This is a genomic window from Thalassobacillus devorans MSP14, from assembly GCF_000496835.1.
Classification (GTDB): Bacteria; Bacillota; Bacilli; order Bacillales; family Halobacillaceae; genus Thalassobacillus; species Thalassobacillus devorans_B.
The window spans coordinates 1250776-1297960 of record NZ_KI543236.1 but is presented as its reverse complement, the minus strand read 5'-3'; the positions used below and the strand labels follow the sequence as shown (position 1 = coordinate 1297960).

47 protein-coding genes, 2 pseudogenes and 1 other annotated feature are annotated in these 47185 nt (G+C 41.8%); of the genes and pseudogenes, 42 read left to right on the top strand and 7 right to left on the bottom strand.

All coding sequences use genetic code 11. From position 1 onward, the window contains the following. The first annotated feature begins 63 nt into the window (after window positions 1-63). The 17 genes from P855_RS0107450 to P855_RS0107365 all read left to right on the top strand — a co-directional run bounded on the left by P855_RS0107450 (window position 64) and on the right by P855_RS0107365 (window position 15591). Window positions 64-924, top strand: a complete 861-nt coding sequence (locus P855_RS0107450; RefSeq protein WP_028782980.1) for a DUF72 domain-containing protein — start codon at window positions 64-66, stop codon at window positions 922-924. Window positions 925-1649: 725 nt separating this feature from the next. Next, complete coding sequence (locus tag P855_RS0107440; RefSeq protein WP_028782979.1) at window positions 1650-2246, top strand: HD domain-containing protein; 597 nt, start codon at window positions 1650-1652, stop codon at window positions 2244-2246. A gap of 42 nt (window positions 2247-2288) precedes the next feature. Then, the gene (locus tag P855_RS0107435; RefSeq protein ID WP_028782978.1) at window positions 2289-3248 is read left to right on the top strand and encodes a thymidylate synthase; all 960 of its coding nucleotides are present in this window, start codon (window positions 2289-2291) and stop codon (window positions 3246-3248) included. Window positions 3249-3262: 14 nt separating this feature from the next. Next, on the top strand, window positions 3263-3757 hold the full coding sequence (locus P855_RS0107430; RefSeq protein ID WP_028782977.1) for a dihydrofolate reductase: 495 nt from the start codon (window positions 3263-3265) through the stop codon (window positions 3755-3757). Beyond that, window positions 3757-4356 (top strand): molybdenum cofactor guanylyltransferase, encoded by a 600-nt coding sequence (mobA, locus tag P855_RS0107425; RefSeq protein ID WP_028782976.1) that lies wholly within the window; start codon window positions 3757-3759, stop codon window positions 4354-4356. The genes P855_RS0107430 and mobA overlap by 1 nt, the downstream gene beginning before the upstream one ends. A 180-nt stretch (window positions 4357-4536) precedes the next feature. Continuing rightward, window positions 4537-4752 (top strand): twin-arginine translocase TatA/TatE family subunit, encoded by a 216-nt coding sequence (locus P855_RS0107420; RefSeq protein WP_028782975.1) that lies wholly within the window; start codon window positions 4537-4539, stop codon window positions 4750-4752. A gap of 25 nt (window positions 4753-4777) precedes the next feature. Continuing rightward, complete coding sequence (locus P855_RS0107415; protein WP_028782974.1) at window positions 4778-4966, top strand: twin-arginine translocase TatA/TatE family subunit; 189 nt, start codon at window positions 4778-4780, stop codon at window positions 4964-4966. Window positions 4967-5213: 247 nt separating this feature from the next. Then, window positions 5214-5957 carry a twin-arginine translocase subunit TatC gene (gene tatC, locus P855_RS0107410; protein ID WP_051353165.1) on the top strand — a complete coding sequence of 248 codons (744 nt, stop codon included), beginning with the start codon at window positions 5214-5216 and terminating at the stop codon, window positions 5955-5957. A gap of 273 nt (window positions 5958-6230) precedes the next feature. Further along, window positions 6231-6452 (top strand): YozE family protein, encoded by a 222-nt coding sequence (locus P855_RS0107405; RefSeq protein WP_028782972.1) that lies wholly within the window; start codon window positions 6231-6233, stop codon window positions 6450-6452. A gap of 148 nt (window positions 6453-6600) precedes the next feature. After that, entirely contained in the window at window positions 6601-7752 is a 1152-nt protein-coding gene (locus tag P855_RS0107400) for an exonuclease SbcCD subunit D (RefSeq protein ID WP_028782971.1), read from the top strand. Window position 7753: 1 nt separating this feature from the next. Then, complete coding sequence (locus tag P855_RS0107395; RefSeq protein ID WP_028782970.1) at window positions 7754-10870, top strand: AAA family ATPase; 3117 nt, start codon at window positions 7754-7756, stop codon at window positions 10868-10870. 74 nt (window positions 10871-10944) lie between these two features. Further along, on the top strand, window positions 10945-11301 hold the full coding sequence (locus P855_RS0107390) for a DUF5365 family protein (protein ID WP_028782969.1): 357 nt from the start codon (window positions 10945-10947) through the stop codon (window positions 11299-11301). 62 nt (window positions 11302-11363) lie between these two features. Next, on the top strand, window positions 11364-11612 hold the full coding sequence (locus P855_RS0107385; protein WP_028782968.1) for a DUF2584 family protein: 249 nt from the start codon (window positions 11364-11366) through the stop codon (window positions 11610-11612). A gap of 381 nt (window positions 11613-11993) precedes the next feature. Further along, the gene (locus P855_RS0107380; protein WP_028782967.1) at window positions 11994-12680 is read left to right on the top strand and encodes a uracil-DNA glycosylase; all 687 of its coding nucleotides are present in this window, start codon (window positions 11994-11996) and stop codon (window positions 12678-12680) included. 68 nt (window positions 12681-12748) lie between these two features. After that, window positions 12749-13279 carry a VrrA/YqfQ family protein gene (gene vrrA / locus P855_RS20670; RefSeq protein WP_051353116.1) on the top strand — a complete coding sequence of 177 codons (531 nt, stop codon included), beginning with the start codon at window positions 12749-12751 and terminating at the stop codon, window positions 13277-13279. Window positions 13280-13369: 90 nt separating this feature from the next. Then, window positions 13370-14332, top strand: a complete 963-nt coding sequence (msrB, locus tag P855_RS0107370) for a peptide-methionine (R)-S-oxide reductase MsrB (protein WP_028782966.1) — start codon at window positions 13370-13372, stop codon at window positions 14330-14332. Window positions 14333-14568: 236 nt separating this feature from the next. Beyond that, on the top strand, window positions 14569-15591 hold the full coding sequence (locus P855_RS0107365) for a DUF3231 family protein (RefSeq protein ID WP_028782965.1): 1023 nt from the start codon (window positions 14569-14571) through the stop codon (window positions 15589-15591). A gap of 279 nt (window positions 15592-15870) precedes the next feature. Here the strand turns inward: P855_RS0107365 and P855_RS20665 are convergent, their stop codons facing one another. Then, window positions 15871-16578 carry a general stress protein gene (locus P855_RS20665; protein WP_084315672.1) on the bottom strand — a complete coding sequence of 236 codons (708 nt, stop codon included), beginning with the start codon at window positions 16576-16578 and terminating at the stop codon, window positions 15871-15873. Between the two features lie 302 nt (window positions 16579-16880). Here P855_RS20665 and P855_RS0107355 point away from each other — a divergent pair, with 302 nt between their 5' ends. The 5 genes from P855_RS0107355 to P855_RS0107335 all read left to right on the top strand — a co-directional run bounded on the left by P855_RS0107355 (window position 16881) and on the right by P855_RS0107335 (window position 20940). Continuing rightward, entirely contained in the window at window positions 16881-17951 is a 1071-nt protein-coding gene (locus P855_RS0107355; RefSeq protein WP_028782964.1) for an AI-2E family transporter, read from the top strand. A gap of 145 nt (window positions 17952-18096) precedes the next feature. Then, entirely contained in the window at window positions 18097-19167 is a 1071-nt protein-coding gene (locus tag P855_RS0107350; protein ID WP_028782963.1) for an AbrB family transcriptional regulator, read from the top strand. Window positions 19168-19266: 99 nt separating this feature from the next. Continuing rightward, window positions 19267-19875 carry an alpha/beta hydrolase gene (locus P855_RS0107345; protein ID WP_028782962.1) on the top strand — a complete coding sequence of 203 codons (609 nt, stop codon included), beginning with the start codon at window positions 19267-19269 and terminating at the stop codon, window positions 19873-19875. Between the two features lie 63 nt (window positions 19876-19938). Further along, window positions 19939-20676, top strand: coding sequence for a DNA/RNA nuclease SfsA (sfsA, locus tag P855_RS20660; protein ID WP_051353115.1), 738 nt, complete (start codon window positions 19939-19941; stop codon window positions 20674-20676). A 57-nt stretch (window positions 20677-20733) separates the two neighbouring features. Continuing rightward, a complete protein-coding gene (locus tag P855_RS0107335) occupies window positions 20734-20940 on the top strand; it encodes a DUF6501 family protein (protein WP_028782961.1) in 207 nt (68 codons plus the stop codon). Window positions 20941-21092: 152 nt separating this feature from the next. On the opposite strand, the gene P855_RS0107330 is transcribed toward P855_RS0107335, so the two are convergent. Beyond that, window positions 21093-21401: a cbb3-type cytochrome c oxidase subunit I gene (locus P855_RS0107330; RefSeq protein ID WP_152526223.1), complete on the bottom strand. Its 309-nt coding sequence runs from the start codon at window positions 21399-21401 to the stop codon at window positions 21093-21095. 200 nt (window positions 21402-21601) lie between these two features. On the opposite strand from P855_RS0107330, the gene P855_RS0107325 reads away from it, so the two are divergent. The 4 genes from P855_RS0107325 (at window position 21602) to P855_RS0107310 (ending at window position 25100) form a co-directional block, all read left to right on the top strand. Beyond that, window positions 21602-23203: an amidohydrolase gene (locus P855_RS0107325; protein WP_028782959.1), complete on the top strand. Its 1602-nt coding sequence runs from the start codon at window positions 21602-21604 to the stop codon at window positions 23201-23203. A gap of 72 nt (window positions 23204-23275) precedes the next feature. Next, entirely contained in the window at window positions 23276-23848 is a 573-nt protein-coding gene (locus P855_RS0107320) for a histidine phosphatase family protein (protein WP_028782958.1), read from the top strand. 123 nt (window positions 23849-23971) lie between these two features. Next, window positions 23972-24208 carry an indolepyruvate ferredoxin oxidoreductase subunit alpha gene (locus tag P855_RS0107315; RefSeq protein WP_028782957.1) on the top strand — a complete coding sequence of 79 codons (237 nt, stop codon included), beginning with the start codon at window positions 23972-23974 and terminating at the stop codon, window positions 24206-24208. Window positions 24209-24356: 148 nt separating this feature from the next. Then, the gene (locus tag P855_RS0107310) at window positions 24357-25100 is read left to right on the top strand and encodes an SDR family oxidoreductase (protein WP_028782956.1); all 744 of its coding nucleotides are present in this window, start codon (window positions 24357-24359) and stop codon (window positions 25098-25100) included. Between the two features lie 34 nt (window positions 25101-25134). Here the strand turns inward: P855_RS0107310 and P855_RS0107305 are convergent, their stop codons facing one another. Together P855_RS0107305 and P855_RS0107300 are read right to left on the bottom strand one after the other, a co-directional pair. Next, complete coding sequence (locus P855_RS0107305) at window positions 25135-25410, bottom strand: acylphosphatase (protein ID WP_028782955.1); 276 nt, start codon at window positions 25408-25410, stop codon at window positions 25135-25137. Between the two features lie 71 nt (window positions 25411-25481). Continuing rightward, entirely contained in the window at window positions 25482-25721 is a 240-nt protein-coding gene (locus P855_RS0107300; RefSeq protein WP_028782954.1) for a transcriptional regulator SplA domain-containing protein, read from the bottom strand. Between the two features lie 95 nt (window positions 25722-25816). Here P855_RS0107300 and P855_RS0107295 point away from each other — a divergent pair, with 95 nt between their 5' ends. The 4 genes from P855_RS0107295 (at window position 25817) to P855_RS0107280 (ending at window position 33419) form a co-directional block, all read left to right on the top strand. Next, on the top strand, window positions 25817-26800 hold the full coding sequence (locus tag P855_RS0107295) for a P1 family peptidase (RefSeq protein ID WP_028782953.1): 984 nt from the start codon (window positions 25817-25819) through the stop codon (window positions 26798-26800). Continuing rightward, complete coding sequence (locus tag P855_RS20655) at window positions 26800-27684, top strand: gamma-glutamylcyclotransferase family protein (RefSeq protein WP_051353114.1); 885 nt, start codon at window positions 26800-26802, stop codon at window positions 27682-27684. Before P855_RS0107295 ends, P855_RS20655 begins: the two co-directional genes overlap by 1 nt. A 54-nt stretch (window positions 27685-27738) precedes the next feature. Then, window positions 27739-27957: a binding site (T-box leader), on the top strand. A 45-nt stretch (window positions 27958-28002) separates the two neighbouring features. Next, window positions 28003-29673, top strand: coding sequence for an arginine--tRNA ligase (argS, locus tag P855_RS0107285; protein WP_037985703.1), 1671 nt, complete (start codon window positions 28003-28005; stop codon window positions 29671-29673). 101 nt (window positions 29674-29774) lie between these two features. Continuing rightward, window positions 29775-33419 (top strand): dynamin family protein, encoded by a 3645-nt coding sequence (locus tag P855_RS0107280; protein WP_028782951.1) that lies wholly within the window; start codon window positions 29775-29777, stop codon window positions 33417-33419. Between the two features lie 43 nt (window positions 33420-33462). Here P855_RS0107280 and P855_RS0107275 read toward each other — a convergent pair whose 3' ends face one another. After that, window positions 33463-34221 (bottom strand): SurA N-terminal domain-containing protein, encoded by a 759-nt coding sequence (locus P855_RS0107275; protein ID WP_028782950.1) that lies wholly within the window; start codon window positions 34219-34221, stop codon window positions 33463-33465. Window positions 34222-34373: 152 nt separating this feature from the next. Here P855_RS0107275 and P855_RS0107270 point away from each other — a divergent pair, with 152 nt between their 5' ends. The 5 genes from P855_RS0107270 to P855_RS0107250 all read left to right on the top strand — a co-directional run bounded on the left by P855_RS0107270 (window position 34374) and on the right by P855_RS0107250 (window position 38485). Beyond that, on the top strand, window positions 34374-34901 hold the full coding sequence (locus P855_RS0107270; protein WP_028782949.1) for a superoxide dismutase family protein: 528 nt from the start codon (window positions 34374-34376) through the stop codon (window positions 34899-34901). 259 nt (window positions 34902-35160) lie between these two features. Next, complete coding sequence (gene cspD / locus P855_RS0107265) at window positions 35161-35361, top strand: cold-shock protein CspD (protein ID WP_028782948.1); 201 nt, start codon at window positions 35161-35163, stop codon at window positions 35359-35361. Window positions 35362-35455: 94 nt separating this feature from the next. Then, window positions 35456-35659, top strand: coding sequence for a cold-shock protein (locus P855_RS0107260; protein ID WP_028782947.1), 204 nt, complete (start codon window positions 35456-35458; stop codon window positions 35657-35659). A gap of 256 nt (window positions 35660-35915) precedes the next feature. After that, window positions 35916-37532: an ABC-F family ATP-binding cassette domain-containing protein gene (locus P855_RS0107255; protein ID WP_028782946.1), complete on the top strand. Its 1617-nt coding sequence runs from the start codon at window positions 35916-35918 to the stop codon at window positions 37530-37532. Between the two features lie 203 nt (window positions 37533-37735). After that, complete coding sequence (locus tag P855_RS0107250; RefSeq protein ID WP_028782945.1) at window positions 37736-38485, top strand: 3D domain-containing protein; 750 nt, start codon at window positions 37736-37738, stop codon at window positions 38483-38485. 140 nt (window positions 38486-38625) lie between these two features. Here P855_RS0107250 and P855_RS22755 read toward each other — a convergent pair. Further along, window positions 38626-38796 (bottom strand): annotated as a pseudogene (locus P855_RS22755) (IS5/IS1182 family transposase); the annotation flags it as partial. Window position 38797: 1 nt separating this feature from the next. Next, window positions 38798-39010: pseudogene (locus P855_RS20650) on the bottom strand (IS5/IS1182 family transposase); the annotation flags it as partial. A gap of 449 nt (window positions 39011-39459) precedes the next feature. Here P855_RS20650 and P855_RS0107240 point away from each other — a divergent pair. The 7 genes from P855_RS0107240 to P855_RS0107210 all read left to right on the top strand — a co-directional run bounded on the left by P855_RS0107240 (window position 39460) and on the right by P855_RS0107210 (window position 47112). After that, window positions 39460-41199: a carbon starvation protein A gene (locus tag P855_RS0107240; RefSeq protein WP_028782944.1), complete on the top strand. Its 1740-nt coding sequence runs from the start codon at window positions 39460-39462 to the stop codon at window positions 41197-41199. Window positions 41200-41343: 144 nt separating this feature from the next. Then, window positions 41344-41637, top strand: coding sequence for a hypothetical protein (locus P855_RS0107235; protein ID WP_028782943.1), 294 nt, complete (start codon window positions 41344-41346; stop codon window positions 41635-41637). A gap of 11 nt (window positions 41638-41648) precedes the next feature. Continuing rightward, window positions 41649-41915, top strand: a complete 267-nt coding sequence (locus P855_RS0107230) for a cory-CC-star protein (RefSeq protein WP_028782942.1) — start codon at window positions 41649-41651, stop codon at window positions 41913-41915. A gap of 26 nt (window positions 41916-41941) precedes the next feature. Further along, window positions 41942-42898, top strand: coding sequence for an ArsA family ATPase (locus P855_RS0107225; protein WP_028782941.1), 957 nt, complete (start codon window positions 41942-41944; stop codon window positions 42896-42898). Continuing rightward, entirely contained in the window at window positions 42895-43890 is a 996-nt protein-coding gene (locus P855_RS0107220) for a zinc-binding dehydrogenase (protein ID WP_028782940.1), read from the top strand. The genes P855_RS0107225 and P855_RS0107220 overlap by 4 nt, the downstream gene beginning before the upstream one ends. Before the next feature lie 177 nt (window positions 43891-44067). Beyond that, on the top strand, window positions 44068-46053 hold the full coding sequence (locus tag P855_RS0107215) for a S9 family peptidase (protein ID WP_028782939.1): 1986 nt from the start codon (window positions 44068-44070) through the stop codon (window positions 46051-46053). A 285-nt stretch (window positions 46054-46338) separates the two neighbouring features. Beyond that, the gene (locus P855_RS0107210; RefSeq protein WP_037985701.1) at window positions 46339-47112 is read left to right on the top strand and encodes a TerC family protein; all 774 of its coding nucleotides are present in this window, start codon (window positions 46339-46341) and stop codon (window positions 47110-47112) included. The last annotated feature ends 73 nt before the right edge of the window (window positions 47113-47185 follow it).

The window sequence follows — 47185 nt, the reverse complement described above, 5'->3', positions numbered from 1 at the left end:
GCTGAATAGCGGGGAGATTTTTGCTACAATCAGAGAATCATGGAGTGTATGAGGTGATAAACAATGTCCATAAATATAGGAGTAACCGGCTGGGGGGACCATGATATTCTCTACGATGATCGTGTCGCCCCGGGAGACAAGCTGTCTGCTTATGCTTCTCATTTTCCGGTTGTGGAAGTGGATACAGCTTTTTACGCGATTCAGCCTGAAAAAAATTATCGGAAGTGGCTGAGTCAGACTCCTGAAAATTTTTCATTTGTCATTAAAGCCTATCAAAAGCTGACAGGTCACGACCGTTCTAAGCTGACGATGCAGGAAGCGAAAGAGGTAATGGAAGAATATCGGGAATCGATTCAGCCCGTCGTGGAGGCTGGCAAGTTAAATGCACTATTGTTTCAGTTTCCTCCGTGGTTCGATGTCCGGAAAGCCCATATTAAAAAGCTGAAAACAATCAGAGAGTGGCTGCCTGATCTTCCTTTAGCACTGGAGTTCCGTAACCAGTCCTGGTTCGATCCAAAATATAAACAACAGACGCTCGATTTCATGAAGGAAGAAAAATGGATTCATACCATCGTCGATGAACCGCAGGCAGGAGAAAATTCAGTGCCGACGATCCTCGAACCCACCCATCCAGAAAAGACCTTGATTCGCTTTCACGGCCGGAACGTTCATGGATGGAACCGCAATGGCCGGGAAGGTAAAGACTGGCGTGCTGTTCGCTTTCTTTATCGGTATAACGAGGAAGAATTAGAAGAATGGGTGGAAAATATAAAAAAACTCGAGCAGCAAACCAAGGACATCACCATCTTTTTTAATAATAATTCTGGCGGCGATGCTGCAGCTAATGCCAAACAGTTGATTGACATGATGGATATAAACTATGAAAATCTTAACCCTAGACAAATGGACTTATTCAACTTTTAGGCTTTGTTAAACGTTATTGTTGAATTTTCATAACATTCGACTGGAGGGCCGTAAAGTCGAAGACTTGATTTCGAGATGTTTGTCTGAATAGCGGTCCGGTGGGGAACGACTCCCTTTCCGCGGGCATGCGCTGAGCCTCCTCAGACTTCGTCTTCCGGGGTCTCACCTGTCATTTTCATCCCGCAGGAGTCTCGCCGTTCCCCTCCGGACCTTGCCATAGAAAGTTCTCGAAATCACACTTGTGAAACCGCCCTAGGATGTTGAAAAAAGACGCTGTCCCCTTTGTATACTTTGTAAATGCAACAGTATGAAGGTAGTTGGACATTCTTTCTCTTTTTGAAGGGGCCGTTTATTACTAAACTCGCTGGATGGGAAGGGAAACGGCGAGACTCCCGCGGGAGAAGGGGCTAGGCGAGATCCCACAGGGCGCAGCCCGAGAAGCTTGCCAGGTCCCCCGCAGGAAAGAAATGAATGCGTAATCGCCTTGGGAGGCACGACACGCATAAGCAGAACAGCAAATGGGAAGGGCTCTTTCTTCCCGTTGATGGACTGCTTATGTCGCGAGTGTCTAGGCGATGAAGCTGGAAAGCAAGTCGTTTCCAACCATCCCATTACTCTCATGGTAACGGGTCCAACTATCTTGAAGCTGAGTCTCCAGCAATCGGGAGCTTAACTGTAAAATCAACACTGAGATTTAACAGAACCAATTCTTAAGGAGAAGTTTAATGAATGAAAGCAATGTAATAGAAAAAATCGAATGCTATGTTAAGGAATTGTTTGAAGACGATGTAACAGGGCATGACTACTTTCATATGAGACGGGTAGCCAGACAAGCACGGGAACTGGCTGAACAGGAAGGGGCAGATTCTTTTTTTGCCGAAGCAGCCGGATGGCTGCATGATATTGGAGATGCTAAATTATTTGATGATCCTACGCATGCACAAAAAGTGATGAACGACTATTTGAAAGAACTTAATGTGCCCGCTGAAAGAATCGCTGACATCGAAGCGGCTATTGAGGATGTATCTTTTTCAAAAGGAAAAGTACCTGATTCACTCGAAGGCAGAATTGTACAGGATGCTGACCGTCTTGACGCCATCGGTGCAATAGGTATTGCGCGGACATTCGCTTTCGGTGGGGCAAAAGGTCAGTTGATTTATGATGAACAACAGGGAAGGACATCCATTCAGCATTTTTATGATAAATTGTTAACCCTGAAGGACAAAATGAATACCGAGTCTGCAAGGTTGGTTGCTGTAGAACGCCATGCATTTATGGAAGCGTACTTGAAACAATTTTATCGTGAGTGGTACACAGAATAATGTTAAAATGGGAGAAAAGAATTCGACAAGGAGTGACTGGATATGACAACTGGAGAGCGGGGCTATTTAGAGATGTGCCAGGATGTATTGGAAAATGGAACAAAAAAAGGTGATCGGACTGGAACTGGTACATATTCCTCTTTTGGTAAACAACTTCGGTTCGACCTGGCTGAAGGTTTTCCACTGTTGACCACAAAGCGTGTCCCTTTCCGCCTGATAGCTAGTGAATTACTATGGTTCATACAAGGTGACACCAATATTCGTTATCTTTTACAGCATAATAATAATATTTGGAACGAATGGGCTTTTAAAAAATGGGTCGAGAGTGATGAATATGATGGACCTGATATGACGGATTTCGGTATTCGAAGTCAACAGGATGAAGCATTCAACACGATATACCAGGAGCAGATGAAACGTTTCAAACAGTTGATTTTAGACGATGATCGGTTTGCGGAAACTTTTGGTAACTTAGGTTCTGTATATGGCAAGCAATGGCGAGCCTGGAAAACATCCCAGGGAGATACATTGGACCAGCTTCAGGAGGTAATCGAAAATATCAAAAATAACCCTGATTCCAGAAGACATATCGTTACGGCATGGAACCCGGAAGATGTGCCTTCTAATATGGCTTTGCCGCCGTGTCATACGATGTTCCAATTCTATGTGGCGGATGGAAAACTTTCCTGCCAGTTGTATCAGCGCAGCGGAGATATCTTCCTCGGCGTCCCGTTCAATATTGCAAGCTACGCCCTGTTGACTTATCTGGTAGCCCATACGTGCGGGCTAGAGCCGGGAGAGTTTATCCATACTTTGGGGGATGCTCATATATATACGAATCATACCGAACAGGTGAAAACCCAATTGAGTCGGGAACCGAAAGCATTTCCGAAGCTGAAACTGAATCAAGAGAAGACGTCCATCTTTGACTTTGAAATGGAAGACATGAAAATAGAGGGGTACGACCCACATCCAGGCATTAAAGCACCTGTTGCTGTTTAGAAGGGAGCATGGAAATGATATCACTACTATTTGCAATGGACCGGAATCGGGTCATGGGAAAGGACAATGACCTGCCCTGGCATTTGCCGAATGATTTGAAATTTTTTAAAGAAAAAACTATCGGACATACCATTATAATGGGAAGGAAAACCTATGAATCGTTCAACCGCCCATTACCGAAAAGGGAGAATGTCATCCTGACAAAAGATGAGACTTACAAGCAGCCAGGGTGTAAGATCATCCATAATATCAGCGAAATTGTGAAGTGGAATGAAGAAAAACCTGATACGGAGTGGTTTGTCATCGGCGGGAGTGTATTATTTGAACAGATCCTTGATCAAACAGATCGGATGTATATGACTTACATCGATGAAACATTTCAAGGAGATACCTATTTCCCGGAGTACCAGGAAGATGAGTGGAAATTGACGCATGAAGAAAAAGGAATCAAGGATGAAAAAAATCCATATGATTATTATTTCCGTACGTATGACCGGGTGACTAGATAATGCCTGACTATTGCGGTGTCTTACTAGCCGGCGGGCAGTCAAGCAGAATGGGAACCGATAAAGCATTGCTTAATCTGGGAGGACTAAAGACAGTCCAATGGGTGGATGAAAGACTCCGAAAGGTAACAGATCAGAGGGTGATCATCACCAACCGGAAGGAACGCTTTTCTTTTGTGGACATTCCTTCTTACCCGGATGTATTTGAAGGAGAAGGGCCGATGGCGGGACTGCATGCCGCCATTCACTATCGTTCCTCTGATTATTACCTGCTATCCGCCTGTGATACTCCGTTCCTTTCTCCTCATGTCTATGCAGTTTTGAAACAACAAGTGGCGGGGCATGATATTGCCATTCCCGTTTTCAATGGGAAATTCCACCCGATGTCAGGCGTTTATTCAGCAGAGGTTTATAAGAAAACAGGAGAGCTGTTAAAGCAGGGTAAGCGAAGCATGAAGGCGCTATTCGACGAAGCAGATACCGTGTTTGTCGACCATTTTCCCTCCATGGATAAAGTTGAACTGGAGCGGCATTTTTTTAATATGAATTACCCGAGTGACTATGAGAAAGCGCAGGAAATTGTAAAAATAATCAAGAGTTGAAAGACATGGCTCGCTTTCCGTGATAGAATGTAGTTGCTTGAGACAAGACTTGCATAAACAATCGAACATTTTATGACAACAGTGAAAAAACTACAGTATTTCAAGTGCGGAACCGTTATAATGGGACCATGAGAAATAGTTTCGATCATGTACTCTATTTTGGGAAGGATGGTGAAAGGAATGTTATCAAGTATCGGTGTACCAGGGTTGATTTTGATTTTAGTCATTGCGTTGGTTATTTTCGGCCCATCAAAACTTCCTGAAATAGGTAAAGCTGCTGGCCAGACTTTAAGTGAATTTAAAAAGTCAGCGAAAGATATGACTGGCGATTTAGCCAGTGACGTTAAAGAAGTAAAACAAGCTTTCAAGGATGATCACCAATCATCGGGCAAATAAATAATCTCACTTAGAGGTGATAGTTATGTTCAGCAACATCGGCGTTCCTGGTCTTATATTGATTTTGGTTATTGCATTAGTCATTTTTGGCCCATCCAAGCTGCCTGAAATAGGTAAAGCGGTAGGCAGTTCCTTAAAAGAGTTCAAGAAAGCCACCAATGATATGATGTCCGATGATGATAAAAAGTCGGACGATAAAAATGAAAACAAATAACAAATAATAAAGTATACGGTGAAGGTGTAAGGGGCGACCTTGCATCTTCTTTACTTGTCGGGAGATATTAATTGTCGTGTATCCCGGCAATAGAGCTGAAAGCCTGACAGTCCTGCAAAATGGAGATTACATCCTTTCATGCTAGTCTAGTCAACAGGCATTGATACATAGTGTTTGGGTTTTTATAGGAACGGTTCATCAGGAGGTGTGGAAGGTGAAAAAAGAGAAACAAATAGAAGATGTCGAAATGAACTTGACCGATCATTTGACTGAACTGCGAAAGCGGATCATTTGGACGCTTGTCTCTTTTGTGGCCTTTTTTATTACTGGATTCATTTTTATTAAAGATATTTATCAGTTTTTTGTCAGAGACCTGGCATTCGACTTACATGTAACAAGTCCGGGTGAAATTATCTGGATATATTTCACAATGGCAAGCATTGTCGCTTTGATTGGTACGCTGCCAATTCTGAGCCTGCAAATCTGGCTGTTTGTCAAACCTGCTTTGACGCCAAAAGAAACAAAGGTTTCTCTTTCTTATATCCCAGCTATATTTTTATTGTTTTTAGCTGGGTTGACTTTTGGTTACGTCATTTTTATCCAATTGATACTTCCGTTCTTGTTGTCATTGAATGATGGCATGTTCAATGAAATTTTCACAGTCGATCGTTACTTCAAGTTTCTGTTTCGGGTGACCATCCCGTTTGCCATCTTATTTGAAATACCTATCATCACGATGTTTTTAACAAGCCTGGGCGTTATCAACCCTGTTTTGTTAGTGAAAATCAGAAAGTATGCGTATTTTGTTTTGATCATCATAGGGACCATGATTTCGCCGCCTGATTTCATTTTACAGCTGGTAGTAGCCGTTCCTTTGATTTTCTTATATGAAGTGAGTATCATACTTTCCCGCGTGGTGTATCGCAAAAAATTAAAGCATCATCGCCAATTTATGGAGCAGGATTTCGAAGATGATGAATATGGAAACTAATCAAAAACCCGCTGTTCCTTGAGACAGCGGGTTTTTTAAATAAGTTATTAGCAAGTGGAAGATGTTGGACTGGTGATGCGAGTATAAAAAAAAGACCTCGACTGCTTTTACAGTCAAGGCCAAGACACAAACAAAGGATCATCACTTGCACACCTATATAATAACAGGTTACTTCAGCCCTGAAAGTGAGGTTTATCACTCATCCATTGATTTTAACGAGAAACCATGATAAAACTTATACAATAGTTTGTAAGAAGTAAGGGGGAGCTTTGGGTGCGTTCATTTTACCATTATATGATGCGATTCAGAGGAAATAAGCAGCAGGATCATGAAAAACAATTGGCCGACTGGATGTTTGAGGATCATAGTTTTCCTAAGCAATCTACATCTTACCATGAGGTTAGTGACTATCTGGAATGGAATGCTCCATTTCCTGAAGCACTTCGTGTTTTTGATCAGTTGTGGGAGACGTATCAAAGAGATGAACAGGAATAAGTGCAATGAAATCGTGCAGCCAGATGGTTGTGCGGTTTTTCATTTATCAAAAGGTAACATTTCCCTGTTGTTCGTAACGGAACCCATGTTCGTGTATAATAGACTTATAATTAGAACTGGTATTTAAGCTTGAAAGTGAGGTTATTCTATGAAACTATTACATACCGCAGACTGGCATCTTGGCAAAATCGTCAACAGTGTACATATGACGGAGGACCAGCGTTATATTTTACAGGAATTTTTGAAGATAGTAGATGACGAGCAGCCGGATGCGATTATAATCGCGGGTGATTTATATGATCGTTCGATACCTCCGAGAGAAGCGGTTGAATTGTTAAATGATGTTTTGACGGAATTGGTCATCGATAAGAAAATTCCGGTATTAGCAATTTCGGGAAATCATGATAGTCCGGACAGACTGGAGTTCGGGAGTCAGTTATTCCGGTCCCAGCAATTATATTTGGATACTAAATTAAAAGGTGAATTTCACCCTGTCACGCTAACAGACGGACATGGCCCTGTCCATTTTCATCTCGTACCTTATTTGGAACCAGCGGAAGTAAGACAGTTTTTTGACGATGATAGCGTGCAATCTCATCATCAGGCCGCAGAACGGATGATTGACCATATAAAATCCAACCATGATATGTCAGAACGCCATGTGTGGATCGGTCATTCCTTTTTAGCTGGAGGGATGGAAACGGAGTCGGAGGAAAGGTTATCGATGGTAGGTGGAAGTCCGTATGTCGATGCGGAACTGTTCGAGGACTTCTCTTACGTGGCATTAGGGCACTTGCACCAGCCACAACGGGTAAGGTCTGAGCATATTCGTTACAGTGGCTCCATCTTAAAGTATTCTTTTTCTGAAGCGAATCACCGAAAGGGTGTCACGGTTGTAGAACTGACCGGTGGAGATACCACAATCAGACAAGTTCCCCTTAAGCCTCGACGTGACCTTGAAGTCGTAGAAGGCTACCTGGATGACTTTTTGAATCTGGAATTACCGGATCATCCAGAAAATTATCTTCATGTAAAATTGCTGGATGACGGTCAGTTAGTGGATCCGATGGGGAAGTTACGCAGGAAGTATCCAAACATTTTGCGACTCGAGCGAAATATGCTCTCGTCGCAAAAGAAGCTGGAGGATCTGACAAAAATCAAAGAACGTCAGGAAATGTCCCATACGGATTTATTTGCTTCCTTTTATGAAGAAATGAAAGGGGATGCTATCCCTGAAAAGCGGAGCAGGCACATTGAACAAGTCATCAATAAATTAATGACTGAAGAGCGGGTGAAATGACATGAAAGCTATTAAGTTAACAGTTACCGCATTCGGACCTTATCGTGGACGACAGCATATCGATTTCAGCAGGCTTGGCGAAGAGTCGATATTTCTAGTGACTGGTCCAACTGGGGCTGGCAAAACGACGATATTTGATGCCATGTGCTTTGCATTGTACGGAAAAGCAAGCGGCAGCGATCGCGACCAGGATACCTTGCGCAGTCACTTTGCTGAGCCGGATGAACAGACAAGTGTTGAATTTGTGTTTGAGTTGAGAGGAAAAACCTACCGTGTTATCCGAACGCCGAAACAGCCGAAGAAAAAAGCGAGAGGCGAGGGATTCACCGAGGATCCTGCGAAAGCAGAATTATACATTCTTGATGGAGATAAAGAAATATTGGTAGCTTCTCGTATAAAAGAAGTGAATGAAACGCTGGAAGAGATGATCAGCCTCGATTATGAGCAATTTCGGAAGATGATTATGATTCCACAAGGAGAATTCCGAAAGCTTATTTCAGAAAACAGTAAAGAACGGGAAGAGATTCTCCAGCGCATTTTCCATACCCATTTTTATGAAAGAGTCACCGAGGAGCTTAAACAGCACTCCAGGCAATTAAAAGAAGAAATCAGCCAGTATCAATGGAAAATCAAACAGGAGACAAATAAAGTAGCCTGGGAGGAAGAAGACGCCGTAGATACGTTGGAAGATCCGAAAGAGATTCTGACATTGCTGGAACAAAAGGAAAAACAGGGCCAAAATTCCCTCCAGTATGTAGAGGAGCAATTGACGAAACAAAACGTCAAGTTAAAAAAGACGCAGGAATCATTTTACCAGGCAAAGCAGTTGCAGGAAGATTTTTCGAGGCTGAAAAAATACCAGGAAGAAAAACAGGCATTAATGCAGCAACAGCCGGAAATGGAAAAAGTGAAAGACAGACTTTCCCAAGCAGAAAATGCGATGGAAGTGGTACCGGTCGAGGAGCAGTGGAAGAGCCGCCGACAGGACTATGAACGCTTGAAAGCTCAGTTAGAACAAAAGCAGACTTATCTTGCTGAAAGTCGCGAACAGTTCACAACGCTTCAAAAAACTTATGAACAAGAATCAGAAAAAGAGCCAGAGCGAGAGCGGTTAAAAGAAGATATCAAACGAAAAAAAGAGGAACTGGAGAAGCTTAACAAACTGAAAGTCCTTCACGAAGAGAAAGAAAAAACCGGAAAGCAGCTGGAAGTAAAAGCTCAAGCTATTTACAAGCTGAAGCAGGCAGTCGAAGCGAACAAACGGGAAAGAACAGAGCTTCAAGGGCTGCTTAAGCAGGAAAGTGAATGGAATAAATCGTATTATCAATGGAAACAGGATTTTCAAGAACAAAAAACCATTCAAAATAGAATCGAAAAACTGGTCAAAGTCAATGATGACATCCTGAACATGCGAGACACGTACCGGAACTTCAAGCGCCAATACGATAAAAAAGTTTCGGAAGCCGAGCATATTAAGAATCAGCTGGATGAAAAACAAAAAGAATTGAATCAGCAGCACGCTTTCCTGTTAGCTCATTCCCTGGAAGCAGGAGAACCCTGCCCGGTGTGCGGTTCTGAACACCACCCTTCACCGGCAGGAGCATCCAGCGAGGGAAATTCATCGTTGGAGGTTGTCGAGCAGTTACAAGAGAAGTATCGTCAGGCTGAGGAAGCTGTCAAGAAAGAGCAAGAGCAATATATACAACTGGAAGCTGAAGGAAAGTCACAAAAACAGCTGCTCGTAACGGTCCACGAAGAAGTGGCTGAGCATGTTCCGGACCTCCAGGCGGAAACGATTAAGAAAGCACAGCAAAACCAGGCCGAAACGATTGATATGTATCAGCAGAAAATAGCGGAAATAGAGGTCAGGCTGAAAGAAATAGCTGCTGCACACGAAAAAGCCAAGCGATTGGATAAGCAGCTGGAAGCCTATCAGAGCGAACTGGAAGCTGAACAGGAACAATATAATCAGCTTGAGAACAGTATGGTAAAAACAGAAACATGGATCGAACAGTTGAGTGAAGGTATGATCACCACCCTGGATAGTTTAGGGCAAATGAAAGAAAGAATTGCACGTATGGAACGTGATTCTCAACAAGCTAAAGAAGATTGGGAAAAGGCTAAAAAACAGTATGAAGAGAAGAAAGAACAGTTGCAAAAACTGGAAGTGGAAGTTTCTGAGCTCACCAATTATACCGAAGAAAGCAGGCAGACGGCCGCCAAATGGCAGGAAGAATTACAGGAACAGCTAAGCAAGCATGAATTTGCCAGCATAGAAGCCTACCAGGCGGTCAAGCTTCCTAAGTCGGAATGGGAAGAATTGAAACATAAACTGGAACAGTACAAGCAGAAACTGGCAACAATTGTAGAGCAGACAGCGGAACTGGAAGCGTATTTGAAAGATAGGGAAGAACCTGAAATAGAATTATTACAGGCAAAGCTCGAGCAGGAAGAGAAAGTGAAGGAAGCGTTAGATTCGCGTAAAAACGAGGCCGGGCTGCAACTTAAAATGATCCAGGACGTCCAAACAGCGGTGGAATCCTTATACAAGGAGCAGGAGCAATTGCTTAACGATTATTATGATATTGGTGAACTTGCCGATTTAGCCAGGGGAGAAAATCATTTGCGTTTATCGTTTGAACGGTACGTTCTTTCTGCGTTCTTAGATGAGATTTTAATGCAGGCAAACATCCGCTTCGATCAAATGACGGATCATCGCTACCAGTTGATCAGAAGTGACCAGGTCGCAAAACGTGGTGCCCAGAGTGGGCTTGATCTGGAGGTGATGGATCATCACACAGGACTGCAGCGCTCTGTCCGTACACTTTCAGGCGGTGAGGGATTCAAAGCTGCACTGAGCCTTGCCTTAGGGATGGCTGATGTCGTACAGGCACATGCAGGAGGAGTCCAGCTGGATACACTATTTATCGATGAAGGCTTCGGCACACTGGATGATTTGTCATTAGAGCAAGCGATCGGGTGCTTAAAAGATTTGCAGGATGGCAACCGTATGCTTGGCATCATTTCCCATGTTCCACAGTTAAAAGAGGAAATTAAAGCGAAGCTTCATATTTCCCCAAGTCCGGAAGGCTCAAATGTAGAGTTTGTATTCCATTAATTACTTTTTAAAATTATGTTTCTCTCATGTTATATTATTAACTGCACATGTTAGAAGCAGAGAGGGCGTTCCATATGAAAGTTATTAATGCACCAACGACAGCTCAGGTAGAAGCTTTACACGGGTTATGGGGACATTTTCAAGAAGAAGTGTTACCATGTTATCTTTCTACCTCTTATTTAAAACAGTTAGGAAACACCGATATTTTTCACTTACCGGATCTGGATGTAAAAGATCAGTCAGACATCATCGAAATGACGATTGCCCTGCAGACGATTATTCATTTGCTGGATGCTTCCTCACACAAGCAAGAAAAAGCTGGATATTTGTTTGAATCTAATAAAAAGATACTCACCAGACACGGGGTTTCGTTTCCTTTCGAAGCACGGTTATTCAACCTTCCTGAAAAAAAATATCGCCGCTACCATTAAGATGCTTGTAATTCTCCTTGTAATTAAATAGGATAAAAGTAAATGAGAGCGGAGGTATAGCCATGTCTACACCCTTTTCAATGGAGTGGAAAATGATTACCGAAGGCCAGGAAAAGCGAATCAATACAGAAGATAACATATTTGAAATCACTTTTGAGGGATATAAAATATTTCCCATTGAGGAAATGATTGAAATCAAGCGTCATCCGGATGCAGATTTGATCGGAAGCGGGAAAGTTGTCGAATTGACTTTCAAAAATCAGCAGACCACTTGCAAATATCAACTAATTTCGCTATATAGCGTCAATTAAAAGATCAACACTTAGGGAAAAACGTCTGTTTTTGCGCTTCCCCGGGAAATACTTTGCTGAATTATTTCCCTCCCTTGGACCAGTAAGTTTCAAAGAATAGCCACATTCCACACGTTATTTTTAGAGATATTCATTTTATACTAAGAGTAAGCTACATGAATATTTTCAATGGGGGGAAGATAACATGCTCAGCAGTGTTTTGTTTGGTTTGATTCTAAGTGGTTTCATCGGTTTGATTATTACGGCAGATTTAGTGTCAGAGTAAAAGTTTTACAGTGAAAACCATTCCAATTCTCCAGGCTGCATATTCCTGGAGAATTTTTTTGTTTACTTGATAGGTTTTGTTATTATTTTAATAGAGTGCCAAGGGAGGGGAAGCATATGAAGATTTTGCATAACGATTGGGCTCCGCTGTTGGAACAGGAGTTTGAAAAACCATACTACCAGAAGCTTCGGGAGTTTCTGAAAAAAGAATACTCCTATCATACCGTTTATCCCGATATGCATGAGATCTATCAAGCCTTACATACTACATCTTATCAAGAAACAAAAGTAGTCATTTTAGGACAAGATCCTTATCATGGTCCGCAACAGGCACATGGCTTCAGTTTTTCAGTAAAGCCGGGAATTGATATACCGCCATCTTTAAAAAACATCTATAAAGAGCTGGAAGCAGACGTAGGGTTCGAAATACCCGATCATGGATTTTTAAAACCGTGGGCCGAGCAAGGGGTGTTATTATTGAATAATGTACTGACTGTCAGGGCCCATCAGGCGCATTCCCACCAGGGGGCAGGCTGGGAAACATTCACCGATGAAGTCATTGAAGCGTTGAATGAAAGAGAAAAGCCGGTAGTATTCATGCTATGGGGAAAACATGCGCAGAAAAAGGCTTCGTTTGTCGATCGCGGCCGTCACTTTGTGATTCAATCCCCACATCCTAGTCCATTATCAGCCTATCGGGGATTTTTTGGCAGTCGTCCATTTTCTAAAGCTAATCGTTTCCTGGAGGAAATAGGGGAGTCGCCAATTGTTTGGCAGTTGCCTCAACAAGTAACAAAGGCTTAAGCCCATGCAAACTTAACCGCTTCACATATACTATCCTATGACGAGAGAATGAGTACGGAGGGATAGATATGTTTCCACCTGCAAGACCTCCGATGGGAGGAAGACCACCAGGGTTTGGAGGGCAATCGCCTTTTCAAATCGGTTCTTATGGCAATCAATTCGGAGTTGGCAATCAGTTCGGGGGAGTTCCGCAAAAGCAAGGGTTTTTATCCAAGCTTTTAGCTAAAAGAGGAGCAGGTGCTGCAGCGCGTGGGGTAGGTGGTGCCGTCCAGGGTGGCGGTACTGATTTTGCATCCATGCTTGGTAACGCCCAACAAGTACTGAAAGTGGCTCAGAGTGCTGCACCGATGATCCAGCAGTATGGACCGATGATGAAAAACATCCCCACATTGATCAATCTATGGAAAATTATGCGGGAGCCTGACGAAGAAACAGAATCACAGGCAGAAAGTAATTCGGGGTCTCCGGAACGAATGGAATCAAGAGTGAGAAGCAATCGGGAAAGTAATAGGAGACGCGATGAGTCTCCCGGTGAGCTGCGTTCTAGTGAATCCCCCCGTTCCAATCAAGGCATATCACAGCCCAAATTATATATTTGAGCTGTGCATGTGACTTGATTTTTTTTCTTAAAACAGAAAGAATGAGGGAAATACGTGTTATGCACACACTTTCTTTTGGGAGGTTTAAATATGTCTGAACAGAACTTGAAAAAAGCGACATTTGCTGGAGGCTGTTTCTGGTGCATGGTCGAGCCGTTTGATGAACGGCCGGGAATAGAGAAGGTGGTTTCCGGATATACCGGTGGCCGTACAGAGAACCCTTCCTATGAAGATGTTTTTAAGAAAGACACGGGGCACGTGGAAGCGGTAGAAATCACTTATAACCCTGAATTTTTTTCTTATGGCCGATTGGTGGAAATATTTTGGCAGCAGATCGACCCTACTGATCCAGGAGGACAATTCAATGATCGCGGAGAACATTACACAACTGCCATATTTTACCATGACGACGAGCAGAAACAAATAGCTGAAAACAGTAAACGAAATCTAGAGGAAAGTGGCAAATTCAAAAATCCGATTGTGACCAAAATACTGCCAGCAAAACCGTTTTATCCTGCTGAAGAAGCACATCAGGACTATTATAAAAAACAGTCTTTTCATTATAACTTGTATAAAAAAGGATCAGGCAGAGCTGATTTCATCAAAGAAAACTGGGGTTATAAAAAGGACAAAGATGAACTGAAGCATCGGCTGACAGAAATGCAGTATTTTGTCACCCAGGAAAATGGGACAGAACCTCCTTTTCGTAATGAATATAACGATAACGAAGAAGAGGGCATTTATGTAGATATCGTATCCGGGGAACCGTTATTTAGTTCTAAGGATAAATACGATGCAGGCTGCGGATGGCCAAGCTTTACCAAACCGATCGAAAAACAGCAAGTTGCCGAAAATACCGATACTTCCCACGGAATGATTCGGACCGAGGTTCGCAGCCAAGAAGGGGATTCCCACCTAGGACATGTTTTCGAGGACGGTCCAAGAGATAAAGGCGGCCTGCGCTACTGCATCAATTCCGCAGCACTCAAATTCGTACCTAAGGATAAGATGGAAGAAGAAGGGTATGGATATCTACGTTATTTGTTTGATTGATGGGCCTCTCGGGATATGAATAGAAGTATTTAAAACAATTCCCACTTGGCAACTGCCGCAAAAATGGAGTATGTATTGGAAAAATATAAAGAAAATAGCTGAACATTTAAAAAAGTGCCTTTCCCTAACCTTTAAGAAATTAAAGCAGTGGGGGTCAGGCACTTTTTTTAAAAGTAATAAATATGTAAGAATGGAGGCAGATTAAAGATAAATGTTTTAAAAAGGATGATTTAGATATGACAACATCAGACCACCTGTCCATTTCAGGTGCGGAACTGGGAACACTTTGGATGGGGTATCAAAACAAGACGATGAACATGAGGTTTTTGGAATATTATATGGAAAAAGCAGAAAATCCTGAAGCTAAAGATATTTTACAATCCTATCATGACAAGGAAGCCAAGCATATAGAAACCATAATAAAAATATTTCAGGACGAAGGGGCTGTTTTGCCTGTAGGATTTACGGAAAAAGATGTTACTCCGGGGGCACCTCGCCTGTTCGATGAAATGTTTGATATCATGCACTTACGTTTGATTACACAAATCAATATGGGTCTTTTCACAATGCATCTATCTATGGCTTACAGGGAAGATATAAGAAAATTGTATCAGCTTTTTTCAGCTGATGCTCAAGAAGCTTTTGACAAAACTACAGGGTTTCTGTTAAAGCATTCGGCTATCCCTCGCCCGCCTTATGTACCGATGCCAAAAGATATTGAATTCGCACGAAATAAACAATATATGTCTGGGTTTAATCTGTTAACAAATAAAAGACCTCTAAATACAATTGAGATTGCCCACCTTTATCAAGCGTTAGAGGCAAATACAATGGGAATAACCCTCATGACGGGTTTTGCCCAAACAGCTCAAAATCATGAAGCTGCGAAAATATTTTTGGATGGAAAGGAACTTGCCAAAAAAATCGTTTCCAAGATAAGTGACGCTATGCGGCAAAGTGATATACACACTCCTTCCATGTGGGCAGGTACAGCAACTGATTCAACTCACGCCCCATTTTCGGACAAAATGATGATGTATCAAACCAGTGTATTCTCAAGTTTCGGTCTTACAAGTAATGCGATTGGTTCAGCTTTTAGTTTACGAAGTGATCTACCTCTGAAACTGGCGAAAATTGCACAAGACACCTTCAGTTTTGCTAAAAATAGTGGACAAGTCATGATTAAAAATGGGTGGATGGAAGAACCTCCCCAAGCACAGGATAGAAAAAAATTAGCAAAAGGACAGCGTAACAAATAAGGAAACATTCCAGATTCTCATTTGATTTGTTACCTGAAATTGATCTTCCTTTGGATTTTCTTATTAACCTCTTTGGAAAATGACAGCTATACAGATTATATTTCTAATATTAAATTGGGAAGCGGTTCTCTCTACACAAAATAAGCCCAGAGTTTTAACCCTGGGCTGTTTGGTGTTCTCTTCTATTACTACTCCCATGTAAATTTCATTGTTCCCCTTTATTGTTAAAAATGCTCGACAATATCTGGTCTACTTGCATTCTAAGCAACTACTAATGTTTTATCGCCTGTTTCGAGTCCTGGTTCCTGTCGTTTGAGTCGAGTTTTCATTAATCCAGCTGGTTTTTCTTTCAGGTGCTGTTTCCCCAGTGTTACTTGTTGCTTTGTCATGGCTGGTATTTTCAGTGAAATTGGTTGTTCCAGTGTGACTCGTATCTCTATTAACGACATCCTGAGGATACATTGATTTATTTTCTGTCTTGTTTGTCAGGAAGGTACGATAGACTTTTTCTTCATTCTTTTCGTCTGTTTCTACCAGTACAATGGTTTTTCCTTCTTTTAAATATTGTTCATACTGTTTTGCTTCTGTTTCCGGCATACCGGCTCCTACCATTGCGCCGACGATACCTCCTCCGCCGGCACCGATGCCAGCCCCGGATAGTGCTGCTGCGATCGGGCCGGCCGCTGCAATTTGACCGATCCCTGGGATAGCCAATAGACCAAGACCTGTTATTAAACCGGCAATGCCCCCGAGGACACCTCCGGAAGCAGCTCCGATCCCTGCGCCTTTACCAGCATTTTTGCCCCTGCCGCCTTTATTTGAGGTAACGGTGGTATCTGTTTCATCCTCCAGCACATTCACCTTATTTTTATCCTGGGCAAAGACAGAAATGTCATTACCGCTGTAACCGTGATTCTGTAAATCCCTGATTGCTCGTTCTGCGTCTCCTACGTGAGTGAATACGCCTCCGATGAGCTTTTTATCCATAATCAGCATCATCCTCCTTTTAATTTGTACACATTACCCCATACCCCCTTAATAGAAAATGTATGCATTCCCTCATAAGCGGAATATGGTCTGGGTGGTGTTTGTTTCTAGCATACTTTGTTAGTTTCTGTTCAGTTTTTTCATAAATGTTCTTTCCCCTGTAAATATGTCTTCCCATAAAAGAAGGGTGGTATGGATAGTATAGGAATATAGTTTTGAATGTTAAATGTTAGAAAGCAACCTTTAAGTGGTATGGGAGATAAGATAAAAAAATATGTCGGTATGACTAAGGAGCGATTCACATGTGGGTTAAGCACCCTTTCTTTAAATATAGCACCGCTATTATATTAATTTTGATCGGTATATTCTTTCTAAAGATCCTCAACTTTTTTGAACCTGTCAAAACAGTTATCGGCAGCATCTTCTACCCGATATTGATAGCTGGCTTCCTTTATTACATTCTGAAACCATTTGTTCATATGGTTGCTAAGATCAAATATATCCCAAAAGCTGTGGCAATTTTAATGGTATATGCGGGGATTGCAGGTATTATTTATGCTGCTTCTTTATTGTTAGCTGAAACGATAAAGAAGCAGGTTTCTAAATTAACAAAGAATTTACCCCAGGATTTGAAAAAAACAGCAGAAAAGACACAACAAACGATAGAGCAAAATGATATGGGTATGATTTCAATCAGCAGCCTCAGGCAAAAAGCGGCCAGTTTTTCAGGAGATATGGTTAAGCAGCTAGGAGATAATATCACTGAAATTCTTGGCACATTGACTGGTGCTGCCACTGTTCTTATCCTGGTTCCATTCGTTTTATTCTATTTTTTAAAAGACGATCATCGCTTTATTCCATTCATGCTGAGATTTCTCCCAGAAAAACATGAAGGAGAAGGGAAAAAGGTATTAAAAAATATCGATGAGACTTTAGCTGCTTATATTATTGGCCAGATTACGGTCGCTGTGGTCGATGGGATACTGATGTATATCGGTTATTTGATCATTGGGCTTGATTATGCGCTGGTGTTAGGTATATTCGTAATACTTACTGCCGTTGTCCCTTTTTTTGGTCCGATGATTGGGGTTCTGCCAGCGATCGTGGTCGCCTTGACACAACAGCCGATGATGGTGGTGTATGTATTGATCATACTGGCTGTGGTTCAACAGTTGGAAGGGAATCTGGTTGCCCCGGTCGTGCTCGGAAACCGATTATCAGTTCATCCCCTGACAATTATTCTGCTTTTATTAGTGGCATTTGCATTGTATGGATTCATTGGAATGCTGATTGCTATTCCGGTATATTCCGTTTTGAAGGTTACCTTAAAGAACTTGTATGATTTCTACCAGCTGCGTACCACAAACATGTAATTTGTTTTTTTATTAGTATCTGTTTAAAAGAAATTTTAAATAATTTGGGGAAAAGGAATCTTTCTACTATAGAAGATTCCTTTCTTGAATGTGTTCAGGGAGGAAATGAATGATATGATAAAGTAATCCGGAAGGGGATTTTATCATGAAAGAATTTCGATTTATAAAAATATCCATATCCTATTTGATTGCAGTCATCGGCGGAATTGCATTCCATCTTTTGCATCTTCCTCTTCCATGGATCCTTGGTCCGGTAACCTTTTTACTTCTCTATAAAATGACCACCCGACAACCAACTGATGCCTCATTAAAATTAAGGAATATCAGTTTTGGTTTTTTAGGAATTCAAATTGGGAGTACATTTACTGCTGACACGTTTATAAATGTAATTCCTTATTTATTTCCCTATACTATTTTTACACTTCTATTGATTGCGGTCAGCCTATTGAATGCTTATTTCCTTTCAAAGATGATCAAAGTAGATGCCAAAACAAGTATGCTGGGCAGTGTGCCAGGCGGTCTGTCTGCTATGCTTGCCTTAAGTGAATCTCTTAAAGGGAACACGGTGCTTGTCACTATCATCCAAACCATTCGTTTAGTCACTGTATTATTTGCCATCCCATTTGCCGCCACTCATTTTTTTGCCAGGGAATCAGGGCAAGGGATGCCTGTTTCTGCTTCAGCTCCACCCGGAGAGTGGTATACCCTTGGTATCTACATTGCTGCGTTCGTACTAGGTTCTTTATTACAAAAGCGAGTGCCCGCATCTTTGGTAATTATTCCTATGCTGATTACAGGAATCAGCAGGGCATTTGGTCTCCCTTTATTGGAATTACCGGCCATGTTATTTATATTAGCTCAATTAAGCCTGGGGGTATACTTAGGTAATTCCGTGTCTATTACAGACCTTGTCAAAGCTGGTCGGTATTGTTTGTATTATTTTGTTCTGGCTTTGTTATTGATAGGGATGTCTTTTGGATTCGGTTTTTTTCTCAGTGTGTGGACAAACATGTCATTGCCGACTGCTATTCTCAGTATATCTCCTGGAGGACTTATCGAAATGGCTTTGACGGCTGATGAAGCGGGAGGAGATCCATCCATCGTAAGTTCTTTGCAGATGATTCGACTGTTGATGATTGTCTTGATTCTTCCTTTTGTATTGCAGTGGGTAATACCAAAACTGGATAAGGAAAATATGGAGGCTGAGGGGTCTTAGTTGACGTTATCTTGAATGTGAGATATCATCACCTTGATACTGAGATAAACGAATATCAGACTACAAATATAGTTTAAAGAGGAGGCAACCCGAATGAAGATGAAACATATATTCCGGGAAGGAAAAACGGAAAATAAAAATGTATTGCTGCTCCTCCACGGTACGGGAGGAAACGAGCAGGATCTTTTGCCGATTGCGAATATGATCGATCCAGATGCCTCGATCCTTTCTGTCCGTGGAAATGTATCGGAAAACGGAATGCCGCGTTTTTTCAAACGTTTGCGTGAAGGCGTATTTGACGAAGAAGATTTGATTTACCGCACGAAGGAATTGGATGAGTTTTTAGATGAAACGGCTGAAGCTTATGGATTTGAGCGGGAGCATGTAATTGCAGTGGGCTATTCTAATGGTGCGAATATTGCTGCCAGCTTACTTTTTCACATGGAGAACGGTTTGAAAGGAGCAATGCTCTTTCACGCGATGGTTCCAAGGAGAAATGTGGAGCTCCCAGATTTGACAGGTAAGCAGTTGTTCATTGGAGCTGGGGAGAATGATCCGATTTGTCCTCCTGAAGAAACGAAGGAACTGAAAGAGCTGTTCGAAAATGCCGGTGCTACGGTGGAAGTCTTTTGGGAGAAATATGGACACCAGCTTACCGAAGCAGAGGTCAAAGAAGCAAAAAAATGGTATGATAAGACTCAGAAATGAAGTTAGGAGACTGTCTCAATCCGATGAGACAGTCTCTTTTTACAGAGAAAGGTGGCTGGTGTCATGCAAACAGCTTTTGTACCATTTGTACAGGATAAATTGTTTGAAGCGGTTTTCCTTGAAAGGCCTAATCGTTTTATTTTGCATTGTCGGTTAAAAGAAAATGAGCATACCATCAGGGTACACCTTCCTGATCCGGGCAGGTTAACTGGCTTATTACGACAGGGAGCAGTCATTATTGTCAGATATCATGAGAATCCGAACAGGAAAACAGCATGGTCGGCGGTAATGATTGAAGATAACAGCACGAATACCATGGTTTCTTTAAATACACAGCTTGCCAATCAATTAGTAGAAAAAGCATTACAGCAGGCAGTGATCCCTTCCTTAAAAAACCATAAGCTACTAAAAAGAGAATATACGATTGGTCGATCCCGGTTCGATTTCCTTCTTGAAGACGGAAACAGAAAATTGATATTGGAGGTTAAAAGTGTCACCATGAGAGAAGATAATTTTGGGAAGTTTCCGGATGCTGTCACCAAACGGGGCAAAAAACATGTGGAGGAACTGACGCAGATACAGCAGGAAGGAGAAGTGGACACCGCTATATTATTTGTCGCGCAGCGTAATGACATAACTGCAATTAAAACAGCGGATGAAATTGATCCGGGCTTCAGTGAAGCTTTGAAACAAGCGGCGGTTCATGGGGTGACAGTCCTTGGAAGCAAATGCTCCGTCGACTGGACAGGCATCACATTTGAAAAAGAAATTCTTTTTCAGGTTGCATTGGATAATAGTTGAGCGTGCCGACCTAAAACGATATCATAGAAAAATAAACTGGAAAAAGGATGGGGTAACATGATCCATAAAAGTTGGGAAACAAGCAAAACGATAAAGCAAATCGAATGTGTTCATAATAATGCTGAAAAGTTTGTGGTAGATAAAGTACTGACTCCTGGTAAAGTCTATGATGTAAAAAATGAAACAGAAGAATTTTATTTCATTCTCGATAATTCCGGAAGAATTGGTGGCTTCTATAAAGAATATTTCAAGGAAATCAGTTAAAAGATACTACATTTTCAGCCATCATTAAAATGAAACTTGCTGATAACATTGGCATAAAAGTACATCACTGCAATTAAGTGATATAGTGGATTCTCTATACTGATTTATAAAATTGAACATCACCTTTCAAAAAGCTAGACAGCAAATGCTGTCTAGCTTTTTGAGTGGACGTTTTTCCAAATATTAATCGTGAATAATACCACACTGATCATCACCAGGCTTGCTCCTACAGCCGTTCCTGCGCCTAACGCTTCGTTGTTGGTTACAAGCATAAGCGCGAGTGATCCCATCATAATCGGCAAGCCAATGTTATGAAGCCAAAAATGCCATTTGCCTAGTCGGGAAGACTCAGCTGAAGGAAATAAATGATATACGATACCTGCTAATGTCAACGCTGTCCACCCCAGCAAATTGATGTGAACATGAACAGGCGCGAGCGCATAATCATGGGAAATCGACATACCATAACCAAGTGCTACCCCGAGCAAAAAATACAATGACGATAGTTTAATTAATATTACCCCATTTACATTCCTCCTTTACACCTATATGTATGAGACTATCGTTTCATTTAGTAGCATTTCTTACTTAAGTTGAAAAGTTTGATAAAGGGGGGGAATGGGTAATTTTAATGGGATAGTAAAAAGGGGAGGATGAGATAATGATCGTTGATAATATTAAAATGTTTCGACCATATCATAACGACGGACAAACCTGTCATATCGAATTGGAGAATGGAATCATTACTTCCATCACACCTGGTCGTTATCAAGGGCACGAAAAGGATGTCCATGATGGTAAGGGGCAGGTACTGGCAGCAGGTTTCAATGACAGTCACATGCATTTGCTGCGTTATGGTCTTCTGAAAAAAGAGCTGGATTTGACTGAAATCACCAGCTGGCAGGAAATGAAAGAAGCTGTGCAGAACCATTATAAAGAGATGGAAGAATATGATTGGGTATTTGGAAAAGGATTTGATGATGGATCTTTTGATGACCTGGATCACCTGTTGACAGCAGATGACCTGGAAGAGATCTTTCCGGGAAAATATATGTATTTTATGCATCAGGATGGTCATGAGTGTGTCATCAGCAGGAAAGCATTGGAGCTATTGAAAAAAGAAGAAGACTTTAAGAAAGAACCCGATATTTTTAAGGAAAGAAATGTACATGGAAACTTAAATGGGCGTTTCAAGGATACGGCTGTACATTACATCAAACGCCATTTTTGGGGGCGTTCTGTGCAGGATGCCAAAATAGCATTGAGAAAAGCTTTCCCGCACATATCGAAACATGGAATTACTTCTCTTCACACTGATGACTTGAATTTCATCGGGTCCTATGAAAAGTTGTGGCAAGCCTATACAGAGCTGGAATCAGAAGGTGAATTACCAATTGATGTCCACTTGCACCACTATATCTTCGATAAAAACGATTTGGATGAATTTGTAAAAGAGAATACCATACGTACCGGAGATGGGACAAAACAGGTGAAAGCAGGGGCGATCAAGATCTTTTTAGATGGTACCCAACGCCTGCATACGTCTGCTATGCGTAATCCATATCCGGATAAACCCGACACAGAGGGAGTATTAATCTACACCCAGGAACAATTGAATGGCATGATCAAGACTGCGGCCGAAAATAATATGCAGGTTGCCATGCATGCCATCGGGGACCGTGCCGTAGAACAAGCAGTCACTGCTTTAGAAATGCCGGAAGCAAAAACGAAAGAGCTTCGTCACCGCATCATTCATGCCCAGTGTAAGGCACCGGATTTGATTGAACGGATGAAAAAGGTAAAGCCTTATATTGAAACCCAGCCTTCTTTTCTAATGGAAGAATGGATGGATAAGGACAAATGGACACCGGAGGATTTACTCCCATACTGTGATGCATTCAATAGCCTGATCAAAAGCCATATCCCAATCACTTTAAGTTCTGATTTACCGATAGGAACCATTAATCCTTTGGTAAGCATCTACGCTGCTGTGACACGTACTGATTTAGATGGCAATCCCGAGGGTGGATGGATGCCTCAGGAAAAACTATCTCTATCCGACAGCTTTCATAGCTTTACGTCTGTGCCGGCAGAACTTGAATATCAGGAACACTTAAAGGGTAAAATTGAACCAGGTTTCCAGGCGGATTTTGTCCTGTTGAATAAGAATCCATGGAATGTGGAAGTAAGCGATTTAAAAGATATCGAAGTCTACGAAACGTGGCACCGTGGAAGATGTGTGTATCAAAAACAAGAAGGATAGTAAGCCGCCTTGTCAATATAGTCTGTATCCTCCATAATAAAGATAACCTGTAACATGAGGAGATGGTCAGAGGTGAAAAAGTTATATCTTATCCGGCATAGCGCCACGGAAGGACAACATCATGATTCACCCTTAACGAAGTCAGGAATCAGGCAATCTCAAGTGCTTGCTAATTTCCTGGAGAGAGCCGATATCCAACGAGTGATCTCCAGTCCATATTTTCGAGCCGTAGAAACCATCAGGCCCTATGCTTTCAATAAAGGACTGACTATTGAAATTGATGACCGTCTCCAGGAACGAATATTGAGTAAAGAACCGTTAGATGACTTCATGGATTATTTAGAAAAAACATTTAAAGATCTTGATTTTAAAATGCCTGGCGGTGAATCTTCGAATGAAGCGAAAACAAGGGTCCGGAAATTACTTCTGGAACTTGAACAAGATGAAGAGCATGATGCCGTAGCTTTAGTCACACATGGGAATCTATTGGCCCTCCTGTTGCAGACATTTGATGCGGAAGTCGGGTTCGAACATTGGAAGGCTATTAGTAATCCCGATGTTTTCCTTGTGCAAAAGATGGGGGGAGACTATACAGTAGAACGGATATGGGAAGATGACATTCTGCACCCTCAACATACAGAATAGTGATTTTTTCTATGAAATAAGCAGGAATTAAATAAGAGGATATCAAATAGATATTATATGGAGTGATGTTCATCACACCTGTAAATCTAATAGAACTTATCAACATAAAAGGAGGAGATTCACTTGGCATTTGTCATTACTTCACCATGTAAGGACGAAAAAGCGGCTGAATGCGTCGATGTATGCCCAGTCGATTGTATAGACGAAGGAGAAGATATGTTTTATATCGACCCGAGTATCTGTATCGATTGTGGAGCTTGCGAGGCAGTCTGCCCGGTTGAAGCAATCTATATGGAGGATGAAGTACCTGAAGAAGAAAAAGAATACATTGAAATCAATCGTAAGTTTTTCGAAAAATAACTGAATGTTAATACAAGGAGAAAAGCTGTGTTGTCAAACACAGCTTTTTTTGGGTTGGGCTGGTAAACACTGTCCGATTCATGAATACCTTCGTCCAGATAAGGGTATGCGTATGTGTAGATGGATTGTAATAAAGGAGGAACTATCAATGACAGGTATAAAAAATAAAACCGCAATAGTTACAGGGGCAAGCAGTGGAATCGGAGAAGCAATCGCTATGCATCTGGCAGAAGCAGGGGCAAATATCGTGCTGGCAGCCAGGAGAAAAGAACGCTTAGAGGAAATTGCGTTAAAGATTCAACAAAAACATTCGGTCCATATCAAAGCAGTGGAAACGGATGTGACAAACCGTGAACAAGTTGAACAACTGGTTGCGGAAGCTAAGGAAGCGTTCGGGAGTGTCGATATATTTGTTAATAACGCAGGGGTTATGCTGCTTTCTTTCTTAAAGAATGATCATGTAGATGAATGGGAAAAAATGGTGGATGTCAATATAAAAGGAGTGCTGTTCGGAGTTCACGCTGCACTCCCGACGATGTTAGAACAGGAAAGTGGGCATATCATAAATGTTTCTTCCGTAGCAGGGCACGAAGTATTTCCTTCCAGCTCTGTCTATAGTGCGACAAAGTATGCGGTCCGGGCATTATCGATGGGGATGGAAAAGGAGTTATCTAAAACCGGAGTCAGGGTGACGAATATTTCACCAGGGGCAGTTTCAACAGAGTTGACCGAGCATATTACGGATGAAGAAGTCATTGAAAATTTCAAGAACAGAAAAATGACACCATTGGAACCAGGGGATATAGCACGAGCTGTTACGTACGCTGTGTCACAGCCTGATTATGTCAACGTCAATGAAGTGATCGTTCGCCCTTCCCAGGGTAAGAAATAAAGGAACAAAACGATAGCCGCTGTGAGGACAGCGGCTATTCTTTTATTTGGAATTTTTTATATCCCTTTTCATTTTTTTCGGTTGTAATGTCAATATGATCTACTCTTGCATAGGGACTTGGTCCCTTTTCGATATCGGCGACGAAAGCATCAAGGTCCTGCTTTTCGCCTTCGGCTTCCATTTCCACGGTTCCATCAGAATTATTTTTCACCCATCCTCTGATGTTATGTTCCGTAGCAACTTGCTGCGCAGAAAATCTGAATCCTACCCCTTGTACTCTCCCATGTACAATGATATGTGCAGATGCCATAATTTACCCCCTAATTCGTACACTTTTTTATTATTTATACCATAACCGTTTCAAAATCTCTAAAAGACTGCTTAGTGAAATAACTCCTCATAATAGTTTCTTGCGTCTTGTTCGGTTTTGAATAATACATGGTTTTCTTCTATCTTACAATAGTTATTCTGTAAGCAGATCGTTTTTATGTGGGGTGTTTCTTCCGTTTGTACGACTTTTGCCTGCTTCACATCCCAGGACATCGGATTATGTATATTGCCTGAGATTACATAAACCTCATCACCGTTCTTTACTTCATATGGGTCGATCAAATGATCCATTTGGTTTCCTCCGCAGCTATCAAAATAGTTTATTTACATAGTTTGTTCCGGTAATCTGAAAATATGCTAAATGACAAAGAGAGGTGGCAGTTCATATGAGGGAAATAGACCTATCATCCATCGATGGTTTTCGGATTGGGCATGCTTCGGATGATAAAGCAGCAACGGGGTGCTCGGTTGTGATTTGCGAACGGGGAGCTGTAGGAGGAGTAGATGTCAGAGGGGGCGCACCGGGTACACGGGAAACAGATCTATTGAGGTCGGAGAACCTGGTGGAGAGTGTCCATGCTGTTTTTTTAGCTGGCGGTAGTGCATTCGGACTGGCGGCCGGGTCAGGAGTGATGGGGTTTCTGGAAGAGAAGGGAATCGGTTTTGATACCGGGGCAGGAAGAGTCCCGGTTGTACCTGGTGCAATTCTTTACGATCTTCAAACAGGTGACAACCGAAGGCGCCCCGATATTCAAATGGGCTATGAGGCTTGCAGGAACGCTTATAAAGCCCATCAAAATAACACAGGCAATTTCGGTGCAGGTACAGGTGCTTCTATCGGTAAGATATTAGGCCCCGGACAGGCGATGAAAGGCGGAATCGGAAGCTATGCGGTACAAGCTTCCGATGTACAAATGGGAGCATTAGTTGCCGTCAACAGCTTTGGAGATATCATGGACCCTGAAACCGGCAAATTGATCGCAGGGGTATATGAAAAAGATAGTTTAGAATTGCTTTCTACTGAAAATATATTAATAAAACAAATAAAAACAGCTGATGCCAATCGCTTTTCTGGGAACACATCGATCGGTATCATCATGACCAACGCAAAGTTAACAAAAGCACAGGCAAATAAGGTTGCTTCTATTGCCCATGATGGATTTGCCCGGACAATGCGTCCTTCCCATACCCTGGTCGATGGAGACAGCTTATTTTTGCTGGCTACCGGAGAGGTTAAAGCGGATGCCAACACCATTGGCATGCTTGCAGCAAAAGTTGTAGAACAGGCAGTACTGCGAGGGGTCAAGGATACAACCACAGCATATAATCTATTAAGCTATAGAGATTTGCAGAAAAGGAGGAAAGCGTAATGCCTCGTTATTTATTCGCTTATGGCACGTTGCGCAAACATCAGCCAAACCATTTTCATCTAAAAGATGCAGAACTGGTGTCAGAACAGGCAAGAACTACTGGTAGACTGTATGAAGGCCCAAGTTATTATCCGGTATTAATGGAAGAAGATACGGCGGTCTATGGGGAGTTATATAAAGTAGATGATGAAACCCTTGCTAAGATAGATGAACTCGAAGGCTTTCAGGAAAGGGGACTGGACAATTTATATGATAGAAAGATGAAAGAAGTAGAGACAGATCAGGGCAGCTATCAGGCTTATGTTTATTATTTATCACCAAATAGAAAGGAGATGGCTGAAACCAGCATCCAATATGGCGATTGGAAAGTGCACGAATTATTGAAAAAAGATGAAGTCACCTACTTCGCCTTTGGCTCATGTATGGATGCCGAGCGCTTCAAATTGGCAGGGGTCGATCATTATTTCCATCAAAAACTAGGGCGCGGAGTGTTGGAAGGCTATCGTCTTCTCTTTTCCCACCATGTCCATGATGGCGGAAGAGCGGATATCATGGAAGCAGATAACCATGTTGAGGGAGTCTTATACAGGACGCCGCTGGATGCCGTCGAGTATTTGTTCAAACGTGAAGGGGTCGAAGCGGGTCACTATCGTCCTACCGTAGTTGATATCAAACAAGAAGATAAGCAGTTGAAGGATGTGTTGACATTTTACGTGCTTGATAAGAAGCCTGATCTTCCTCCGCCTTTTCATTATGCAAAGGAAATTCATCGTGGCGCAGCCTACTGCCTATCTGATGACTATATGAACCACCTGGAGACATTATTTGTAGAGAAGTTCCAGGTTGATGGTTTCAGCGATTACGTAAAAAAGAGTACAAGTTAACAAAAATAAGGTCTTGCATTAATTTTTCATTCAGGTATAATCATTTCTAAATATTTGAAATCGATGACGAAGAGAGTAATCAGTTGTAGACACAAAGCGAACCGGGGGTGGTGGGAGCCTGGTTGAAAGCAGCTGGTGAACCGGACTTCCGAGATATTGGCTTGAATGAAAGTAGAGTTGATCGTATCGCTGCGTTAAAGCGTCAAGATGGAGGGGAATATCGGGCTTTCCCCTTAACAAGAGTGGTACCGCGGGAAGACCCCCGTCTCTATACATTAGAGACGGGGGTCTTTTTATATTTATTTAGGGGGAATTCACATGTATGGAAAAAAGATACTTGTAACAGTGATAGAGGAAGAATTGAAAGGCGTTTTATCTTTTGAGGAAATAGCAGCGCGGATAGAGATACCTAAATTAGACACGCATGGAGATCTGTCTTTTCCTTGTTTTTCGTTAGCGAAAGTGTACCAGTCACCTCCTCAGAAAATAGCACATGAGCTTGCAGAAAAACTTGCTCATCCACTGTTTACCCAAATCGAGTCAGCCGGCGGGTATGTGAATATAAAGCTAAAGAGGGTCCAGGCAAGCAAGGAAATACTGGAAAAGGTGATTGGTGCAGGGCTTGATTATGGAAGCCAGCAAAAGGATGGGCATATTAATATTGATTTTTCCTCTCCTAATATAGCGAAACCTTTTGCGATGGGGCACCTCCGCTCGACGGTCATCGGAAATTCTATCGGACTGCTTGCTGAAAAGCTGGGATATCAAGTGACCCGGATCAATCATATCGGAGACTGGGGAACCCAGTTCGGGAAGCTGCTGTATGCCTACTCGAAATGGGGGGATGAGCAGGCAGTGAAACAGAACCCCATAAAGGAACTGTTTCGTCTTTACGTACAATTTCATGATGAGGCTGCAAAATATCCGCAATTAGAAGAAGAGGGGAGAGCCTGGTTTAAAATATTAGAAACAGGTGATCCAAAAGCGTTAAAATTATGGCAATGGTTCCGGGATGAGTCATTAAAAGACTTCATGACGATTTATAATCGAATACAGGTTGGTTTCGATAGTTATCACGGAGAAGCGTTTTATAATGATAAGATGGCGCGGGTAGTTAACCTGTTGCAGGAGAAGGACTTACTGGAAGAGTCGGAAGGAGCGATGGTTGTCCGACTGGAGGAATATGAGCTACCGCCTTGTTTGATTCAAAAATCAGATGGTACTTCCCTATATGCGACAAGAGATTTAGCGGCTGCCATCTACCGGAAAGAAACTTATGATTTTGATACTTCGCTTTACGTAGTCGGACGGGAACAGACCATTCACTTTGAACAAATCAAAGCCGTTTTGGCAAAAATGGGATACGACTGGGCAGAAGAAATAGTCCATGTCCCTTTCGGAATGATTTTGAAAGATGGCAAGAAAATGTCGACAAGGAAAGGGAAAGTGATCCTGCTTCAAGAGGTATTGGATGAAATAGAGCTGCTTGTTACTGAACAAATGGAAGCGAAAAACCCAGCTTTACAAGATAAGAAAGCGATCATTCAACAAATAGGAGCGGGAGCTGTCATATTTCATGATCTAAAAAATCATCGTCTCCATGATGTGGAATTTTCCCTGAAGCAGATGACCAGTTTTGAAGGAGAAACAGGGCCTTATTTACAATATTCCCATGTAAGGGCTTGTTCAATTCTGGATAAAGTAAAAGAGAACCCCGCATTGTTGGTCCAAGGTCTGGAGGATGGTGATAGCTGGAGAGTTATCAAACAGCTCGATGCATTCCCGTCTGTTGTGGAAAAAGCATATCATGAAAAAGCTCCTTCCATTATGGCGGATTATCTACTGAAGCTGGCAAAAGCATTCAACAGACTTTATGGAAAAGTGAAAGTCATCGATCATAAAGAATACTTACCAGTAGTAATTGGGGTACAGACGGTATTAAAAGAAGGATTGAGATTACTCGGGGTAAAGGCTCCAGCTAAGATGTAGGTAACACTATTCATCGAGCGTTGCTCCTGCTACAATATATAACAAGAATAACGACAATAAATTATTACAGAGTATCTGCCGGATATAAAGGAGTCCCAGCTATGAATGTAACTACGAAAGACAGTCAACTTACAAAAGAAGCACTACGATTAAGTGGTTTATATCATGAATTAAATCGCCAAGGTAAAGATAAGCACGCAGAAAAGGTATTGGATTTGATCAGTAAATGGGAGAAGAAACAGTTGGTTATCGGTTTTGCCGGTCATTTTTCGGCTGGAAAATCGACGATGATCAATACGTTGTTGGAAGATGACATTCTCCCTTCCAGCCCAATACCGACCAGTGCCAATGTTGTCAAACTTCAGTCAGGCGATGATTATACGCGGGTTTTTTACCGGGAGGAAAACCCGGTCCATTATCGAGGAAAGCCTGAAATGGAAACGATCCAGTCACTTTGTAAAGATGGGGACGAAATCGTCTCATTAGAAATCAGTCAGCGTGATACAAACCTTCCGGAGCATGTCACCCTGATCGATACTCCAGGGGTCGATTCCACCAATGATGCGGACAGGATCATTACGGAATCTTCTCTCCATTTGATGGATTATATGTACTATGTCATGGATTATAATCATGTGCAATCAGAAGTGAACCTCTCCTTTTTACAGGAAATGCAAAAAAACAGGCTTCCTTTTTCTGTCATCATCAATCAGGTTGACAAACATCAGGATGAAGAATTATCATTTCTGGACTTCAAAGCCAGTGTCAATAAAGCGCTTCAGGACTGGAATTTGAGCCCGGATAACATATTCTATACATCCTTGATGAAGCAGGACTTAGTGATAAATGAGCTTCCCCAGTTAAAAATACACCTTGAAGATATCTACCAGCTGGAAGAGAGAGAAAGGGCGGAAAGCATTTTCCGTAACGCTTCCTTGATCATCGAAGAAAGCGTCGATCAGCTGGCTGAGGAGAATGATGAGGAAGAAGCTGAGTTGATCGATAACATCGAAGCATTAAAGACAGCTATGGATAATCAGAATAACAGTGAAGACCCGGAAGCGGAACTCCGGGAGTTATCGACAAGGGAAGAAAAAGCAGAATCTTTTTATCAGGAACGGGTGCTTTCCCTTTTTAAAAATGCTTATTTGATGCCGACAACATTAAGGGAAGATGCGGAGCGGTATTTAGAAGCGATGCAGCCAGGTTTCAAGGTTGGTTTAATGTTTACGAAGAAAAAGACAGAAGAAGAACGCGACCAAAGAAAACAGGATTTTTATACGCATCTGATGAAAGTAGTAGAAAAAAACTTGAAGTGGCCGTTACGGGACAGATTGTTGGAAGTCGTAGAAGCTTATCCTGTCGCTCATTCTCAAGTGACAGATCATATACAGAATATGGATATCCACTATTCAGAGCAGCGATTGGAAGACCTGATTGAACCAGGGGCAAAAGTGACAGGTCAGTATGTTTTAGTTTATACCGATAAAGTTGCTGAGGATATCAAGCGTGTCTATAAGACTTATGTCAAGGAGTTATGGGAAACCATTAAAAAAGGAATCAATGAGGAATCAAATGCAAAAATGGCATCCTTCGAGGATGAGCGTCAATTGCTCGAAAAAATACAGCACTATCGTGAGGCGATCGAGAACTTAGAAAAAGAGATTGAAAATCATCGTACACAGTTATGGACTGCTTTCCAAAGTGAATCGCTGGACGGAGAGCATCTGCAACATATCCAGGAAATGCTGACAGAGCGGGAGGCTGGCGTTGAAGAAAAAGAAACCTTCCTGGCAGGCTATCAACAAAAAAAAGCTCCTGAACAGGAAGAAGTTGAACTTCAGGCGCAGGATGAGGGACAACCGGCAACTATTGATAAGGATGCAACCCTCAAAACGATTGCACAGGTCGTGGAAACGATCGAGGATACTCCAGGTTTTCAAGAATTAGCAGCACAGTTGACAGAAAAGGGAAAACGCCTGAAGGATCAGGAGTTCACGGTCGCTTTATTCGGTGCTTTTAGTGCTGGTAAGTCTTCGTTCGCTAATGCGCTGATTAAAGAAAAGCTGTTACCGGTATCACCAAATCCTACGACAGCGACGATCAATAAGATTGCTCCGCCAAATGAGCACCATCCTCATGGAAGCATTTCAGTCAAAATGAAAACAGAATCGCAAATGGTAGAAGACCTGCAAGCTTTTGCAAGTATTCTCGGGATAGAAGAAAACCGGCTGCCGGCTTTGGTGAATGAATTGGCTGCTCTGGAAGAAAAGGACTTTCAACCATTAGAGCATAAACAGCGATCTTTTGTATATGCGGTATTAGAAGGATACGCGGCAGCTGAGAATAAAATCGGTGAGCAGTTGACTATCGGCTTAGATGAATTTCCAGGTTATGTAGCAGATGAAAAGAAATCCTGTTTCGTGGAATGGATGCAAGTGCATTATGACTGCCCTTTGACTCAAAAAGGTATAACACTGGTGGATACACCTGGAGCGGACTCCGTCAACGCGAGACATACAGATGTAGCTTTTGAGTATATCCGAAATGCAGATGCAATATTATTCATCACTTATTATAATCATCCTTTTTCTAAAGCGGATGAAAGCTTTTTGACTCAGCTGGGAAGAGTGAAAGATGCCTTCAGTATGGATAAGATGTTTTTCCTTATTAACGCAGCTGACCTGGCTCAATCAGAAGAGGAACTCGATAGTGTACTCACTTATATGGAGGAGCAGTTGTTACGTTTTCAAATACGGAAACCTCAATTATTTCCTATCTCCAGTCTCTACGCTTTAAGAGGGGATGACGAGAAGGATAACCTCACAGGAAAGGCAAGAGAAGGTTTTTCGAATTTTGAAGAGCGTTTCTATGCCTTTATTGACAGGGATCTGCCTGAAGTGCTGATTCGTTCGATCGAACATGATTTCAACCGTGCAAAAAGCAGGATGGATACGATCATTGCGGATGCGAGCCTTGATCAATCTGCCCGCATGCAGAAGATAGAAGTGAATAACCAGGATAAGGAAGAAATGCTCGAAGTCCTTAGCAGCTTCAGTTATGCACCATATCACACAAGGATAGCGCAAAAAATAGAAAAACAAGTCTATTATATTCATCAGCGCATGCTGTTGAACTTCAATGATTACTTCAAGCATCACTTTAATCCAGCTACGATAAAAGGAAGCGGGAAAGAAGCGAAACTGCAATTGGAAATGGCTGCAGAATCATTGTTCCAGGAAGTCAGTTATGAACTGAACCAGGAACTTCGTGCTGTGTCATTGAGAATAGAAGGATTTTTAAATGATTCATTGATACAATTAAACCAGGATTTGCAACGTCGTTTCCAGGAGATCAGAAAAAGCTTTGAACTGAGTGAACCGGAAACTCAGGAGTTACAACATCCTGCCTTCAATTTCATAGTCCACCTTGATAGCAATGAAACGAACAGGATATTGCAAAGCTTCAAAGGGACGAAGAAATTCTTCGAACAGAATGAAAAAGAGCAGATGAAAGAAGCTTTCAAAGCGGCGGTTGATCCTGTTATCAAGGGGCAATTGGACGAGGCAGAACAGGAAGTGAATGGCCTCTATCTGCCTCAGTGGGATGAAATCGTTACAGCACTTAAACAAGATAAGAACAGTGAAATTGGTGATTACTATGACGGGTTGAACTACAACCTCGAGCATCCACTGGATATCGAAGCCTTAAGAATTAAACTAAAACAACTTAATAAACTCCATTAATCACAAAAAAGACGCCTGGTAAAGCCTCAGGCGTCTTTTGTAATTAAATATTGATTTTTACTTTACTGTCCGCACGCAGTTTTTCTACCAGTTTGGAAATTTGTTCCTGTTCTTTCGATTTCTTTAATTGCTGTTCTACTTGTGGTTTAACGTCTTCATATTTCGGAATCTCTTGTTCTTTACCTGTTTGTTCTGCCTGTTGTTCCATTTGCTTGACCATTTTATCATATTCAGCTTTCAGTTCTTTTTCGGTCACTTCTGCTTGCTCTGTATTTTCTTCTACATATTTCTCAACTTGAAGGCTTTCTCTGATTCTCGGTTTCAATTCTTCTTTAGAAGACATGTTGTTCATTTTTAAGAATTCCTGCATTTGTTCTTCAGATTTTATTTGTTTCTCTATTTCATTGTACTTTTTTTCGACTTTTTTATCGTCCACTTTAATTCCGGATTTTTTTGCATATTGTACGAGAAGCTCTGAATCTACCAAAGAATTGACAATGCTCTTTTGCAGTTGTTCTTTATTTTGATCCACATTCATACCCATTTGTTCATATTGTTTTTTCATTGCCTTGTATTGTTGGGTGAATCTGTCTTTTGAAATTTCTTCACCATTGACGACGGCTACTGGGTCTGGAATATCGCTGCTGCTTTCTTCGGCATTTTTCTCTTGTTTTTCCTCTGTTTGACCTTCTTTACCTTCCTGGCTTTCGCCCTGGCCGGATTCTTTGTCTCCGCCGCTGCAGGCAGCGAGTCCAAGAACCAATACGATCCCGAACATGATCGTCAGTAACTTTTTATTCATTTTATCTCTCCTTTGGTGGACATGATGAAGCATAAGAGGAGTGTAGCATAGCCCTATAAGCTTGTAAACACAGAAGCTAAGCAGTCAGATACATATTTTGGTATTCCAGCGAATAGGCTGATAAAAGGAAATAGAGGAGGGATGGTTTCCATATGTATTACTATCAATTTCCTTATTACACCTATTATTACCCTATTCCTTATCGTCAGCAGCAGCCAGGCAAGCGCGCCCATGCTAAACTTGAAGGTGGGTCGTTAGCGGAAAAACTGAAAGGTGATGTTAATTTTTACGAATTACCTTATGGTGTAGAGGTGTTTGTTCAAGTCCAAGGACTCCCGAAATACCAGACAGGTGGAAATGGAAAAAAACAAATCGGTCCACATGGCTTTCATATTCATGAAAAAGGGTCTTGTGAAGCAGGTGATCCGAAAAATCCTTTTCAAGCGGCAGGCGGCCATTGGAATCCGGACAATCAGCCGCATGGCAACCATGCCGGAGATTTCCCGGTCTTGTTTTCTAATGATGGTTTTGCCCAGATGATGTTCTTTACTAACCGTTTTAAATTAGACGATATCCTGAATAAAACAGTGATCATCCATGAAGGTCCGGATGATTATCAGACTCAGCCTGCCGGGGATGCTGGTAAGCGGCTAGCATGCGGTATTATAAAACCGATGTGATTTTTTTGAATAAAAAGGAAACCTATTGCATAGACTGTAAGAAGCGGGGGTGATTTGGGCTGTCATCTTGACTTATCAAGGAGATTATAGTAATATAAATATATAATTTTATCACTTTAAAAAAAGAAAGTAACTGGCGTATGAATAACAAAATCACCTATTATAAAGAGTGATCGATGATTCATCTGATACTTTTTATAATATGTGATTTTTTATGAAGTCCATATTAATTTTTATGAAACATTGGAGGACCAAAAGAATGAAAAATGGTACAGTAAAATGGTTTAACGCAGAAAAAGGCTTCGGTTTTATCGAAGTTCAAGGTGAAGACGACGTATTCGTACACTTCAGTGCAATCGAAGGCGAAGGCTTCAAGACACTTGAAGAAGGCCAGGCAGTTGAATTCGAAATCACTGAAGGCAACCGTGGACCACAAGCTGCAAATGTAGTTAAACTATAATAGTAGCACAAACATATGACAGGAAAGGGACTGGCTTTAAGAAAGTCAGTCTCTTTTACATAGGTTCCCATTTTTCAAAGGAGGTAGGCATACGATGGCATTCGGAAAAAAGAATCAAGAGGAAATCATTAAGGAAGAAACTAAGATTTGGGTGTGTGACTCAGAGGACTGTAATTGTTGGATGAGGGATAATTTTAAAATGGAAGAAACACCGACTTGTCCGATATGCAAAAGTGATATGAGCATCTCTACGAAGGTTCTTCAAGTGGTAGATAATAACAGTATTTATTATAAATAAATTACGACAGGCCACGCTAAGAGTGAAGTGTGGCCTGTTTTGTACTTTAAGAACGTTTAACCTTGTTAAAGGATTAAAGTATAACAAAAACTAAGGCTTTCGCCATAAGGACTTGCGACAAGCCATGTTTTTCTAATGAGGCAGAATGGGCGGATGAGACAGATAAGAAGGATAATTACTGGTGGAAATATATCATCTTGAGCATAACAATGATATAATTCTTCTGGTATGAATTTTGAAATATGGAGGATTATGTATGATCAATGTACACAATGTCAGTCTTCGATTCGGTGACCAGAAGCTATTTGAAGACGTAAATATAAAGTTCACCCCTGGTAACTGTTACGGGCTGATCGGAGCCAATGGTGCCGGGAAATCAACATTCTTAAAGATCTTAAGCGGGGAAATCGAAGCACAGACCGGGGATGTTTCGATGAAACCGGGGCAGCGTATGGCTGTTTTGAAACAGAACCATTTCGAGTACGATGAGTATGAGGTTTTACAGGTAGTGATTATGGGGCACGCACGTCTCTATGAAGTGATGGAAGAAAAAAATGCTATCTATATGAAACCTGATTTCTCTGATGAAGATGGCATCAAGGCTGCTGAGCTTGAAGGCGAATTTGCCGAAATGAACGGGTGGGAAGCAGAATCTGACGCTGCCCGGTTATTGAAAGGATTAGGAATCGGAGAAGAATTACATGGAAAACTATTGAAAGATCTCAGTGGTTCTGAAAAAGTAAAAGTATTATTGGCTCAAGCATTGTTCGGTAATCCGGATGTTTTACTTTTAGACGAGCCGACTAACCACTTGGACATCAAAGCGATCCAATGGCTCGAAGACTTCTTAATCAATTTCGAGAATACCGTCATTGTCGTATCCCACGACCGTCACTTCCTGAACAACGTCTGTACCCATATTGCGGACTTGGACTTCGGTAAGATCCAGGTTTATGTCGGGAATTATGATTTTTGGTATGAATCCAGCCAGCTGGCACAAAAAATGGCTGCCGAACAAAACAAGAAAAAAGAAGAGAAGATCAATGAATTGAAGGAGTTCATCGCCAGATTCAGCGCCAATGCTTCGAAATCCAAACAGGCGACTTCCAGAAAAAAGCTGCTTGAGAAAATTACACTGGATGATATCCAGCCATCATCCCGAAAATATCCTTATATTGCATTCAATGCTGACAGAGAAATCGGGAATGATCTATTAGTGGTGGACGGAATATCCAAGACAATTGATGGGGAGAAAGTGTTGAATAATGTCAGTTTTACCTTGACTAAAGATGACAAGGTCGCGTTTGTTGGTGAGAATGAAATCGCTAAGACGACATTATTCCAGATATTATCCGGTGAAATGGAACCGGATGAAGGCACCTATAAATGGGGAATTACGACTTCTCAAAGCTATTTTCCAAAAGATAACTCTAAATACTTTGAAGGATGCGATTTGACACTGGTCGAGTGGCTGCGTCAATATTCCCGGGAAGACGAAACGGAAACCTTCCTAAGAGGGTTCCTTGGACGGATGTTATTCTCAGGAGAGGAAGCTTTGAAGAAAGCAAGTGTTCTTTCCGGGGGAGAAAAGGTAAGGTGTATGCTTTCTAAGATGATGCTGAGCGGGGCTAATGTATTGATTCTGGATGAACCGACCAACCACTTGGATCTGGAATCCATTACGGCTTTGAATAATGGGCTGATCAAGTTTAAAGGGTCGATCTTATTTTCTTCCCATGACCATCAGTTCATCGAAACGATAGCAAATCGTATCATTGAATTGACACCGAATGGAATTGTAGACGAAGAGATGAGCTATGATGAATATATCCAGGATCCGAAAGTAGAACAAAAATTAAAAGCTTTACTATAATTGAATATTGAATTTGAATAATAGTGTTATTGCAATGTTGCGATAACACTATTATTTTGTATTATTTTCCATTGTAATCTTATTGATATATTAATGTTATTACTGAAATATAATTGTTACTGTTTTGTTCTTCACATTTTTCCCTCATATGTTAAATTAGGTTTTGTAAGCAAATTAATCCAATTTTCTAAGGAGGTTTTCCTGTGAAGAAAACAGTAGTATCATTAGCAGCCGTAACCACAATCTCTGGTGGTCTAGCAGTACAGGCACAGGCACACGATGGGGAATATGTGGTGAACAAAGGCGACACGCTTTGGGGAATCTCCCAAGAGTATAACGTGACCGTAAATTCATTGAAAGATTGGAACAACCTTGACTCCAATCTCATCTATCCAAATGATAAATTGACAGTTTCTAATAATGGAGCTACTCCGGCCGTTTCAAGTGCCGATTACTATACTGTTAAATCCGGTGACACACTTTGGGGCATTTCTCAGGATCATGGCGTATCTGTCAACGAACTGAAAGAGTGGAACCAACTATCCACCACTACCATTTATCCTGGCGATCAACTTAGCTTAAAAGGTGCTGTTGAACAGACAAGCAACACAGAAGCAAAAGAAACCACAACAGAGACAGAGCAAGCTTCAAATTCAGTTGAAGGACAAACTATCAATGTCAGCGCTACTGCTTATACAGCTAATTGCACAGGCTGCTCTGGTGTAACGGCAACAGGCATCGACCTTAATGCTAATCCTGACAAAAAGGTCATCGCTGTCGATCCGGATGTCATTCCACTAGGTTCTGAAGTATATGTAGAAGGTTATGGACGAGCTGTAGCCGGAGATATCGGCGGAGCTATCCAAGGAAATAAGATTGATGTATTCATTCCAAATCGTTCTGATGCTCTTGCATGGGGCGTCCAAAACGTAGAAGTGACAATCTTAGATTAATAGATTAAAAAAGCTGCCTCCAACGAGAGGCCGCTGAAGAACTGAATATCTTTGAAAATTAGAATTTAAAAAAGCGTTTTGTATGGAAAGTAATTTCCACACAGAACGCTTTTTGTTTAATTACAAAAGGTTTGCACTGTCTATTCCTTCATTAGTTTAACGATTCGCTTCACATTAGCTGTGAAAATCGCCATCGCACCTTGCATGCGCATGCCTTCGAGGCCCGATGATGAGGCTACCTCATATCCGTGTCTATGCTTCAATTCACTATTCTTCGCTTCAATCTTATATCGTATCTTCGCCTTTTCTTGTATAGATGGTTTTTAGAAGGAGGTATTTGAACATACAAATGGGATGAACTGCGTTCTGCCCATTGTCATGACAGTATTTATCCTTTAGTTCGTCATAAACGAAGGAAAAGTCTATAAGCTCATTGATTTCCCGAAGAAGATGATCCTTAGGGACCACCATATCGTAGAGTCCTTCGTACTGGCTTAAATTCATGGATAATTGACGTTCTAACATCGAACCCCTCACTTTTATGTATTACTTTCATTGTACAAGAAAAAAGAGTGACTTTCTTTTAGAAATCAAAGAAAATCATTCTTTTTCGTTTACCCTCAGTTGATTCCACGATGAGCGTTCGGTGGTGACGCCTGCGGGAACAGCGCGAGCCGAAGATCCACTTGGCCAAGTTAGCTGAGGTCGTGCCCGCGGCAAGCATCCACCGACAAGCGATTCGTGAGAATCAACAACAAACGTTGCCAGCCCCTTTAGGTTATAAAGGACTTTTTCAGTGGCCTCTCCAACGAGGCGGCTTTTTTAGTGGGAAAATAATGGTTTGGTACAATGAAAGGAATTTTTAGACAAGTCAGTCAACTTTATTGATAGATAGAAACCTCTCATAGTATAATTAGATTGCATGTAAGCGAATACACAGATTGCTTACTGTACGAAAATGGAGGAGGGGTTATATGAGTGGTATTTGGTTAGCGCTTATCGGCGGTCTTGTTTTCTTTCTCGGATATAGATATTATTCCAAGTTCATCGCCGAAAAGATTTACCGGTTGGATCCGAATTACACAACACCTGCCCATCAGTATAAAGATGGCGTAGATTTCGTACCGACCAACAAATTCGTTTTATGGGGGCATCACTTTACATCCGTCGCCGGAGCTGCACCGATTGTCGGTCCGGCTATTGCCGTTTACTGGGGCTGGCTCCCGGCAATATTATGGGTGCTTCTTGGTACTGTTTTTGCTGCCGGTGTCCATGACTTTGGAACGTTAGTGTTATCGGTCAGAAATAAAGGGCAGTCCGTAGGTACATTAGCCAGCAAGCTTATCGGCCAGAGGGCGAAAGTGTTGTTCTTATTCATCATCCTGTTGTTAGTTCTTATGGTTAATGCGGTATTTGCATGGGTTATTGCGAACTTATTCATTTCCTTCCCGGCAAGTGTGTTATCTGTGTTCATCCAGATTCCTTTAGCTATCTGGATCGGCTACAGTGTATACAAAAGGAAAAAAAGCATGCTTCTGCCTTCCATAGTAGCTTTAGGAGTCATGTATCTGGCGGCAATCGTTTCCAGTTACGTTCCGGCATTACAGATCGACCTGGTGAAATATTTCGGAGGAGAAGGTGCCACAGCTTTATTTGGCATGAGTGCCACTTCTGCAGCATTTTTGGTTTGGATCATCGTGTTGATGGTATACGTCTACATCGCATCGACCCTGCCAGTATGGAAGCTGCTTCAACCACGTGATTATATCAACTCTCATCAGTTGATCGTCGGTTTAGGCATTCTTTATTTAGGATTATTATTTACCAATCCGGAAATCACTGCACCGGTTACGAACCCTCAGGCCAATGATGTATCCTGGTTCCCGTTACTGTTCATCACGATTGCATGTGGTGCAATTTCAGGGTTCCACGGGTTAGTTTCCTCCGGTACATCATCTAAACAGTTGAATAAAGAAACGGATGCCCGTTTCGTAGGATATTTAGGTTCTGTCGGTGAAGGTGCGCTGGCTTTGATTGCTATTATCGCTGTCGTTACATTTTTCCCGACAGCAGGAGAATTCACAGCTACGTATAGTGGTTTCACTGCAGCGAGCGGTGCAGGACTGGGAGTCTTTATCCAGGGTGCTGCCCAGTTGGCAACAGGATTAGGGATTCCGGCTTCAGTTGCTGCTACTATCGTATCTGTTATCGTTGTCAGCTTCGCTGCGACAACACTTGACTCTTCTGTACGATTGATGCGTTATATTATTGCTGAACTTGGTATGGAATATAATGTCAAGCCTATTACAAAAACGCATGTGGCTACAACTATTGCTGTAGTATCCAGTGCAGCACTGACATTGATTCCACAAGGGCCAAAAGGGTTCGGTTCCGGGGGTTATCTGTTATGGCCATTATTCGGTACTTCGAACCAGTTACTTGCAGGAATCAGTTTATTGCTGGTTTCCATCTGGCTGAAGCGTAATGGCAGGAACTATCTTCCGACGATCATTCCAATGGCTTTCGTCATGTTTATGACTTTATGGGCGATGATCTCCCAGGTGTTTACACAATGGGCGCCATGGACAGAAACCAGTGACTGGATGTTATTCAGCTTTGGTGCGATCATCCTCATATTCACCTTCTGGATTCTGATCACCGCTTTCTCTGCAATAGCCATGAATAAAAATGATAGTATCGAGAGAAGTGCTTAGTAAACCGAAAAGCCGCGCTGTAAATAGTGCGGCTTTTCTCTTTCAAAGGAGGTGCAGGGAATGGTTGATATTATAATTATCCGGGCTGAAAAAGAAATCGGGATGGGATGATGTGGTGGAATAAGTGATGACGGGCTCATCACCATGTCTGAAGAATTCAAACATCATGATAAGGATCGGAAAGATATGGGGGAAATCTATCGCCAGACCTTGATAGATTATGGAGATAAAGTAGATATCAGTTTTTTAGATCCAAGAAACCTGCTTTCGATAGCTGCTTATTTCATCAAACATATAAAAGCAGGCAATATCACCTCCTGGGAGGGCTTCACCCATTTTTTCCTTCATATCAAATTCAATGCCGTATTCATCAATGGCCGATACCTTAAGGATTTTAACAATTATGATAAACTGATTAAAGAAATACTATATACCTAGGAGGCGGCAATATGACGGATAAAAAGTTTTCGCTGAAACGTCTCTTCGAACTTTATGATGAAGTTTTAAGTCTACCGCACAAAAATGAAGTAGCCAGGGAACTGCGTGACGAAGATGACTTATTTTTATTACTGGTCTATTCAGATATGCTGGGCATACCGAATCCTGCCTTTTATTATACACTGGAGCTTTATCCTTATATTATAGAAAAGTTTCATGACTGGCACCTTAGGATGGGGATGGAAAAATCTCCTTTGGACGGAATTCGCTGCTGTTAAATATGGAGTGAAGGGGTTTTTGGCTAATGAGTAATCTACATGATAAAAAAATTCTGTTTGTGGGCGGGAAAGGAGGGGTGGGTAAGTCAACGACCTCTGCGGCTTTTGCCCTTGCGCTGGCTGACTCGGGACATAGCACATTGATTGTCTCCACTGACCCTGCTCACAACTTAGGGGATATCTTCCATAAAAAAGTGAAACACGAAAAAACGAAACTTGGTGAAAATCTCTGGGGGATCGAAGTTGATCCGGAACGGGAGTCGAAACGTTATATCGAAGGGGTGAAGGATAACTTACAGGGGATTGTCAAATCGAGAATGGTAGAAGAAGTCCACCGTCAAATCGATATGGCCAGTGCTTCTCCCGGTGCGGATGAAGCTGCTTTATTTGACCGGCTGATTTCTATCATTCTTGAGGAATCAGGTGATTTTGACAAAATCATTTTCGATACAGCACCTACCGGACATACGATTCGTCTCTTGACACTACCTGAATTAATGAGTGTCTGGATTGACGGCATGCTGGAACGGAGACAGAAAATCAACGATAATTATACACAGTTGTTGAATGACGGCGAGCCGGTTGAAGACCCAATCTATGAAATTTTACAGAAAAGGAAGAATAAATTCGCTGCCGTTCGGGAAATCATTTTGGACGGCAGCCAAACAGGGTTCCTGTTTGTCCTGAATCCGGAACGGCTTCCGATTCTGGAAACCGAACAGGCTATCAGGCAGTTGGATAAATATCACCTGCATGTCAGGACACTTGTAGTCAATAAGGTACTGCCTGAACATGCTGATGGTACATTTTTAGCCAAGCGGAGAAAACAGGAAAGTAATTATCTTCAACAAATCGAAAAGACTTTTCCAAAGCAGAAACTGATTAAAGTGCCTTTATTTGAAGAGGACGTTTCGGATATGGAAAAACTACAGGTATTCGCAGACTATATACAACAAAATCTCAAGGAGGAATCGGAAATATGAAAGCGATCGTACATGAAGGAAAAGAGGGTCTGAATGGTTTATCCTATCGCGATATTTATGAACTGGAGACCACTCCTGGCAATGTAAAAGTAAAGCTGAAAGCAGCTGGCATGAACCGCAGGGATATTGCTGTAACTTCCCGCCATAAGCCGGATCAGCCGGCACTGGTGTTAGGCTCTGACGGTGCTGGAGTGATAACGGAAGTTGGAGCTGGTGTGACCAATGTCAAAACGGGCGATGAAGTTGTTATCAATCCCGGGTTAGGCTGGAAAGAAAACAGCGATGCACCGCCGCAAGGATTTGAAATCATGGGATTTCCGGATCATGGAACTTTTGGTGAATATGTGGTTGTACCAGGCGACCATGTAGAAGCTAAACCGGCACATTTATCCTGGGAAGAAGCAGGTGTTTTACCACTTGCTGCGCTGACTGCCTATCGTGTAATTTTCACAAGGGGAAAAGTGAAAAAGGGAGATACCGTACTGCTTCCAGGTATCGGGAGCGGAGTACTTACTTTTGCCTTGAAATTCGCTAAAGCTCTGGGAGCACGTGTCATCGTGACTTCAAGAAGCGAAGAAAAATTAGAAGCAGCCAAGAAGCTGGGAGCAGATCGTGCAATCAACACCCAGTCTGATTGGAACAATGAATTACAGGATGAACAAATTGATCTTGTAGTTGAAAGCATCGGTCGGGCTACCTTCAATAAATCTCTTGGTGTCGTCCGTAAGGGTGGTACGATCGTTACCTTTGGTGCCACTACCGAAGATGAGGTGGAAATCGATATCCGCAAATTCTTCTATGGGCAGTACAACCTGCTCGGCTCTACCATGGGCAGCGCGGAAGAATTCAAGGAAATGCTGGAATTCATCACTGCCAATGATATTAAACCTGAGCTTGATCGTGTATTCAAGCTTTCTCAATATAAGGAAGCATTCGAGTATCTAAGAGATACCAAAAACTTTGGAAAGATTGGTTTCACAGTAGAAGGATAACCCTTTTTCCCCGTGGTATTGTTTTACTAACAACCACGGGGTTTTTTATTGTCGAAGATTGTAATAATATGAAAGAAAACCACGAATATGCCAATAAAACGAAATAAATTGTAATAATAAGAAGGAAGAATAATTCCAAATATAGAAATTAAACACGATGTCTAAAGGAGGAGTACTATGTCTGAAGATAAAAGACCTGTCACCAAAGATGATATTTTCAACATTCAATCGGTCACCAATCCTAAATGGTCGCCCGACGGGAAAGGGGTTGTATTCGTAAAAACCCATATCAATAAAGAGGAAGATAAATACATATCTAATTTGTATCATTTTGATAAAACGACAGCAGAGATTAACCAATGGACTTATGGAGAAGATAAAAACTATCAGCCGAAATGGTCCCCTGATGGTAAACTGGTGGCGTTTTTATCTACCAGGGAGGAAAAAAGCCAGCTTTACGTGCTTTCTTTATATGGAGGAGAAGCAAAGCAAATTACCACTTGTCCGAACGGTGTCAGTGATTTTGAGTGGTCTCCGGATGGTAAGCGGATTGCATTTCAGGCTTCTTTGAGTACAGAGGAATCTTTTGATGAACAAAAGAAGGAAGACAAAGGGGATGATAAGAAAGAAAAAGTAAGAGTAATTACAAAGATGAAATATAAAGCGGATGGTGTGGGGTTTGTTGAAGACCAGGAGCAGCAAATCGGTATCGTTGATATAACCAGTGGAGAAATGACACAGTTGACAGAGAACGGACATAGCTATGGATTGCTAACCTGGTCACCAGACGGCAAGACACTGGTTTTTTCCGGAGATGAAGCGGAGAACAAAGATTTCTCATTCAGTGCCGATTTGTTTTTATATGATGTGGAAGGTAAGGAGCGTACAACGGTTGAGACAGAGAAGGGTTATATTTCTGATGCAAAGTGGTCTCCGGATGGCAGCAAACTTGCCTTCATCTTCCATGGCCTGGTTTATAAGAATGCCTCTCATCCTGATTTATATATTCTTGATCGGGAGAGTGGAGAAACAACTAATGTGACCAGTCAATTGGACCTTCCTGTAGGTGACTTTACCGCAGGGGATATACAGCAGGGGGCACAGATTCCAGGTATCGTCTGGCTGGATGATGAATCCTTCTATTTTCCTGTCAGTGAATATGGAAATGTAGTGTTATACAAAGGGAATACGTGGGGGAAGCTGAAGCGGGTTTGGAATGAAAAGCATCATGTCTATGGATTTGATGTAAATGGGAAAACAGGAGAAGTAGCTGCGGTGGTTTCCACTACGACGAACCCAGGGGAACTTTATTTATTTGATGTGGGCCAGCAGGCAAGTAGAAAAGTGACGGATTTTAATGGAGAATGGCTTCGTAGTACAAAACTTTCCGAACCGGAGGAATTTATATTCAGAAGTGTAGAGAGCTGGGATGTCCACGGATGGATGATGAAACCGGTCGATTTCGTTGAAGGTGAAAAATATCCATTGATATATCAGGTCCATGGCGGTCCTCATGCAATGTATGGCAATACGTTCTTCCATGAAATGCAATTGCTTGCTGCTCAAGGCTATGTTGTAGCTTATGTCAACCCGCGTGGTTCGCATGGCTATCATCAGGAATTCGTTAATGCCGTGCGGGGCGATTATGGCGGCAACGACTATGTAGATGTGATGAATGGTCTCGACTATTTACTCGAGGCGTATGAGTTCATAGATGAGGAGCGGCTTGGATTGACTGGCGGAAGTTATGGAGGGTTTATGACCAACTGGATCGTGGGTCACACGGATCGCTTCAAAGCGGCTGTGACACAGCGTTGTATTTCCAATTGGATCAGTTTTTACGGGGTCAGCGACATTGGTTATTATTTCAGTGAGTGGCAGATACAAGCGGATCTTCATAACTTCGAAAAACTGTGGAAGCATTCACCATTGGCATATGTGGATAATATGGTAACTCCGTTATTGCTTATTCATAGTGAAAATGATTTGCGTTGTCCGATTGAACAATCGGAGCAGCTTTTCATCGCTTTGAAGCGTAAGGAGAAGGATACGGAATTTGTACGTATACCAGATGCCGATCACAACTTATCACGGACAGGCAAACCTTCGCTTCGTCTGGAGCGGTTGCAGCATCTGATGAGATGGTTTGAAGAAAAGCTATAATGTATTCTAGAGGCCGGGAAGCTATCCCGGTCTTTTTTAATGGGGCAAAACTTCCGGACAGCAGTTGCTTTTTGTATAAATGGATAGAAACCATATTAATTCTCTTTTTAGAAGGACTTTTTTCGGTGCGTACTGATGGACTTCCACTGGAAAGCTTTTTTAGTCATATGCTAGCCAAATTATGACCGAGATAACAATGGCTGGAAGAACTGGTGCTTTTCTGTTTATACATTTCCGATAAAGGGTACAAAAGGGAAGATATCGATACGCAAGGAGGCGATTATTATGGGGATATGGCTGGAATTCGGCTGGACAATTCTTGTCATCATCGGTCTGGAAGGCCTGCTGTCAGCCGATAATGCCCTTGTGATGGGGGTTTTAGTTAAAGATCTGCCTGAAAAAAAACGGAAAAAAGCGCTCTTTTATGGAATCCTGGGTGCCTATATCTTCCGTTTCGCTGCACTTTTTGCTATTTCATTTGTTGTGAATATCTGGCAGATACAGGCTATTGGTGCCGCATACCTTATCTATTTAGGCATAAAGCATATGATTAAAAACAGTAAAGAAGATGACGATAGTAAAGAGAATAATAAAATCAATGAAAACCAGAGCTTATGGAAGGTTATTCTGAAAGTTGAATTGACCGATATTGCTTTCGCCATCGACTCGATACTGGCAGCCGTTGCGATTGCCGTTTCATTGCCTGACACACCATTTCCAAAGTTCGGCGGAATGGATGCAGCCAAATTCGCCGTCGTCTTCATCGGTATGGCAATTGGTTTGGCATTCATCCGAATAGCTGCAACTTACGTGGTAAAATATATGAAAAAGTATCCGACAATTGAAAAAGCAGCTTTCATTATTGTTGCCTGGGTTGGTGTGAAGCTTGCAATCCACACTCTGGAGAATAAAAATGTCACACTTGGACTGATCCACGAAGGATTCACGCACAGTCTATGGTGGAAAGTAATATTTTGGGGCGTGATGATCATGATAATTGTTATCGCGGCAATTATTGCTAAACGGAAGAACACTGCTTCAAACCAGTCAGAAGCCTGATAGTGATAGATAGCTCAGGCAAGCGGTTGGCTGATTGCTTATAAGCTATATATCATTTCAGATGAATTTTTAT

What these genes read in the sequence shown, in the direction of transcription:
- P855_RS0107450 (WP_028782980.1), top strand. Translation starts at nt 64, where the DNA reads ATGTCCATAAATATAGGAGTAACCGGCTGGGGGGACCATGATATTCTC.
- P855_RS0107440 (WP_028782979.1), top strand. Translation starts at nt 1,650, where the DNA reads ATGAATGAAAGCAATGTAATAGAAAAAATCGAATGCTATGTTAAGGAA.
- P855_RS0107435 (WP_028782978.1), top strand. Translation starts at nt 2,289, where the DNA reads ATGACAACTGGAGAGCGGGGCTATTTAGAGATGTGCCAGGATGTATTG.
- P855_RS0107430 (WP_028782977.1), top strand. Translation starts at nt 3,263, where the DNA reads ATGATATCACTACTATTTGCAATGGACCGGAATCGGGTCATGGGAAAG.
- mobA (WP_028782976.1), top strand. Translation starts at nt 3,757, where the DNA reads ATGCCTGACTATTGCGGTGTCTTACTAGCCGGCGGGCAGTCAAGCAGA.
- P855_RS0107420 (WP_028782975.1), top strand. Translation starts at nt 4,537, where the DNA reads ATGTTATCAAGTATCGGTGTACCAGGGTTGATTTTGATTTTAGTCATT.
- P855_RS0107415 (WP_028782974.1), top strand. Translation starts at nt 4,778, where the DNA reads ATGTTCAGCAACATCGGCGTTCCTGGTCTTATATTGATTTTGGTTATT.
- tatC (WP_051353165.1), top strand. Translation starts at nt 5,214, where the DNA reads ATGAACTTGACCGATCATTTGACTGAACTGCGAAAGCGGATCATTTGG.
- P855_RS0107400 (WP_028782971.1), top strand. Translation starts at nt 6,601, where the DNA reads ATGAAACTATTACATACCGCAGACTGGCATCTTGGCAAAATCGTCAAC.
- P855_RS0107395 (WP_028782970.1), top strand. Translation starts at nt 7,754, where the DNA reads ATGAAAGCTATTAAGTTAACAGTTACCGCATTCGGACCTTATCGTGGA.
- P855_RS0107390 (WP_028782969.1), top strand. Translation starts at nt 10,945, where the DNA reads ATGAAAGTTATTAATGCACCAACGACAGCTCAGGTAGAAGCTTTACAC.
- P855_RS0107385 (WP_028782968.1), top strand. Translation starts at nt 11,364, where the DNA reads ATGTCTACACCCTTTTCAATGGAGTGGAAAATGATTACCGAAGGCCAG.
- P855_RS0107380 (WP_028782967.1), top strand. Translation starts at nt 11,994, where the DNA reads ATGAAGATTTTGCATAACGATTGGGCTCCGCTGTTGGAACAGGAGTTT.
- vrrA (WP_051353116.1), top strand. Translation starts at nt 12,749, where the DNA reads ATGTTTCCACCTGCAAGACCTCCGATGGGAGGAAGACCACCAGGGTTT.
- msrB (WP_028782966.1), top strand. Translation starts at nt 13,370, where the DNA reads ATGTCTGAACAGAACTTGAAAAAAGCGACATTTGCTGGAGGCTGTTTC.
- P855_RS0107365 (WP_028782965.1), top strand. Translation starts at nt 14,569, where the DNA reads ATGACAACATCAGACCACCTGTCCATTTCAGGTGCGGAACTGGGAACA.
- P855_RS20665 (WP_084315672.1), bottom strand. Translation starts at nt 16,578, where the DNA reads ATGGATAAAAAGCTCATCGGAGGCGTATTCACTCACGTAGGAGACGCA.
- P855_RS0107355 (WP_028782964.1), top strand. Translation starts at nt 16,881, where the DNA reads ATGTGGGTTAAGCACCCTTTCTTTAAATATAGCACCGCTATTATATTA.
- P855_RS0107350 (WP_028782963.1), top strand. Translation starts at nt 18,097, where the DNA reads ATGAAAGAATTTCGATTTATAAAAATATCCATATCCTATTTGATTGCA.
- P855_RS0107345 (WP_028782962.1), top strand. Translation starts at nt 19,267, where the DNA reads ATGAAACATATATTCCGGGAAGGAAAAACGGAAAATAAAAATGTATTG.
- sfsA (WP_051353115.1), top strand. Translation starts at nt 19,939, where the DNA reads ATGCAAACAGCTTTTGTACCATTTGTACAGGATAAATTGTTTGAAGCG.
- P855_RS0107335 (WP_028782961.1), top strand. Translation starts at nt 20,734, where the DNA reads ATGATCCATAAAAGTTGGGAAACAAGCAAAACGATAAAGCAAATCGAA.
- P855_RS0107330 (WP_152526223.1), bottom strand. Translation starts at nt 21,401, where the DNA reads ATGTCGATTTCCCATGATTATGCGCTCGCGCCTGTTCATGTTCACATC.
- P855_RS0107325 (WP_028782959.1), top strand. Translation starts at nt 21,602, where the DNA reads ATGATCGTTGATAATATTAAAATGTTTCGACCATATCATAACGACGGA.
- P855_RS0107310 (WP_028782956.1), top strand. Translation starts at nt 24,357, where the DNA reads ATGACAGGTATAAAAAATAAAACCGCAATAGTTACAGGGGCAAGCAGT.
- P855_RS0107305 (WP_028782955.1), bottom strand. Translation starts at nt 25,410, where the DNA reads ATGGCATCTGCACATATCATTGTACATGGGAGAGTACAAGGGGTAGGA.
- P855_RS0107300 (WP_028782954.1), bottom strand. Translation starts at nt 25,721, where the DNA reads ATGGATCATTTGATCGACCCATATGAAGTAAAGAACGGTGATGAGGTT.
- P855_RS0107295 (WP_028782953.1), top strand. Translation starts at nt 25,817, where the DNA reads ATGAGGGAAATAGACCTATCATCCATCGATGGTTTTCGGATTGGGCAT.
- P855_RS20655 (WP_051353114.1), top strand. Translation starts at nt 26,800, where the DNA reads ATGCCTCGTTATTTATTCGCTTATGGCACGTTGCGCAAACATCAGCCA.
- argS (WP_037985703.1), top strand. Translation starts at nt 28,003, where the DNA reads ATGTATGGAAAAAAGATACTTGTAACAGTGATAGAGGAAGAATTGAAA.
- P855_RS0107280 (WP_028782951.1), top strand. Translation starts at nt 29,775, where the DNA reads ATGAATGTAACTACGAAAGACAGTCAACTTACAAAAGAAGCACTACGA.
- P855_RS0107275 (WP_028782950.1), bottom strand. Translation starts at nt 34,221, where the DNA reads ATGAATAAAAAGTTACTGACGATCATGTTCGGGATCGTATTGGTTCTT.
- P855_RS0107270 (WP_028782949.1), top strand. Translation starts at nt 34,374, where the DNA reads ATGTATTACTATCAATTTCCTTATTACACCTATTATTACCCTATTCCT.
- cspD (WP_028782948.1), top strand. Translation starts at nt 35,161, where the DNA reads ATGAAAAATGGTACAGTAAAATGGTTTAACGCAGAAAAAGGCTTCGGT.
- P855_RS0107260 (WP_028782947.1), top strand. Translation starts at nt 35,456, where the DNA reads ATGGCATTCGGAAAAAAGAATCAAGAGGAAATCATTAAGGAAGAAACT.
- P855_RS0107255 (WP_028782946.1), top strand. Translation starts at nt 35,916, where the DNA reads ATGATCAATGTACACAATGTCAGTCTTCGATTCGGTGACCAGAAGCTA.
- P855_RS0107240 (WP_028782944.1), top strand. Translation starts at nt 39,460, where the DNA reads ATGAGTGGTATTTGGTTAGCGCTTATCGGCGGTCTTGTTTTCTTTCTC.
- P855_RS0107235 (WP_028782943.1), top strand. Translation starts at nt 41,344, where the DNA reads ATGTCTGAAGAATTCAAACATCATGATAAGGATCGGAAAGATATGGGG.
- P855_RS0107230 (WP_028782942.1), top strand. Translation starts at nt 41,649, where the DNA reads ATGACGGATAAAAAGTTTTCGCTGAAACGTCTCTTCGAACTTTATGAT.
- P855_RS0107225 (WP_028782941.1), top strand. Translation starts at nt 41,942, where the DNA reads ATGAGTAATCTACATGATAAAAAAATTCTGTTTGTGGGCGGGAAAGGA.
- P855_RS0107220 (WP_028782940.1), top strand. Translation starts at nt 42,895, where the DNA reads ATGAAAGCGATCGTACATGAAGGAAAAGAGGGTCTGAATGGTTTATCC.
- P855_RS0107215 (WP_028782939.1), top strand. Translation starts at nt 44,068, where the DNA reads ATGTCTGAAGATAAAAGACCTGTCACCAAAGATGATATTTTCAACATT.
- P855_RS0107210 (WP_037985701.1), top strand. Translation starts at nt 46,339, where the DNA reads ATGGGGATATGGCTGGAATTCGGCTGGACAATTCTTGTCATCATCGGT.